Annotated in this window: 62 protein-coding genes and 1 pseudogene (2 of these 63 running past the window's edge); 33 read left to right on the forward strand and 30 right to left on the reverse strand. The window is 47.3% G+C overall.

Annotation, left to right across the window (positions count from 1 at the left end):
* Positions 1–55, reverse strand: partial view of a hypothetical protein gene (locus V7728_RS17565; RefSeq protein WP_052827227.1) — the beginning only. 299 nt of this gene lie to the left of the window's left edge; 55 of the gene's 354 nt are visible here — the first part of the coding sequence; its start codon is at positions 53–55; its stop codon lies beyond the left edge, outside the window.
* Between the two features lie 184 nt (positions 56–239).
* Here V7728_RS17565 and V7728_RS17570 point away from each other — a divergent pair, with 184 nt between their 5' ends.
* Positions 240–1007 (forward strand): enoyl-CoA hydratase, encoded by a 768-nt coding sequence (locus V7728_RS17570; RefSeq protein ID WP_007409232.1) that lies wholly within the window; start codon positions 240–242, stop codon positions 1005–1007.
* Positions 1008–1031: 24 nt separating this feature from the next.
* Here the strand turns inward: V7728_RS17570 and V7728_RS17575 are convergent, their stop codons facing one another.
* A complete protein-coding gene (locus V7728_RS17575) occupies positions 1032–1217 on the reverse strand; it encodes a YhzD family protein (RefSeq protein WP_015239502.1) in 186 nt (61 codons plus the stop codon).
* A gap of 105 nt (positions 1218–1322) precedes the next feature.
* Here V7728_RS17575 and V7728_RS17580 point away from each other — a divergent pair, with 105 nt between their 5' ends.
* From V7728_RS17580 to V7728_RS17605, 6 genes are all read left to right on the forward strand, one after another.
* Positions 1323–2219, forward strand: coding sequence for an ABC transporter ATP-binding protein (locus tag V7728_RS17580; protein ID WP_007409231.1), 897 nt, complete (start codon positions 1323–1325; stop codon positions 2217–2219).
* Positions 2212–3471, forward strand: a complete 1260-nt coding sequence (locus V7728_RS17585) for an ABC transporter permease (protein WP_025284501.1) — start codon at positions 2212–2214, stop codon at positions 3469–3471. The genes V7728_RS17580 and V7728_RS17585 overlap by 8 nt, the downstream gene beginning before the upstream one ends.
* Positions 3472–3581: 110 nt before the next feature.
* Positions 3582–4805 carry a metallophosphoesterase family protein gene (locus V7728_RS17590; protein ID WP_015239504.1) on the forward strand — a complete coding sequence of 408 codons (1224 nt, stop codon included), beginning with the start codon at positions 3582–3584 and terminating at the stop codon, positions 4803–4805.
* Positions 4802–7684, forward strand: a complete 2883-nt coding sequence (locus V7728_RS17595; RefSeq protein ID WP_099566534.1) for an ATP-binding protein — start codon at positions 4802–4804, stop codon at positions 7682–7684. The genes V7728_RS17590 and V7728_RS17595 overlap by 4 nt, the downstream gene beginning before the upstream one ends.
* A 73-nt stretch (positions 7685–7757) precedes the next feature.
* Positions 7758–8702 carry a 3'-5' exoribonuclease YhaM gene (gene yhaM, locus V7728_RS17600; RefSeq protein ID WP_003155251.1) on the forward strand — a complete coding sequence of 315 codons (945 nt, stop codon included), beginning with the start codon at positions 7758–7760 and terminating at the stop codon, positions 8700–8702.
* A gap of 114 nt (positions 8703–8816) precedes the next feature.
* Positions 8817–9044 carry a sporulation YhaL family protein gene (locus tag V7728_RS17605; RefSeq protein ID WP_012117207.1) on the forward strand — a complete coding sequence of 76 codons (228 nt, stop codon included), beginning with the start codon at positions 8817–8819 and terminating at the stop codon, positions 9042–9044.
* A 38-nt stretch (positions 9045–9082) separates the two neighbouring features.
* Here the strand turns inward: V7728_RS17605 and V7728_RS17610 are convergent, their stop codons facing one another.
* A complete protein-coding gene (locus V7728_RS17610) occupies positions 9083–9934 on the reverse strand; it encodes a peptidylprolyl isomerase (RefSeq protein ID WP_015239508.1) in 852 nt (283 codons plus the stop codon).
* Between the two features lie 158 nt (positions 9935–10092).
* Here V7728_RS17610 and yhzE1 point away from each other — a divergent pair, with 158 nt between their 5' ends.
* Together yhzE1 and yhzE2 are read left to right on the forward strand one after the other, a co-directional pair.
* Complete coding sequence (gene yhzE1, locus V7728_RS17615; RefSeq protein ID WP_017417375.1) at positions 10093–10179, forward strand: sporulation protein YhzE1; 87 nt, start codon at positions 10093–10095, stop codon at positions 10177–10179.
* Positions 10180–10303: 124 nt separating this feature from the next.
* Positions 10304–10390: a sporulation protein YhzE2 gene (yhzE2, locus tag V7728_RS17620; protein WP_003155248.1), complete on the forward strand. Its 87-nt coding sequence runs from the start codon at positions 10304–10306 to the stop codon at positions 10388–10390.
* Between the two features lie 56 nt (positions 10391–10446).
* Here the strand turns inward: yhzE2 and V7728_RS17625 are convergent, their stop codons facing one another.
* Both V7728_RS17625 and V7728_RS17630 read right to left on the reverse strand, forming a co-directional pair.
* Positions 10447–10665 carry a hypothetical protein gene (locus V7728_RS17625; RefSeq protein WP_003155245.1) on the reverse strand — a complete coding sequence of 73 codons (219 nt, stop codon included), beginning with the start codon at positions 10663–10665 and terminating at the stop codon, positions 10447–10449.
* Positions 10666–10725: 60 nt separating this feature from the next.
* Entirely contained in the window at positions 10726–11256 is a 531-nt protein-coding gene (locus V7728_RS17630) for a DUF3267 domain-containing protein (RefSeq protein ID WP_007409225.1), read from the reverse strand.
* Positions 11257–11466: 210 nt separating this feature from the next.
* Here V7728_RS17630 and V7728_RS17635 point away from each other — a divergent pair, with 210 nt between their 5' ends.
* On the forward strand, positions 11467–11808 hold the full coding sequence (locus tag V7728_RS17635) for a YhaI family protein (RefSeq protein ID WP_003155243.1): 342 nt from the start codon (positions 11467–11469) through the stop codon (positions 11806–11808).
* On the opposite strand, the gene V7728_RS17640 is transcribed toward V7728_RS17635, so the two are convergent.
* Entirely contained in the window at positions 11805–12416 is a 612-nt protein-coding gene (locus V7728_RS17640) for an HTH-type transcriptional regulator Hpr (protein WP_014417329.1), read from the reverse strand. The genes V7728_RS17635 and V7728_RS17640 overlap by 4 nt on opposite strands.
* Positions 12417–12596: 180 nt before the next feature.
* Positions 12597–12953 carry a YtxH domain-containing protein gene (locus tag V7728_RS17645; protein ID WP_014417330.1) on the reverse strand — a complete coding sequence of 119 codons (357 nt, stop codon included), beginning with the start codon at positions 12951–12953 and terminating at the stop codon, positions 12597–12599.
* 117 nt (positions 12954–13070) lie between these two features.
* Between V7728_RS17645 and V7728_RS17650 the strand changes: the two genes are divergently transcribed.
* Complete coding sequence (locus V7728_RS17650; protein ID WP_007409223.1) at positions 13071–13262, forward strand: hypothetical protein; 192 nt, start codon at positions 13071–13073, stop codon at positions 13260–13262.
* Between the two features lie 57 nt (positions 13263–13319).
* Here the strand turns inward: V7728_RS17650 and V7728_RS17655 are convergent, their stop codons facing one another.
* From V7728_RS17655 to V7728_RS17665, 3 genes are all read right to left on the reverse strand, one after another.
* Positions 13320–13838 (reverse strand): tryptophan transporter, encoded by a 519-nt coding sequence (locus tag V7728_RS17655; RefSeq protein WP_012117208.1) that lies wholly within the window; start codon positions 13836–13838, stop codon positions 13320–13322.
* A gap of 120 nt (positions 13839–13958) precedes the next feature.
* Complete coding sequence (serC, locus tag V7728_RS17660) at positions 13959–15038, reverse strand: 3-phosphoserine/phosphohydroxythreonine transaminase (protein WP_076423826.1); 1080 nt, start codon at positions 15036–15038, stop codon at positions 13959–13961.
* A gap of 135 nt (positions 15039–15173) precedes the next feature.
* A complete protein-coding gene (locus V7728_RS17665; protein WP_007409220.1) occupies positions 15174–15611 on the reverse strand; it encodes an HIT family protein in 438 nt (145 codons plus the stop codon).
* Between the two features lie 490 nt (positions 15612–16101).
* Between V7728_RS17665 and V7728_RS17670 the strand changes: the two genes are divergently transcribed.
* Genes V7728_RS17670 through V7728_RS17680 form a run of 3 tightly spaced genes read left to right on the forward strand, consistent with a single transcriptional unit; the run spans position 16102 to position 18811 of the window.
* Positions 16102–16845: an ABC transporter ATP-binding protein gene (locus V7728_RS17670; protein ID WP_025284506.1), complete on the forward strand. Its 744-nt coding sequence runs from the start codon at positions 16102–16104 to the stop codon at positions 16843–16845.
* Entirely contained in the window at positions 16838–18064 is a 1227-nt protein-coding gene (locus V7728_RS17675) for an ABC transporter permease (RefSeq protein WP_069007019.1), read from the forward strand. The genes V7728_RS17670 and V7728_RS17675 overlap by 8 nt, the downstream gene beginning before the upstream one ends.
* Before the next feature lie 42 nt (positions 18065–18106).
* The gene (locus V7728_RS17680) at positions 18107–18811 is read left to right on the forward strand and encodes an EcsC family protein (RefSeq protein ID WP_014417334.1); all 705 of its coding nucleotides are present in this window, start codon (positions 18107–18109) and stop codon (positions 18809–18811) included.
* A gap of 22 nt (positions 18812–18833) precedes the next feature.
* Here the strand turns inward: V7728_RS17680 and V7728_RS17685 are convergent, their stop codons facing one another.
* The 3 genes from V7728_RS17685 to hmoB form a co-directional block, all read right to left on the reverse strand.
* Entirely contained in the window at positions 18834–20021 is a 1188-nt protein-coding gene (locus V7728_RS17685) for a M20 family metallopeptidase (protein ID WP_025284507.1), read from the reverse strand.
* A 69-nt stretch (positions 20022–20090) separates the two neighbouring features.
* Complete coding sequence (locus V7728_RS17690; RefSeq protein ID WP_099566535.1) at positions 20091–21476, reverse strand: hypothetical protein; 1386 nt, start codon at positions 21474–21476, stop codon at positions 20091–20093.
* A gap of 117 nt (positions 21477–21593) precedes the next feature.
* Positions 21594–22094 (reverse strand): heme-degrading oxygenase HmoB, encoded by a 501-nt coding sequence (gene hmoB / locus V7728_RS17695; protein WP_059367301.1) that lies wholly within the window; start codon positions 22092–22094, stop codon positions 21594–21596.
* A gap of 122 nt (positions 22095–22216) precedes the next feature.
* Here hmoB and V7728_RS17700 point away from each other — a divergent pair, with 122 nt between their 5' ends.
* From V7728_RS17700 to V7728_RS17725, 6 genes are all read left to right on the forward strand, one after another.
* The gene (locus V7728_RS17700; RefSeq protein ID WP_099566536.1) at positions 22217–24358 is read left to right on the forward strand and encodes a transglycosylase domain-containing protein; all 2142 of its coding nucleotides are present in this window, start codon (positions 22217–22219) and stop codon (positions 24356–24358) included.
* A gap of 123 nt (positions 24359–24481) precedes the next feature.
* The gene (hemE, locus tag V7728_RS17705) at positions 24482–25543 is read left to right on the forward strand and encodes a uroporphyrinogen decarboxylase (RefSeq protein WP_015239515.1); all 1062 of its coding nucleotides are present in this window, start codon (positions 24482–24484) and stop codon (positions 25541–25543) included.
* A 75-nt stretch (positions 25544–25618) separates the two neighbouring features.
* Positions 25619–26554, forward strand: a complete 936-nt coding sequence (gene hemH, locus V7728_RS17710; protein ID WP_003155221.1) for a ferrochelatase — start codon at positions 25619–25621, stop codon at positions 26552–26554.
* A gap of 27 nt (positions 26555–26581) precedes the next feature.
* Positions 26582–28015 (forward strand): protoporphyrinogen oxidase, encoded by a 1434-nt coding sequence (gene hemY / locus V7728_RS17715; protein WP_012117218.1) that lies wholly within the window; start codon positions 26582–26584, stop codon positions 28013–28015.
* A gap of 148 nt (positions 28016–28163) precedes the next feature.
* Positions 28164–28736, forward strand: coding sequence for a TetR/AcrR family transcriptional regulator (locus V7728_RS17720; RefSeq protein WP_003155219.1), 573 nt, complete (start codon positions 28164–28166; stop codon positions 28734–28736).
* A gap of 74 nt (positions 28737–28810) precedes the next feature.
* The gene (locus V7728_RS17725) at positions 28811–31147 is read left to right on the forward strand and encodes a YhgE/Pip domain-containing protein (protein ID WP_032866177.1); all 2337 of its coding nucleotides are present in this window, start codon (positions 28811–28813) and stop codon (positions 31145–31147) included.
* Positions 31148–31209: 62 nt separating this feature from the next.
* On the opposite strand, the gene fabHB is transcribed toward V7728_RS17725, so the two are convergent.
* Both fabHB and V7728_RS17735 read right to left on the reverse strand, forming a co-directional pair.
* Positions 31210–32187, reverse strand: coding sequence for a beta-ketoacyl-ACP synthase III FabHB (gene fabHB / locus V7728_RS17730; protein WP_032866176.1), 978 nt, complete (start codon positions 32185–32187; stop codon positions 31210–31212).
* 137 nt (positions 32188–32324) lie between these two features.
* A complete protein-coding gene (locus V7728_RS17735; protein WP_032866175.1) occupies positions 32325–32546 on the reverse strand; it encodes a hypothetical protein in 222 nt (73 codons plus the stop codon).
* 131 nt (positions 32547–32677) lie between these two features.
* On the opposite strand from V7728_RS17735, the gene V7728_RS17740 reads away from it, so the two are divergent.
* On the forward strand, positions 32678–33709 hold the full coding sequence (locus tag V7728_RS17740; protein WP_179960599.1) for a M42 family metallopeptidase: 1032 nt from the start codon (positions 32678–32680) through the stop codon (positions 33707–33709).
* A 40-nt stretch (positions 33710–33749) separates the two neighbouring features.
* Here V7728_RS17740 and V7728_RS17745 read toward each other — a convergent pair whose 3' ends face one another.
* Positions 33750–35039: a cation:dicarboxylate symporter family transporter gene (locus V7728_RS17745; protein ID WP_003155211.1), complete on the reverse strand. Its 1290-nt coding sequence runs from the start codon at positions 35037–35039 to the stop codon at positions 33750–33752.
* A gap of 233 nt (positions 35040–35272) precedes the next feature.
* On the reverse strand, positions 35273–35413 hold the full coding sequence (gene yhfH / locus V7728_RS17750) for a protein YhfH (RefSeq protein WP_012117221.1): 141 nt from the start codon (positions 35411–35413) through the stop codon (positions 35273–35275).
* A gap of 151 nt (positions 35414–35564) precedes the next feature.
* Here yhfH and V7728_RS17755 point away from each other — a divergent pair, with 151 nt between their 5' ends.
* The 4 genes from V7728_RS17755 (at position 35565) to V7728_RS17770 (ending at position 39706) form a co-directional block, all read left to right on the forward strand.
* Positions 35565–36299, forward strand: coding sequence for an MBL fold metallo-hydrolase (locus V7728_RS17755; protein WP_032866173.1), 735 nt, complete (start codon positions 35565–35567; stop codon positions 36297–36299).
* Between the two features lie 12 nt (positions 36300–36311).
* A complete protein-coding gene (gene lplJ, locus V7728_RS17760; RefSeq protein WP_032866172.1) occupies positions 36312–37307 on the forward strand; it encodes a lipoate--protein ligase LplJ in 996 nt (331 codons plus the stop codon).
* An 80-nt stretch (positions 37308–37387) separates the two neighbouring features.
* On the forward strand, positions 37388–38032 hold the full coding sequence (locus V7728_RS17765; RefSeq protein ID WP_032866171.1) for an SDR family oxidoreductase: 645 nt from the start codon (positions 37388–37390) through the stop codon (positions 38030–38032).
* 132 nt (positions 38033–38164) lie between these two features.
* Complete coding sequence (locus V7728_RS17770) at positions 38165–39706, forward strand: fatty acid--CoA ligase family protein (protein WP_012117224.1); 1542 nt, start codon at positions 38165–38167, stop codon at positions 39704–39706.
* 47 nt (positions 39707–39753) lie between these two features.
* Here V7728_RS17770 and V7728_RS17775 read toward each other — a convergent pair whose 3' ends face one another.
* Positions 39754–40149, reverse strand: coding sequence for a hypothetical protein (locus V7728_RS17775; RefSeq protein WP_012117225.1), 396 nt, complete (start codon positions 40147–40149; stop codon positions 39754–39756).
* Between the two features lie 154 nt (positions 40150–40303).
* On the opposite strand from V7728_RS17775, the gene V7728_RS17780 reads away from it, so the two are divergent.
* Complete coding sequence (locus V7728_RS17780) at positions 40304–41554, forward strand: M48 family metallopeptidase (RefSeq protein WP_012117226.1); 1251 nt, start codon at positions 40304–40306, stop codon at positions 41552–41554.
* A gap of 45 nt (positions 41555–41599) precedes the next feature.
* Here V7728_RS17780 and V7728_RS17785 read toward each other — a convergent pair whose 3' ends face one another.
* On the reverse strand, positions 41600–42748 hold the full coding sequence (locus V7728_RS17785) for a S8 family peptidase (RefSeq protein WP_007409199.1): 1149 nt from the start codon (positions 42746–42748) through the stop codon (positions 41600–41602).
* Between the two features lie 489 nt (positions 42749–43237).
* Here V7728_RS17785 and V7728_RS17790 point away from each other — a divergent pair, with 489 nt between their 5' ends.
* Positions 43238–44116, forward strand: a complete 879-nt coding sequence (locus V7728_RS17790) for an ABC transporter substrate-binding protein (RefSeq protein WP_099566537.1) — start codon at positions 43238–43240, stop codon at positions 44114–44116.
* Positions 44117–44131: 15 nt separating this feature from the next.
* On the opposite strand, the gene V7728_RS17795 is transcribed toward V7728_RS17790, so the two are convergent.
* From V7728_RS17795 to V7728_RS17820, 7 genes and pseudogenes are all read right to left on the reverse strand, one after another.
* Entirely contained in the window at positions 44132–44707 is a 576-nt protein-coding gene (locus V7728_RS17795) for a histidine phosphatase family protein (protein WP_060562113.1), read from the reverse strand.
* A 50-nt stretch (positions 44708–44757) separates the two neighbouring features.
* Entirely contained in the window at positions 44758–45849 is a 1092-nt protein-coding gene (locus V7728_RS17800) for an acetyl-CoA C-acyltransferase (RefSeq protein ID WP_099566538.1), read from the reverse strand.
* Positions 45837–47273 carry an acyl-CoA synthetase gene (locus V7728_RS17805; RefSeq protein ID WP_099566539.1) on the reverse strand — a complete coding sequence of 479 codons (1437 nt, stop codon included), beginning with the start codon at positions 47271–47273 and terminating at the stop codon, positions 45837–45839. Before V7728_RS17805 ends, V7728_RS17800 begins: the two co-directional genes overlap by 13 nt.
* Positions 47274–47284: 11 nt before the next feature.
* Entirely contained in the window at positions 47285–47842 is a 558-nt protein-coding gene (locus tag V7728_RS17810; RefSeq protein ID WP_003155185.1) for a biotin transporter BioY, read from the reverse strand.
* 130 nt (positions 47843–47972) lie between these two features.
* Positions 47973–48488: a methyl-accepting chemotaxis protein gene (locus V7728_RS20545; RefSeq protein WP_370529535.1), complete on the reverse strand. Its 516-nt coding sequence runs from the start codon at positions 48486–48488 to the stop codon at positions 47973–47975.
* A 291-nt stretch (positions 48489–48779) separates the two neighbouring features.
* Positions 48780–49367, reverse strand: a pseudogene (locus V7728_RS20550) (protoglobin domain-containing protein); the annotation flags it as partial.
* Positions 49368–49385: 18 nt separating this feature from the next.
* Positions 49386–50909 carry an FAD-dependent oxidoreductase gene (locus tag V7728_RS17820; protein ID WP_015239526.1) on the reverse strand — a complete coding sequence of 508 codons (1524 nt, stop codon included), beginning with the start codon at positions 50907–50909 and terminating at the stop codon, positions 49386–49388.
* 124 nt (positions 50910–51033) lie between these two features.
* Between V7728_RS17820 and V7728_RS17825 the strand changes: the two genes are divergently transcribed.
* Positions 51034–51891: an SDR family oxidoreductase gene (locus V7728_RS17825; protein WP_015239527.1), complete on the forward strand. Its 858-nt coding sequence runs from the start codon at positions 51034–51036 to the stop codon at positions 51889–51891.
* Positions 51892–51921: 30 nt separating this feature from the next.
* Here the strand turns inward: V7728_RS17825 and V7728_RS17830 are convergent, their stop codons facing one another.
* Positions 51922–52155 carry an IDEAL domain-containing protein gene (locus tag V7728_RS17830; RefSeq protein ID WP_012117233.1) on the reverse strand — a complete coding sequence of 78 codons (234 nt, stop codon included), beginning with the start codon at positions 52153–52155 and terminating at the stop codon, positions 51922–51924.
* Positions 52156–52470: 315 nt separating this feature from the next.
* On the opposite strand from V7728_RS17830, the gene V7728_RS17835 reads away from it, so the two are divergent.
* The 4 genes from V7728_RS17835 to V7728_RS17850 all read left to right on the forward strand — a co-directional run bounded on the left by V7728_RS17835 (position 52471) and on the right by V7728_RS17850 (position 54590).
* Positions 52471–53049, forward strand: a complete 579-nt coding sequence (locus V7728_RS17835) for a competence protein ComK (RefSeq protein ID WP_012117234.1) — start codon at positions 52471–52473, stop codon at positions 53047–53049.
* Positions 53050–53194: 145 nt separating this feature from the next.
* Positions 53195–53563 (forward strand): iron chaperone, encoded by a 369-nt coding sequence (locus V7728_RS17840; RefSeq protein ID WP_099566540.1) that lies wholly within the window; start codon positions 53195–53197, stop codon positions 53561–53563.
* Positions 53564–53589: 26 nt separating this feature from the next.
* The gene (locus tag V7728_RS17845; protein WP_015239528.1) at positions 53590–53961 is read left to right on the forward strand and encodes an iron chaperone; all 372 of its coding nucleotides are present in this window, start codon (positions 53590–53592) and stop codon (positions 53959–53961) included.
* A 119-nt stretch (positions 53962–54080) separates the two neighbouring features.
* Positions 54081–54590: a MepB family protein gene (locus tag V7728_RS17850; RefSeq protein ID WP_012117237.1), complete on the forward strand. Its 510-nt coding sequence runs from the start codon at positions 54081–54083 to the stop codon at positions 54588–54590.
* A 228-nt stretch (positions 54591–54818) separates the two neighbouring features.
* On the opposite strand, the gene V7728_RS17855 is transcribed toward V7728_RS17850, so the two are convergent.
* Entirely contained in the window at positions 54819–55529 is a 711-nt protein-coding gene (locus V7728_RS17855) for a YrpD family protein (RefSeq protein ID WP_015239530.1), read from the reverse strand.
* Between the two features lie 194 nt (positions 55530–55723).
* On the opposite strand from V7728_RS17855, the gene V7728_RS17860 reads away from it, so the two are divergent.
* Complete coding sequence (locus V7728_RS17860; RefSeq protein WP_003155168.1) at positions 55724–55993, forward strand: excalibur calcium-binding domain-containing protein; 270 nt, start codon at positions 55724–55726, stop codon at positions 55991–55993.
* 32 nt (positions 55994–56025) lie between these two features.
* Here the strand turns inward: V7728_RS17860 and V7728_RS17865 are convergent, their stop codons facing one another.
* Together V7728_RS17865 and V7728_RS17870 are read right to left on the reverse strand one after the other, a co-directional pair.
* Positions 56026–56343: a YbjQ family protein gene (locus V7728_RS17865; RefSeq protein WP_003155166.1), complete on the reverse strand. Its 318-nt coding sequence runs from the start codon at positions 56341–56343 to the stop codon at positions 56026–56028.
* Positions 56344–56384: 41 nt separating this feature from the next.
* A protein-coding gene (locus V7728_RS17870) for a sodium:solute symporter family protein (RefSeq protein ID WP_015239531.1) crosses the window boundary here: on the reverse strand, positions 56385–56519 show its final stretch. It continues 1335 nt past the right edge of the window; 135 of the gene's 1470 nt are visible here — the last part of the coding sequence; its start codon lies beyond the right edge, outside the window; its stop codon occupies positions 56385–56387.

The following is a 56519-nucleotide window of genomic DNA, read 5'->3' on the forward strand; positions in this document are numbered from 1 at the left end:
GGGGGAACAGCACCATAAAAAAGCTCAGTAACAAGCTGAGTATCACATATTTCATTATCGGCGTTTTTCCCCCCTTTTGTTTTGTATATCAATTTCACTATATAAAAATGTATGTTCAGTTTCAAATGATATGCATTTTTCGGTATCTATTGACCTTGAAAAATAAAGGAATTTCGCTTCGGCGGAAGGAATATATCATTTGAACAAAATATGTAAGCGGATTCAAGGAGGATGTAAACATGCAGTATATTCGCTATGAAGAAAAGGGAAAGATCGCAGAGATTGTGCTGAACCGGCCTGACAGTTACAATGCGCTGAATGAACAAATGCTCCGGGAATTGGAAAACGCATGCGTGATGGCAGCCGACAGCGAAGCGCTTATCGTCCTCTTGCGGGGGGAAGGCCGGGGATTTTCCGCGGGCGGTGATATCCAGATGATGACGTCTGATCATGATTCAGGAGAATATGAACGGCTCATGAAAATGATCGAATCCATTACGCTGACGCTCTATGATATGAAAAAAATTGTGATAGCCGCCATCCACGGAGCCGCGGCGGGGCTCGGGCTGAGTTTCGCGCTGTGCGCCGATGTGGTGCTCGCTGAAGAAAACGCCCGCCTCGCGATGAATTTCATCGGCATCGGATTGGTTCCCGATGGAGGAGGCCATTATTTATTAATGAGACGCGTCGGTGAGATCGAAGCGAAAAAACTGATTTGGAGCGGTGAAAAATTACCGGCTGAAAAAGCGGTGCGGCTCAAGCTTGCCGACGGGCTGTTCAGCGGCGGCCCTGCGGAGGGGGCACAACCGTATATCGACCGATTGCTGCATGCGCCGCTGTCAGCGATGATTGAAACGAAGGCTATTTATCAGAGCCTCCATATCAGCCGGTTAAAAGATGTTTTGTCTCTTGAACGAAAGGCCCAGGAAAATATGAGAAAAACGGATGATCATAAAGAGGGCATCCGCGCCTTTTTAGAAAAACGGACGCCGCAATTTAACCGATAAAATACAGAAGCCGGAAAGCTTCTGTTATCTGTGGAATAAAATCAGCTTTCCGGCTTCATTTACCAAGCGATGAGTACTGTTCTCAAGCTTTTTTTCCTTCAATAAAGCCTCTCCGGCGGCCTTCGCCTCCGCCTCATTATCCGCTTCGATCCGTTCATTCAGCAGCGTTTCTCCCGACGCATGGAATGCGGTCAATACATATTGTCCCATCATGTCACCCCCTTTATAGAATGATATTCTGATAAAGAATTTAAAATCCTCCATTAATTTTTACCCATTATTAGTATATAATGGGTCAAGGAAGGAGTTGGATTCGTGCTTACAATTGAAAACGTAACGAAAACATTCGGCAGCTTTACCGCTGTTGACAATTTGAACCTGCAAATACCTGAAAGGGAAATGTTCGGGCTGCTCGGCGCAAACGGCGCGGGAAAAACGACGACCTTTCGGATGATTTTAGGTCTTTTAAGCCTGACTGACGGGCATATCACCTGGAAAGGGCAGCCGGTCAATTATTCCATCAGTGAAAAAATCGGCTATCTCCCGGAAGAGCGGGGGCTGTATCCGAAAGTGAAGGTGAGTGACCAGCTTGTCTATCTGGCGAGATTAAAAGGAATGGGCAAAAAAGAGGCGGAAAAAGAGCTCATGACATGGCTCGAGCGGTTCGGCATTACAGATTACAAGAATAAGAAAGTCGAAGAGCTGTCGAAAGGAAACCAGCAGAAAATCCAATTCATTTCGGCCGTCCTGCATAAGCCTGAACTGCTGATTCTCGATGAACCTTTCAGCGGTCTTGATCCGGTGAATGTCGAGCTGCTGAAAGAAGCGGTTATTTCTTTGAAAAACAGCGGCGTTTCCATCGTTTTTTCAAGCCACCGAATGGAGCATGTGGAAGAACTTTGCGAGAATTTGTGCATTCTCCAGAAGGGAAAACCCGTCGTTCAAGGCAATCTGAAAGACATTAAGCGGTCTTTCGGCAAAAAAAATGTCACCGTTCATTCAGATGATGACCTCAGCTTTTTAAAAACGCATGAAGGCGTCGTGAAATGGAAGGAAACAAATGACGGAATCAGACTGCAGGTCGCGAATGAACCGGTTTCTCAGGATATTTTCCGGGCGCTGCAAGGGAAAGGTTTTATACGGAAGTTTGAATTGGAAGAGCCGTCACTGCATGATATTTTTATAGAAAAGGTGGGGGCCGTTTATGAATAAATTTTGGATTATGCTGTTTCATACATATAAAAACAAAATCGCGACAAAGTCATTCATTATTTCGACCGCCATTACCGTTTTATTAGTATTAGCGGTGACCAATCTGCAATCGATTATATCCGTGTTTCAATCGGATGACGGCAAGCAGCAAATTGCGGTGATTGATGAAACGGGCGGGCTGTACCCGGCGTTTGCAAAACAGCTTAAAGCGGCGGATACAGACAATGATCTGCAGGCAATGGAGACGAAGGAGTCCGAAAAAGATGCCGTAAAGCGTGTCAAAGACGGTGAATGGGACGGACTGTTTATCATCAGACAAGATCAAAAAGGAACGATAACAGGAGCATACAAAGCGCTGACCATTTCTGATGAATCAGCGTATAAACTGCTCAAGCAGGCTTTAACCCAGACAAAAACCGCTGTCGAAACCGCCAAGCTCGGCATTTCGGCAGAAAAAGTCAGCAGCCTCTACACTCCGCCGGAAGTCAGCAAAGACGCGCTGGAAAAAGGGGCGAAATCTGAGGAAGAGCTCGGTCAGGTAATGGGGCTTGTCTACATCATGCTGTTTGTCATCTACTTCTCAGTTATCATGTACGCAAGCATGATTGCGATGGAAGTGGCGACGGAAAAATCGTCCCGCGTCATGGAAATTTTAATTTCAAGCATGCCGCCGATTCAGCAGATGTTTGCCAAACTGTTCGGTATCGCGCTCGTGGGGATCACACAGTTTGCGGTGCTGATTGCGGCTGGTTATCTCTCACTGAAGCTGAACCCTCAAAATGATGCGTCGTCGCCGATCAGTGCATTTCTCAATTTTAAGGATGTTCCCGTCTCGACGATAGTCTATGCTGTCATTTTCTATTTGCTCGGCTATTTTCTTTACGCGACGCTTGCCGCGTTTCTCGGCAGTGTTGTCAGCCGGATAGAGGACGTACAGCAGACGATTCAGCCGATGGTTTTTTTAGTCGTGGCAGGTTTTATGATCGCCATGTTCGGCATCGGCAATCCTGACGCCGGTTTTATTACCGTTACCTCTTACATTCCGTTTTTCACGCCGATGATTATGTTTTTACGCGTCGGGATGCTCGATATCCCGTTTTGGCAGGCTGCGGCCGGAATCGCCCTGACACTGCTCACTATCGTGATCTTTGCAGCGGTCGGCGCGAAAATTTACAAAGGCGGCGTTTTGATTTACGGAAACGCCAGCGGATTCAAAGCGATCAAACAAGCGCTGCGCATCTCCAAAAAATAAGTGAAACAGCCCGGAACAGCCGGGCTGTTTTTTTATTTTACAGAACGTGCATTCGTATAAAAACGGTGCTAAAATAAGGGTAATTCAATTTGCAGAAAGGGGAGGGCGAGATGGCTGATCTGACGTTTATTCATGCCGCTGACCTGCATCTGGACAGCCCGTTTTACGGCATTTCGAATCTGCCTGAACCGGTATATGCGCGTATTAAAGAAAGCACATTTCACAGCGTCCGCCGACTGACGGACGGGGCACTCCGGGAGCAGGCAGATTTCGTGCTGCTTTCGGGGGATCTGTTTGACGAAGCCAACAGAAGTTTAAAAGCCCAGCTGTTTTTGAGAAAACAGTTTACGAGATTACAGGAAGCGGATATCCAAGTGTTCGTCATATTCGGCAACCATGATCATTTGGGCGGTAAGTGGTCGCCGATTGAATGGCCGGAAAATGTACATATCTTCACCTCGGATACACCGGAGGAAAAATCTTTCTTTAAAAACGGAGAGCTTGCGGCAAGCATATACGGATGCAGCTATCAGGAAAGAAGCGTAACGGTCAATCAGGCGGCCCGTTACCGGAAAATGACCGGCGCGCCTTATCATATCGGCATGCTCCACGGCATGTTATCAGGAGCGGAAGGGCATGACCCGTACTGCCCGTTTACGAAAGAAGACCTTGAAAAAAGCGGCATGGATTACTGGGCGCTCGGACACATTCATAAACGGCAGGTTCTGTCCGCCCAGCATCCCGCCGCCATTTACCCGGGGAATATTCAAGCCCGGCATTTAAAAGAAACCGGGCCTAAGGGATATTATCTCGTCCGGGCGGCAAACGGTGAGATGTCTTGGGAATTCAAAGAAGCGCATGATGTGTTATGGGAGGAAATTGATCTGGATATCTCCGGAGCTGAACATATGACTTCACTTCTGAAAGCCGCATCGGATACATTCTCCGGCTTGCGCGCGGCGGGCCGCCCGGCATGTGTCAGGCTGGTGCTTCGCGGCGCGGCGCCCCGCTTTTGGACGGAGGCGCCCGCAGGTATCGCGGAGGAGCTTCTTTCCGCTTTACAGGAGGAAGAGGCCGAAGAGGAATGTTTCGTCTGGCCGCTTGCGCTTGAGGATCGGACGGATGAAACAGACACCGTGCCGCCCGATCCGTTTTTTAAAGGGCTCCTTCAGGACATAGAACAATGCGCAGACATGAGCGGTGTATTTGAAGCCCTTGAGCGTCATCCCGTATACCGGCGTCAGATGGCTTCATTTACAGATGAAGAGATACTGGATATTAAGCGGCAGGCTCAAGCCGTTTTAAGACGCCAGATGAAGGAGCTTCAGAGATGAAAATAACGGCGATGCATATTTACCAATACGGAAAATTTTCCGACCGAAGTTTTCAGCTGTCAGATTCTCCCGTGCAAGTGATCTACGGGTTAAATGAAGCGGGCAAAACGACATTGATGTCCTTTATCAAAAGCGTGCTGTTCGGTTTTCCGAAATCAAAAAAATACGAACCGAAAAACGGCGGGGTTTACGGCGGCACTGTGGAATTGAAGCATGGCGATCACGGCGCTGTCAAAATCGAACGGACAAAAGGCGCTGCCGAAAAAGTCAGAGTGTATACGGCTTCAGGCGAAATCAAGGACGGAGAATGGCTCAAACAGCTTCTCTCCGATACAGACCGGGCGCTGTACGAAGCGATCTATTCGTTCGATGTATTCGGACTGCAGGAGATTCAAGCTTTTAACCGGGACAAAATCGGCGAGTTTCTCCTGTATTCGAGCTTATTCGGGTCGGAAGCGGCGGCAAAGCTTGACGGGCGACTGGCAAAAGAACTTGACAGGATGTATAAGCCGAACGGGCGGAACCCCCGCTTAAATCAGGAGTTGGATACATTAAAGCGGCTCAGCGCCCAGCTGAAACAGGCGGAAGCTGCGGAAGCGGGCTATCACAGCCTTCTGGAAGAGAAAAAAAGCGCCGGCGGCCGTTTGCAGGATGCCGAAGCACGATTGAAAGACATAACTGAAGAAATCAAAACAGTAAAATCGGCGATAGAAGCAAAGCCGCTCGCAGACAAAAAAACAGCCTTGGAAAGCGAACTTTCTTCTTATCCGGTAGCATTGAAGCAATTCCCGAAGGACGGAATGCATCAGCTTGAAAAATACGAATCGCATCTCCATCCGAAAGCGGCCCGTCTTGAGGGGCTTCGGGCAAAAGCGGCTGAACTCAGGCGGCAGGCTGATCTGCTCGCTCCAAATGAGGACTTGCTGCAAAAAGAGCGGCAGCTGCAGGAGCTTTCCGGCGAGCAGCATATGTACGAATCGCGCGGCGAACAGCTTGCCGCCATCCAATCACAGATCCGGCAGACATCTGCCCGCGTTTCGTCAGGATTGCAGCAGCTCGGAAGACATGAGGAGGACGGCATTCTTTCACTGAACACCGATTATGAATATGAATGGCGGCTGCAGGAAGCCGTGCAGAGCGCCGGACAGGCAAGAGAAAGAAAGACACAGCTTGATGCGATTTTCGAACAAGCGCGGCTGGAGCTGGAAGAAGCCGAACGAAAACATGCCTTGACGGCAGAAAACATTTTGGACCCCGCTGTCAGGAAAGAAAAAGAAGCCGCTTTACAATCATATAAGCAAACGGCTGATACAGAAGGAAACGAATGGCAGGCACATGTTCAGCATCTGGAAAAACAGCGCGCCAAACAAAAAAAGCTCTTTCTCGGTGCGGGCATTCTGTTCATTGCGATTTTCGCTATGTTAAAGGAATGGCTGCCCGCCGCCCTTTTTACCGGCGCTCTGCTGCTGTATATGCTGTCCGGCATGCAAAAACCGCTGCCGTCAGAAAGAGGAGGGCCCGGACACAAGAAAAAGAAGCCGGCGATCTCTAAAGAAGCGGCTGATCTTCTGCAGGAAGAGCTTTGGCGTGACGGCCGGCACCGGCAGCAGCTGATTGCGGATCAAGCCGTGCTTGAACAGAAAGAAGCGGCATATGAAAGAGTCATCCGCCAATATGAAGAATGGGAGGCCGAAATGGCGCCGTCTGAAAAACAGGCGGAACTTTTTATGAAGGAACTGGGGTTTTCAGGAAGTCCTTCCCATCTTCTTGACGCATATCATGTGATGAAAGATGTCAAAAAAGAAATCCTTAACAAGCATGAGCTGACCATTGAAGCGGGCAGGCTGCAAAAGCTGCAAAGAGCATTTGAGGACCGGGTCAAAAAGCTGAGTCCTTCAGACGGAAGGGAGCTGTCCGTAAAAGAAAGACTGCACGTTTTGCTGGCGCAGGCGGAACGGGCCCGTGAGGAAGCAAAACGAAAACAGGCGCTCGAAACGGATCTGCTGCATGCACAAGAGCAAATGCGTGAATTAAATGAAGAAGTTCATTACTACGAACAGCAGGTCAAACAGCTTTTCATGGCGGCAGGCGCAAAAAACCGCGAACACTTTTGTGAACTCGCCAGGCTGACTGAAAGCCGCCGGGAAACAGAGCGGCAGCTGCGCGAAATCAAAACGCACTTGTCCGGCATAGGCGGAAAACAGCTGGAGCCGTACATGAGCCGCACAGTGTCCGAACTTGAACATACAGTCGTTCAGAAGGAAACAGAGAAAAAAACGCTTGAGGAAAAAAGCGCCCAGCTCCGTGAGCAAACCGCTTTATTAACGGTGAAGCAAGAGCAGCTGGAGTCCTCGGGGCTTGTATCCGATTTAAAACAGCAGACAGAAATGCAGAAGGAGCGCGTGAAAAAAACCGCTAAAGAGTGGGCCGCATTACAGACGGTCAGACACATTATCAGGGAAAAAATGGAGCGGCATAAAAAAGTGACGCTTCCCCGTCTGTTAGAAACCGCCGGTGCATTATACGGACCGCTTACGGACGGACGCTATCACAAATTGTATTTTTCCGAGGCTGATGATTCCATTATGGTTATGCGGAAAGACGGAACGGTGTTTTCTGCAGGCGAACTGTCACAGGCGGCATGCGAGCAGCTTTATGCGGCGATTCGTTTTGCCCTTGCGTCAGAGAGGGAATCTGCGGTATCACTGCCGTTTTTACTTGATGACAGTTTTGTCCATTTTGACAGGCAGCGGCTGCAGCGGCTGTTTGATGTGCTGAATCAGCTTTCAGAAGGCGGGCGGCAGATACTTTATTTCACCTGCCATGAGCATGTCAGCCGGTCTTTTCACAGCGGACAAGTCATGCGGCTCCTGTCATAAAAGAGTTTATTTTCAAAAAAGAGGTATGTGCTATACTGGTATTATGTAAGATATGGAGGGAGCTTTTAATAGAATGGCAAAAGGTATTATGCTGCACGAGGTCGGCGAGCAGGTCGATCAATACTTTCTGATTAAATCTTCGACTAAGGGAATCGCAAGCAACGGAAAACCATTCCTGACGTTAATGCTGCAGGACCAATCGGGAGATATCGAAGCGAAGCTGTGGGATGCCAAGCCGACTGATGAAGTAACGTACGCGGCGCAGACGATCGTGAAGGTGATCGGAGATGTCCATCACTATCGCGGACGAAACCAGCTTAAGCTGAGAAACATCCGGCCGGCCGGCGAGAACGAAAATGTCAGCATTGATGATTTTCTGGAAACGGCGCCGATTCCGAAAAACGAAATGATGGAAACCGTCACTCAATACATTTTTGAAATGAAAAATCCAAACATCCAGCGGATCACGAGACATCTGGTCAAAAAATATGCGGCTGAGTTTATGGATTACCCGGCGGCGGCTAAAAACCACCATGAGTTCGTTTCAGGGCTTGCGTATCATGTAGTATCCATGCTGAACCTGGCAAAAGCGATTGCCGATCTGTATCCGTCTCTTGACCGGGATTTACTGTATGCCGGAGTCATTCTGCATGACCTCGGCAAAGTAAAAGAGCTTTCAGGCCCTGTTTCCACCACGTACACTGTGGAAGGGAATCTGCTCGGACACATTTCAATCATGGTGACAGAGCTTTCAAAAGCAGCCGAAGAGCTTCAGATTGACGCTGAAGAAGTGCTGATTCTGAAGCATTTGATTTTAAGCCATCACGGAAAAGCGGAATGGGGAAGCCCGAAACCGCCGATGGTGAAAGAAGCGGAAATTCTTCACTACATTGACAATCTGGATGCAAAAATGATCATGATGGACAGAGCGCTGGAACGGGTGAAGCCGGGCGAATACACAGAGCGTGTATTTGCGCTTGAAAACCGTTCTTTCTACAAACCGACGTTCCATCAATAAGAAAAAAAGGCCGATCCTTTACGATCGGTCTTTTTTACGTTCAGCTCTCATAACTTGTCTTTATCAAGCATAGCTTAGAATAAAGACTCTGGGTGAAAAAGGGAGGAAACCGACGTGCTATTTTTTCCTTGGTGGGTATACCTTTGCATTATCGGAATTATTTTCAGCGCTTATAAGCTTTTCACAACAGCTAAAGAAGAGGAAAAGCTTGACCAGTCGTTTATTGAAAAAGAAGGAAGGGTGTATATTGAACGGATGGAACAGGAACGCGAGCGCCGTATGGCGGCGCCCGCAAGTGAAAACGGGGATGCGGAAGAAAACTCCAATCATTCCATCGCATAAAAAAACTGTGCGGCTCGCCGAGAGCCCGCACAGTTTTTTTATTTAGATTCAGAAGAAGTTGAGGTGTTAAACGTGTCTTTTAAGTCTTTGTCTTCCACTTTTACGTCAGCTTTTTTCATGACTTTTTGAATTGCCGCCTGTACAGCTGAGTTGTCGTTTAATTTCTGCTTAAGAACTTCTTCTTTCAGTTCTTTTTTCATGTCATCATATTTGCCGCGTTCTTCTGTCTTTTTGATGATATGATAACCGAATTTTGTTTTGACCGGATCGCTGACTTGTCCGACTTTCAGGCCGAATGCAGCTTTGCTGAATGTTTCATCCATTGACTTTTTATCGAACCAGCCAAGGTCGCCGCCGTTGTCTTTTGAGCTGTCAGTTGAATATTCTTTCGCAAGCGTTTCAAACTTCTCGCCTTTTTTCAGCTTTTTCTCCACTTCGTCAGCTGTCTTTTTGTCAGCGACAAGGATGTGGCTCGCGCGGATTTTACCTTTTAAGCCGTCGTAATATTCTTTCGTATCGGAGTCAGTCACTTTGATGTTGTCTTTCGCCGCTTTTTGTGCAAGCAGTTCGTACTTCACCTGATCTTTCAGGTAATCTTCGCCGTACTGCTGTTTAAGGGCGCTGTACTGATCGCCGAGCTGCGTTTTGTACTCTTTCAGCTTGGTATCGATTTCTTTATCCGATACTTTGTATTTTTTTGCTAATACTTTTTCTTGTACGAGCTGTGTCAGCACACTTGCGCCCGCGGTTTTTTTCATGTTCGTGTAGAGCTCGCCTTTTGTTACATTTCCGGCATCCGTCTTGGCAATCACGTCGTTGTCGCCGCTGCTGCAAGCGCTGAGAGCCAGGACGCTCGTTGCCGTAATAGCTGCTATCGCGATTTTCTTCATTCCTTTAAACACTCCTAATCATCCAAATTAAATTGCATATGCGTATCATAACATATTGTGGCTTTCTGTAAAAAGATTTTAAATAAAGGGCATTCGTCTAGTCAAACTTTTTCCTGATACATACAAATATATTGATCATGAAAAGGAGGTAATGAACCATGGGCGGAGGATATTCAAACGGTTTCGCACTGCTCGTAGTACTGTTCATATTGCTTATCATCGTAGGTGCAGCTTACATTTGTTAAGCGAAACGGATCGCTTTTTCTAAAAGCGGTCCGTTTTCTTACCCGGGCGCCTAATCGTTTCAGAAGTAAATTGCATATGATGTAATTGGAAAAATAAAACGTTTTGTAGGAGGTGCTTTTGGAGATGGGTGAAGTATTTGCAGGCGGTTTTGCATTATTGGTTGTTCTGTTCATCTTATTGATCATCATCGGCGCTTCTTGGCTTTATTAAGAAAAAAATATGGCTGTCGGGGGTCAGACCTCCGTCAGCCATATTTTTTTGCCTGTTTACACAGTAAAGGAGATCTCGACGAATGAAGAGATCAGTAAAATTAAAATAGATACATTAATAAAACGGAATACCTTATCCTGCCGGTCTTCAGGAATCTCTCTGACAAGGCATAATGTATTTGTGAGCCTGTTTATGAAATAAAGAATAAACAGGGCAGCCACGATAAAATAGAATAAAATGATGGGAGATTCCCCCTCTCTCTGAACTGCTCCCATATTACATTACCAAATATTTATTAAAAAAGATAGAATGTAACCTGAAAAATCAGCGGGACATCAAGACTCCGGCACTTTTTTTACTAAAATATCAAAACCGTCGGATTCCTGGTCAATCAGACATGATTTGGGCGCTTTGACCAGATGCAGGGCAAACAGAAGATCAGGCAGGCAATACCCCGCATGAATGCTCGAAATCATATAAAAGTAATGAGCGTGTCTCGGAAATGCCAGTCCGGCATAAAACAATAACGGCGTAATGAATAAAAACGGGCTGATCGTTGAAATCAGCATCGTCGTTTTCGGTATGCCTTTCCATGTCGGCATCCGTAAGAAGTACATTTTCATTTCCTTTTTTCTTTTTTTACAGATCATCGGCAGGACATGTATGACTTTATGTACAAATAAAGTAACAACGAGCAGAACACAAAAAGCAAACACGTGCCCGTCACTTAAACTGATATTCGGACGCAGCAGCCCGAATGCCAAGAAGTTGCATATAAAAAACAGGATCATAAAACCTACAGCAGTCAATAATAAACGAACCGCACCATAATCTTTGATCAGATTAATGGTTTTCCAGCAATTCATCAGAGTCATCCTTCCGTACAAAGATGGAATACAATCTCAAAATAATTTACTCTCTTCAGGAGAAAAAATCAATCCTTTTTTAAAGAAAAAAATAAACCTGGAAAGAGAAGAACAGAAGAGCTCGGTGAAACATGGAAATGTACGGTTTAACCTTTCTTCTCCATTCATTATCAGCTAAAATAAGATTAAAGATAGAAAGAAGTGAAACGGATGGATTCAATGGATCAGCGTATCGGGCGTTTAGAATATTACATACAATTGCTGGTGAAAACGGTGGATATGGATAAGTACCCTTTTTATGCGATGATGATTGAAAAAGGGCTGACCGAAGAAGAAGGAGAAGAGGTCGGGCGGATCTGCCGCGAATTGGAGGACGAGCTGGAGTCGCAAAAAGCGCAAGGCTTTGTGACGTTTGACAAGCTCCTTGCGCTTTTTGCGGGACAGCTGAACGAAAAATTAGATGTTCATGAAACGATTTTTGCTCTGTATGAGCAGGGGCTTTATACAGCGCTGATGGAAGAATTTATTGAGATTATGAAGCACTTTGATTAACTGTTGATCGGTTCCAGCTCTTCAGCCGTTTCATGGACAGCCGATTCGTCCGTTTTTTTCTTCAGCCTTCCGTCTTCACTTTCAAAATCATTGTTTATGTTTGTCAATGATTTCTCGAATATCTCCATAAAATCTTCGCCGTAAATGTGGCGGATGACACAGGTTAATTCTTCAACCTCAGGAAACTTCCCGAATAAGTGGTAGATCGGCTGTGAGCCTTTAAACACAGCGTTTCTCGACGGATCAAACTCCTCAAGCAGGCTTTCGAATACATTTTCCCCTTCTTCTGTTAACTGAATGTACGTGTTCCGTTTATCATTCAGCCGCTTGGAAAATTTCAGATATCCCCGTTCTTCAAGCTTTTTTGAAAAGTTAAATGCAGTTGATACGTGCATAACGCCGAATTTGGCGATTTCTGAAATAGAAGCTCCTTTAAGCTGATAGGCAATCCATAATATATGATGCTCATTAATATTAAGGTCGTACGGCTTCAGCCAATTCTGCCAGTCTTTCTCGATAGATTTCCAGAGCGCTTTGGACAGCTGCGCCATTTTTTGGGTATAGATTAAAGCTTCTTTTAGATCGTAAGGCGGTTCAACACGATTCAATACAGATCACCTGCTTCACATTTTCTTTTCCTCTATTATGCCAATAAAATAAAGATTAATAAAGATGAAAATTTAAGAATTTTATAATAAATTCTTGATCCGTTGCTGGGAAAGGCTTTAAACCGCAAAAAAAAGTGCGGAACGCAATATGTCCGCACTTTTTTTTGGTTGTATAGGATATTAGTTTTGTAAGGTTTTCTCCAGCTGTCTGATTTTCTCTTCAATATCAGCGATTTCCTTCTGGAGATCCTGCTGGTGCGGTTTGATTTCCTCCTGCCACCTTTTAATGCTGGTCTGAAGCTCTCCGCCTACGTCTTTAATGACTTCTGCGCTTTCTTTCGCCGTTTGGACAAGCTGGTCCTTAAGCGCCATTCCGTCTTTTTTTAACCGTTTGATTGTGTCCTCAATTGAATTGCAATTCTCTTTGATTTTGCCCCGCAGCTCTTTTCCGGATGAAGGAGCCGAGAGTAACACCGCTGCGCCTCCGATCAATCCGCCTACAAAAAGGCCTGTTAAAAGGGAACGTCCGTCAGCCATTTGAAATCACCCCGTTTTTTTTCTCATAACTTTTATCATTTTTGTTCAGAAGAATAAACTTCTATACATAGCTTGCTTTATTTTAGCATATTTTTTAAGGGAAAAGGAGGGAGAAGGTTGTCTGTCTTTATGATTGTTTTATCTTGTATGGCTCTTGTCTTTGCGGCGGGCGCCGTTTATTACCTGAAACTGCTCGGCCAGGCCGCTTCTTATCCGCCGAAGCGGGTCGTCCGCCAAAAGGCCATCGTCTGCTCAGCAGGAACCGCCCTCGCATTGTTCCTTATCTTTTTCACAAAACTTCTCGTATAAAACATGCTGAAACACATTAAAAAACCTCTTCCGGCCGGAAGAGGTTTCGGTATGCGGTTATTTCACCGTTTCAATCATATTGGACCGTTTTAAGATCGTCTGCACAATCGGATGCATAATGATAATGGCAATCGTATTCAGCGCAGCCGCCGGAAGGACGACCGCGAGCACCAATGCGGTGAATCCGCCCGGCAGGCCGACAATCAGAAGGGCCAGCGCCAAAAAGAGCAAACCGGAGATGAAGGTGCCGGCTATCGTAATGACGGCGGCGGCCGCTGTTTTCACGCTCTTTTTCACCAAAAGCGCCAGCGCGAGAAACAGAAACGCCGTTACCGGTTTTTCAATGATATTCGGAAGCTGTCCGCCCGGAAAAGATGTCGTGAGTGCGGAAATGATTCCCGTTACAATCCCAATCATCAGCACGTTCTGCACACGGGGGAATAACAGAATACCCATAAACATCATCACAAGCATCATATCGGGTTTCATTCCGAATAATACCGGCGGCATAATGGAATGAAGCACCGCTCCGATTGCCGCAAACAGGGCCATAATGACTAATTCTTTTGTTTTCATACTAAGCTCTCCTCTGCTAAGCTTTTTCGCCATCCAATAATATGCTCGTCATTTATTGCGATGGCCGGAAAAATTGATATGCAAACAGTATATCAAAGGAACCGTTATGTTAGAAGAAATTTATTCGTTTTCCTGCTGGAACTTTCTCATAAACTGAGCCAGTTTTTCACAATCAGCCAGGCTGACGGCGTTGTAGATAGACGCCCTGCAGCCTCCGACTGAGCGGTGGCCTCCGAGTCCGGTCATTTTAGCCGCTTTCGCTTCTTCAACGAATTTTTTCGTGAGACTGCTGTCGCGGAGGGTGAACGTGACGTTCATGTGAGAACGGCTGTCTTTTGCGGCATGCCCCGCGTAAAACCCGCCGCTTGCGTCGATTGTGCCGTACAGGACATCGGCCTTTTCCTGATTGCGCCGTTCAGCCGCTTCGACACCGCCGTTTTCAGCCAGCCATTCAAGGACGAGGCTCAGCATATAAATCGCAAATGTAGGCGGCGTATTATACAGTGAATCGGCTTTTGTGTGAGTGGAGTATTTCAACATTTTAGGGACGTTGGCGTTTTCGTTTTCAAGCCATGATTTTTTCATGATGACGACCGTGACGCCGGACGGCCCGAGGTTTTTCTGGGCTCCGCCATAGATGACATCAAACGTTTTGACATCAATTTTTCTGCTCAGGATGTCGCTTGACATGTCGGCTACGAGCGGGATCGGTGAATTCGGGAACTCTTTCCACTGCGTTCCGAAAATCGTGTTGTTTGACGTAATATGCAGATAGGCGCCGTCTTTGATTCCTGAGAGGTCCGCTTCCGGTATGTGGTTGTGGTTTGAATCTGCGCTTGTTGCCGTGACGGATGTGTTTCCGAACAGTTTCGCCTCGGCGAGTGCTTTTTCAGACCATGCGCCCGTTACGATGAAGTGCGCCGTTTGCTCCGGCGTTAAAAAGTTCATCGGCAGCATGGAGAATTGAAGGCTTGCGCCGCCTTGAAGAAATAAAATATCGTAATCGTCGGGAATATCCATCAGTTCTTTCAGAAGGCTTTTTGCTTTTTGGTGCACCGCATCATATTCCGTGCTCCGGTGGGACAGCTCCATGACGGACATGCCGGTATCATTGAAGTTGACAAATTCTTTTTGTGCTTTTTGCAGCACATCCAGTGGAAGGGCTGCGGGTCCTGCATTGAAATTCGTTGTACGTTCCATGTTTACGATCTCTCCCTGTTTTCCGCTTTAGTGTAAGAAATAATACAATTATCCTATCACAATTTTTTGATTTTTTTGGTATAAAAAAATATAATTTATGTTTTTTGTGTTTCCGGACGCAAAAAAACCTCATCTTTAAGATGAGGCAAGCCGTTTTCTGACGGTTGAAGCGATCTCCTGAAGATCGTCAGGCGTATAGTCTTCGGCGTGGGTCTTCCAGACAGCCCCGAAACCGTCGCCTTTTCCGTAACGCGGAATGATATGCATGTGAAAATGGAACACCGATTGGCCCGCTTTTTCACCGTTGTTATTGAGAATATTCAGCCCGATCGGCTCGAATTCATCGCGGATGGCGCGTGCGATTTTCGGCACCGCTTCAAAATATTCTTTAGAAAGCTCAGGCGTAAACTCGTACACGTTTTCGATATGTGTTTTCGGAATCACGAGCGTATGGCCTTTTGTGACCTGGCTGATATCAAGAAACGCCACGACGTGTTCATTTTCGTATACTTTTGAAGACGGAATGTCACCGGCAATGATTTTGCAGAAAATACAATCGTCCGCTTTGTGCATAGATGGGTTTCCTCCCTGAAAAGAAATATATGTATATTCTCATCGTACCACAAAAACGGCCAAAACAAAAAACAGGATGAACGGCTGCGCGTTCACCCTGATGCAGAAGTACGAGCTTTATCATAGAAAATTGAATATGCCTTTTGTAAGCACCTCATTTGTTTTTAAAATGAAGACTTATGGGTCTGCTTAATCATTCCTGGGACAAACACCTCATTTGATTATTTCATCATGAATGAAGAACATCATCAAAGCAGTGTGTGAAGAAATTGTAAGCACAGGACATGTTGATTTTCATCCAACTGTTCTAAGACGTCTTTTATAAACACCTCATTTTCAGTTGATTAAAGCTGTTTCCTTCTACATACATTATGATGTCCCCCAAAACGATAACTATGCACACTTTTCACGTGAGAAAAAAAGGGAATCGTTTCAAATCAGACTTTATTTTTGGTACTATGAAGAAAAACGAATCAGAAGGGGAGAAATTATGTCTCTGCTATCGGTAAAAGACTTAACCGGCGGTTATACGAGAAACCCGGTCTTAAAAAATGTTTCATTCACCCTTGAGCCGAACCAGATTGTCGGACTCATCGGATTAAACGGCGCGGGAAAAAGCACGACGATCCGGCATATTATCGGATTAATGGACCCGCATAAAGGCTCGATTGAGCTGAACGGCAAGACGTTTTCGGAGGATAAGGAAAGCTACCGCTCGCAATTTACGTACATCCCAGAAACGCCGGTGCTGTATGAAGAACTGACGCTCAAGGAGCATCTGGAGCTGACGGCCATGGCGTACGGCCTTTCCAAAGAAACGCTTGAAAAAAGGCTTCCTCCGCTTCTGAAAGAATTCAGAATGGAAAAAAGGCTGAAATGGTTTCCCGCTCACTTTTCCAAAGGGATGAAGCAGAAAGTCATGATCATGTGCGCGTTTCTCGCGGAGCCTTCGCTTTATATCATTGACGAGCCGTTTCTCGGCCTTGACCCGCTTGCGATCAATGCATTGCTGGAGCGGATGGACGCCGCGAAAAAAGCCGGATCAAGCGTGCTGATGTCAACGCATATCCTGGCTACGGCAGAGCGCTACTGTGATGCTTTCATTATTTTACATAACGGCGAAGTGCGGGCAAGCGGCACACTGGAAGAACTGAGAGAGCAGTTCGGCATGGAAGACGCAGCTCTTGATGACTTGTATATTGAACTGACGAAGGAAGACGCCGGCCATGAATAATATGTCTACGATTTGGCAGTCCCGGCTTGAAGAGCATATAAAGGAAACCAGAATGTATATGAAATATATGCTCAATGATCATCTCGTCATTGTGCTGATCTTTTTTATTGCCGGCGCGGCAAGCTGGTACAGCAAGTGGGTCAAAGACATTCCCGTTCATTTTCCGTCATTTTGGGTGATGGCGGTGCTCTTTTCATTTGTGCTGACCGGTTCATACGTCCGGACGCTGCTAAAGGAAGCGGACCTCGTGTTTCTGCTGCCGCTTGAACCGAAAATGGGGACATACTTTAAGCATTCATTTAAGTACAGCTATCTGTCACAGCTGTTTCCGCTTCTTGCTCTGTCGCTTGTATGCATGCCTCTGTTTTTCGCTGTAAGTCCGGGGGCGTCGCTTGCGTCGTATGCCGCCGTATTTATTCAGATGCTGGCGGTAAAAGCGTGGAATCAGGCCATGGAGTGGCGGATGACGTTTATGAATGACAGAAGCATGAAAATGATGGATGCGGTCATACGCTTTATCTGCAATATGCTGCTTTTATACTTCGTCTTACAGTCGTTTTATGTGTACGCTGCCGCCGTCTACATTGTGATGGCCGGCCTTTATGTGTATTTCACATCGGCCGCAAAACATAAATCATTAAAATGGGAAGCCCATATTGAATATGAATTAAGAAGGAAGCAGCGGTTTTACAGAATCGCCAATCTGTTTACCGATGTGCCTCACCTGAAAAAACAGGCAAAACGCCGGGCGTATCTCGACTTTTTGCTCAGAATGATTCCGTTCGAACAGCGGAAAACGTTCTCCTATATGTATGCGCGGGCCTTTCTGCGTTCAAATGATTATCTCGGCATTCAGGTCAGGCTCACGATTATTTTTATCCTGATTATTATGCTCGTTTCCGCCAATCCGTGGATAACGGCGGCGTTAACCGTATTTACCGTCTTTATTACGGGAATACAGCTTCTCCCGCTGTTCGGGCATTTTCATCATCTTTCTCTGCAGGAGCTTTACCCGGTCAATCAGAAAGCGAAGCTGCAAAGTTTCTTTTCGCTGATGAAATCGGCGTTAACCGTGCAGGCGCTGCTGTTTTGTGCAGCGTCAGCCTATGCCGCGGGAGTCAGCGGGGCGCTGTATGCGGCCGTTGCTTCAGCCGTTCTGATTTTTGTGATCATGCCTTCGTATATGGGCGGAAGATTGAAAAAGTACGGCAAGCTGTAATCAATCGGGTTTTTGAAACCTCAATGAAAGAAGGAGACACAGATGACCGACGATCAGCAGCTGATACAGGAAGCACTGCAATGGAAAGCGCGTTTTTTGCGCAAAGATTCTATGCTTGAACGTTTTTCTAAAGGAATGCAGGCGAAAATAAATGAGCGGATTCCCGATAAAATTCATGCCGTCATCACAGAAAGCATTAAAAAAATGACCGAAGCAACAATGGCGGGTTCAAATCTGGTGAAAAGCAAGCGGGATACAAACGGTATGACGCTTGCTGAAAAAGATGCCCTCGCCAGACAAACCGTCGCATCGTACCAAAAGGTCGCGGCAGCCGAAGGTATCGGTACGGGGGCCGGCGGAATTTTTTTAGGGATGGCTGATTTCCCTTTGCTGTTATCCATTAAAATGAAATGTCTGTTCGATCTTGCCTCCATTTACGGCTATGATGTGAAAGACAGGGATGAGCGATTGTTTTTGCTGTTTATTTTTCAGCTGGCTTTCTCAAGCGGTGAACAGCGGAAACGCATATACTCAATGATTGAACAATGGGATTCGAAAAAGCATGATGTCGATTGGAGAGTTTTTCAGCAGGAATACCGCGATTATCTGGACGTAGTGAAATTGTTTCAGCTTTTGCCGGTCGTCGGAGCCGCCGTGGGCGGAGCGGCCAATTATAAACTGCTGTCACAGCTCGGTGAGACGGCAAGGCACGTTTTTCATTTAAGAATCACAGCAGCCGGTACGTAATGTACCGGCTGTTTTTTATGCCCTATCGGGGGTAGCTTACCGCGGCGCCGATAAGCACCTTGGCGGCCGTCAGCATCGCTTTTTCATTAAAATCAAATTTCGGGTGGTGATGGGGATAAATGGTTTCCGCATTTTCTAAAGCGGCGCCCGTAAAGAAAAATGCGCCTTTTGTATGCTGCAGATAATAGGAAAAATCCTCTCCGGCCATCTGCGGCTCTCCTTCAATGACCTTCGTGACGCCGTCTGTTTCCGCTGCGGCTGCCGCCGCGTGCGCCGCTTCCTCAGGATGATTAACGACGGCGGGATAACCGCGCTTGAAACGATATTCATAGGAAGCGGAGTGCATGGAACAGATTCCTTTTACGACGGCTTCTATTTCTGCTTCGAGCAGGCTGCGCACACTTTCGTCAAACGAGCGGACGGTGCCTGATATGACTGCCTGATCGGCAATCGCATTAAACGGATTTTCAGCAGTGAACGAGCCGGCTGAGATGACGGCCGGCTGCACCGGATTTACCCGCCGGCTGACGATATGCTGAAGAGCCGTGACGATTTGTGAGCCGATTAAAACGGCGTCCTTCGTATCGTGAGGAATCGCGCCGTGGCCGCCTTTCCCGATGACTTTAATCGTAAAGCCGTCAGCGGCGGCCATCACTGCGCCCGGGCGGCATAAGACCGTCCCGACGGGTTCAGTCGCCCAAAGGTGAGTGCCGAAAATGGCATCGACATGCTCGAGGCAGCCATCCTCAATCATTGCTTTTGCTCCGCCGGGAGATAATTCTTCGGCGTGCTGATGGATCATCACAAATGACCCTTTCAGTTTTTCCCGGTTGCGGTACAGCACTTTTCCGACCGCTAGCAAAGCCGCCGTATGGCCGTCGTGCCCGCAGGCGTGCATGACGCCGGGAATTTGTGAAGCATAGGGCACATCTTTTTCATCCTGTATCGGCAAAGCGTCAAAATCAGCTCTGAGTGCCACGACCGGTCCCGGTTCACTCCCTTCAATATAGGCTGTGACACCGTTGCCCCCGACATTCGTCCGGATGGGAACGCCGAGCTTTTCATAAAATGAGGCGATGAACGCCGGCGTTTTTTTCTCCTTAAAGGATGGCTCGGGATTCATGTGAAGGTGACGCCTGATTTCAACCATTTCCTCATACAGCCCGTCAAGCTGAGCGTTTAAGCTTTTTTGAAGTGTCGTTAACGTCAAAAGCGATGTCCCCCTCGTCTGCTTTTCCCATGATTGTATAGAAAATGTCAGAAGATTTCAATCCTTTTGCTACGGGAGAATGATGATGGCGGCGATCGTTGTGACGACTAGCCCGGCCGCAACCGGGATAAAGTTTTTCCTGGCAAGCTCAAACGGGTCAACTTTACAAATAGCCGCAGCGGGGATCAGTGCCCAAGGGACCAATGTTCCGCCCCCGACCCAGATCGCTGAAATCTGGCCCAGCGCCGTTAAAACGGCCGGGTCCGTATGAAGCGCGGCGGAAAACAGCTTTGCCATCGAGCCTGCAAGAGATATACCGGAAAACCCTGACCCGTCGAGCCCGGTAATGGCACCGACTGCGGCCAGGGCGATGCCGGCGAATTCTCCGGACATCGGAAAAGAATGGGACAGGGCCAATCCGAGGTCATTGACGATCCCCGCAGATCCTTTCGGCAGCGGGGTGTTCAAAATACTTTTAAACCCCGCGTCACCGAGATAAAAGAAGGCCGCAATCGGAATGACGGGGCCGAATACTTTAAAGCCGAATTGAAAACCGCCGATAAAATACTCGGTGATCTTTTCTAAATGCCGCTCTTTATATACAATGAAATGAATGATCAGGAGAATGCCGATCGCGGTTCCTCCGACGAGTGCCGTCGCATCGTTTCCTTGCAGGCGGTATACGATCATGCAGATAATATCGGCGAGAAAAACAAGCGGAATGAAAACCGCCAGGATCACCCTGAGGTTTTTCGGCAGATACATACTTGTGTCCAAAGAACCGGAGCTGTCCAAGGAGAGGGGGGCCTTCGTTTTTTTTCGATCCCGCATGATGAGGAAGAAAGCGGTGATTGTCGTCGTTAACCCCATGATCAAAACGAGCGGAATACTTGCCTGCATGACATCGCTCACGGGAATGCCCGCGGCATCGGCCGTTAATTTCGGGGCCGCCTGAATGACGTAATCCCCCGATAAAGCGAATCCGTGGCCGAACAGGTTCATCGCCATAGCCGCGGCGATCGGAGAAAGGCCCGCCCGGATCGCTGCGGGAAGCAGCACAGCGCCGATCAGCGCCACCCCTGGGGACGGCCAGAAAAAAAGAGAGATGGCAAACATCAGACAGCCGATAACCCAATACGCGACAGCCGGCCCTTTCATCAGCTTTGCAAACGGAGAAATCATCGCTTCATTAATACCGGTTTCGGTCAAAAGGCCGCTCATCGCCACGATAAAACAAATGATAAAAATCGTCGGCAGCAATTCTCCGGCTGCATACGTGAAGCTGTGAAACAGACTGCTGACCGAAGCGGAGAATGAATGCGTCGTCCATAGCGCAATCACAAAAATGCCGGCGAGTGAAATAAAGGTTGTATCTTTCCTGAGGAGCATAAAAACGATAATGGCCGCGATAAAAGCAACATAAAGCAGATGTACCGAGTAGACGCCGATCCCCAATTGAACCACTCCGTTTATAAATAGGATTGCTACAGATTATTCATAGGCGGGCGGAAGGTGCAAAGAAGGATGCGTAAAATCGGGACATCAAAAAAGCCGGAGAATCTCCGGCGGTTTTCAGTCTATTGCGTAATAAGCGGTTACATAAGACGGGCGGGAGAAAATAGACGTCGTGTCGATGCCTGCAGATGTTCCGCGTTTTTTATGAGCTTCCTGATAAGAGTTTGACTGCTGCCAGCCCTGAAAGGCTTTTTCCTCTTCCCACAGGGTCAAAATGACATACGTATCGCCTTCGAGCGGTCTTAATACGCGGATGGCTTCAAAACCGGGTTCATTTTCCACTTTGCCGGCGCGGTTTTTAAACCGGTTTTCAAACAGCGGACGGCCTTCCTGGGTAACGGCGATGTTGTTGAGGACGGCGTAGCCCGGATTTTTGATTTCCCCGACGCTGTCGATGCTTTCATAGGAATGGGGCGCCTGAAAAACGGTTTCTCCATTTGTTTCATGAATTAAAACCGCATTATCCCCCCCTTGCATCAGCACCATATTCTCACTCGGGTGTTTCTTTGCAATCGTCTTTAAAAAATCGGCTGTCCCGTATGTAATATAAACCTTCATATCAGCCACCTCCTGCTTGCTAGTATATCAAAAGAGTGGTATAAGTTTCTATTGGCGACTCATTCTGACATAATTCGAAACAATATTTCCCATACTACAAGTTAAGAAAGGCGAGGTGACTTATGCTGAAAAAGAAAAAAAGATTCTTTATTCCGGCTGTAATTGCGGCGGCAACCGCTTTTCTCGCGTTAATCGGATACATTATCATTATATTTCTCGGCCATTATGTCATCGATGAAAAGAAATTAATACTGCACGCATCTTCAAAAATCGTCGATCAAAACGGTGATGAAATCGCGAGCCTCTATACGGAAAATCGCGAGCCGGTATCCATTCAGCAGGTTCCGGAAGATGTGAGAGATGCCTTTATCGCCGTTGAAGATAAACGGTTTTACGAACATCACGGCATTGATGTGAAGTCTGTCGGCCGGGCGGTGTTCCGGGATGTTTTAGCAGGCGGCAAGGTGGAGGGCGGCAGCACGATCACCCAGCAGCTGGCGAAAAACATTTTTCTGACTCATGATAAAACATTTTTGCGCAAGACGAAGGAAGTCATTATCGCCATCAATCTTGAGCGTGATTACAGCAAGGACAAGCTGCTTGAAATGTACCTGAACCAGCTTTATTTCGGCCATGGCGTTTACGGCATTCAAGCCGCGTCCCACTACTACTTTAATAAAGAAGTAAAAGATTTAACCGTTGCGGAAGGAGCCGTTCTGGCAGCGATTCCGAAGGCGCCATCTCTTTATTCGCCGATTCAGCATCCGGATAAAAATAAAGAACGCCGCGATACGATTCTTGCAATGATGAACGACCAAGGCTATATCAGCGCCAAGGAAGCCGTCAGAGCCCAGGGCCGGACATTGGGGCTTAATGTCAAGAAAACATCAGAAACGCCTTGGTTTGACAGTTATATTGATCTTGTCATCAAGGAGGCGGAAGACCGTTATTCGATGTCAGGTGAACAGCTGCTTCAAGGCGGTTATACGATCCGGACGTCACTTGATTCCAAGCTGCAGAAAACGGCATACACCCTCATGAAGGAAAGCGGCTATTTTCCGGGGACGGATCAGGCGGCAGAGGGAAGCGCCGTCTTTATTGATAATAAAACCGGAGGCGTGCGCGCGGCGGTCGGCGGCCGCGACTACGTGACAAAAGGATACAACAGGGTTACGGCGAAGCGGCAGCCGGGCTCAACGTTTAAGCCGATTGCCGTATACGGGCCCGCCATGCAGGAAGACAAGTTCAAACCGTATTCGCTTCTCCAAGACAAACTGACGTCCTACGACGGGTATGAACCGAAAAATTATGACGGACAGTACAAGGGGGAAGTGACGATGCAGGATGCGATCACTTACAGCATAAATGCGCCCGCTGTCTGGACATTGAAGCAGATCGGCGTAGATACGGGAAAATCGTATCTTGAGAAAAACGGCATGAACATTTCTGACAACGGACTCGCGATTGCGCTGGGCGGTCTGTCTGAAGGCGTTACTCCGCTTCAGCTTGCCGGAGCTTATCATACCTTTGCGGCAAACGGAATGTATACGAAGCCATTTTTTATAGAGAACATCACGGACGAAGACGGAGAAACGTTGTCCAGACCTAAAAACGGCAAAACGCGCGTCTTCAGCGGACAGACGGCATGGAATATGACGAGAATGCTTCAGCAGGTCGTAAAAGAAGGAACCGCTTCACAAGGCAGCTATCAAGGTGACCTGGCGGGGAAAACCGGCACGACCACATTTCCCGGCGTCCCCGGCGCGACAAAGGACGCCTGGTTTGCGGGATACACTCCCGGACTGACGGGAGCCGTCTGGATGGGCTATGACAAAACGGATAAAACCCATTACCTGAAAGGCGGAAGCCAATACCCGGTCAGACTCTTTAAAGATATCGTCACAAAAGCGGGGGAAAACGGCCGGACATTCAAAAAGCCTGAAAATGTGAAGGAACTGGGCAGCCCGATTGAGCTGGAGGCGGTAAAGTCCCTGTCGGCCCGTTATACATTTAAGGCGATGGGACTGATTACGGTTCAATTAAAATGGGATATTCAAAAGGATGATCGGGTTGTTTACCGAATATATGAGAAGAAAGACGGAAAAGACAAACTTCTGGATTCGGTGAAAGGAAAAGGCAGCTTTGACATACCGTATGCCAATCTGTTTTCAGGGGCTTCATACAAAGTCGTTCCATATAATTCACAGACGGATCAAGAAGGAGAGGGAACGGAATACGTTCAGCCGAAGCTTTTTTCTTCTTAATCATGAATTCGGCGATTTTTTGAACATTAAGCCTCAATTCTATACGCTTTTGAAAAAACAAGGTATAGTGTAATGGGCGAAGAACACGAACGTATGGTTGCAGGAGGAAAGGTGGAAATTCAGATGAGTAAACGAGAAGCGTTTAATGATACGTTTTTAAAAGCGGCACGGGGAGAAAAAACAAATCACGTCCCTGTCTGGTACATGAGACAGGCGGGGAGGTCTCAGCCGGAATACCGCAAGCTGAAGGAAAAGTACGGCTTAGTCGAAATTACGCATCAGCCCGAGCTGTGCGCGTATGTGACGAGGCTCCCGGTCGAGCAGTACGGAGTGGACGCTGCCATTTTATATAAAGACATTATGACGCCGCTTCCTTATATCGGAGTGGATGTTGAAATAAAAAACGGAATCGGCCCGGTGATCGATCAGCCGGTGCGCTCTGCTGCGGATATTGAAAAGCTCGGCGAACTGAATCCCGAACAGGATGTTCCTTACGTGCTGGAAACGATCCGATTACTCGTAAACGAACAGCTGAATGTTCCGCTCATCGGTTTTTCGGGAGCGCCTTTTACGCTGGCCAGTTATATGATTGAAGGCGGGCCTTCTAAAAATTACAACAAAACAAAAGCGTTTATGCACAGTATGCCGCAAGCGTGGCAAATGCTGATGGACAAGCTCGCGGACATGATTATCGTTTATGCGAAAGCGCAGATTAACGCCGGCGCAAAAGCCATTCAGATTTTTGATTCATGGGTCGGCGCGCTGAACCGCGAAGATTACCGGCAGTTTATAAAACCGGTGATGGACAGAATTTTCCGGGAGCTTTCAGCAGAACAAGTTCCGCTGATCATGTTCGGCGTAGGCGCAAGCCACCTGGCCGGGGATTGGCATGACCTTCCTCTTGATGTCGTCGGTCTTGACTGGAGACTCGGCATAGATGACGCCAGAAAACAAGGCATTACAAAAACGGTTCAGGGCAATCTTGATCCGTCGCTTCTTCTTGCGCCTTGGGAAGTCATCGAGAAAAAAGCGAAAGCAATACTTGATCAAGGCATGAAAACGGACGGGTTTATTTTCAATTTAGGGCACGGTGTATTCCCAGATGTCAATCCGGAAACGCTGAAAAAGCTGACGGCGTTTGTACATGAATACTCCGCGGCCAAAAAAACGGAACAATCTTCCTGAGCAGATCGTTGGTTATAAGTAGATTTTCCTGTCAAAATCAAGGTGGACAGACCATCAAAAGAGGTGTGTAACAAAATGAGCAGCAAAAAGAAAATGGGACTTCTTGTCATGGCTTACGGAACGCCTTACAAAGAAGAGGACATAGAACGTTATTATACGCATATCAGACGCGGAAGAAAGCCGGAGCCTCATATGCTTCAAGATTTAAAAGACAGATATGAAGCGATCGGAGGCATTTCGCCGCTTGCAAAAATTACGCAGGAGCAGGCGGAGAAGCTCGCACAGCGTTTAAATGAAATCCAGGATGACGTAACATTCAAAGTGTACATCGGATTAAAACATATTGAACCGTTTATTGAAGACGCGGTGGCGGACATGCATAAAGACGGCATTACAGAAGCTGTCAGCCTTGTGCTCGCCCCTCATTTTTCAACATTCAGCGTCCAGTCATACAACAAACGCGCGAAAGAAGAAGCGGAGAAGCTCGGCGGCTTGACCATCAAGTCTGTTGAAAGCTGGTATGATGAACCGAAATTCGTTGATTATTGGGTCGGCCAGGTGAAGAAAACATATGAATCAATGCCGAAAGAAGAACGGGATGACGCGATGCTGATCGTCTCAGCGCACAGCCTTCCTGAAAAAATTAAAGAATACGGCGATCCGTATCCTGACCAGCTGGAGGAATCCGCAAAACTGATTGCCGAAGGCGCCGGAATTACCGATTACGCAGTCGGCTGGCAAAGCGAAGGGAACACCCCTGATCCGTGGCTCGGGCCGGATGTGCAGGATCTCACGCGCGAGCTGTACCAAAAGCATCCTTATAAAGCATTTGTATACGTGCCCGCAGGCTTCGTTGCCGATCATTTAGAGGTGCTTTACGATAATGATTATGAATGCAAAGCTGTGACCGAAGAAGTCGGCGCAAGCTACTATCGTCCGGCTATGCCGAACGCACAGCCTGAATTTATCGACGCGCTTGCAGCGGTCGTGCTGAAAGAGCTGGACAAGTAGAATTAAACGGTAAAGAAGGCGATAAAAATGAGTGGCGATAAAAAACATCTGGTCATCATCGGCGGCGGCATAACGGGATTAGCCGCCGCCTTCTACATGGAAAAAGAAATCAAGGAAAAACAGCTGCCGCTTGAGGTCACCCTGATTGAAGCGGGCCCGAGAGCGGGCGGCAAAATTCAGACGCAGCATAAAGACGGCTACATCATTGAGCGGGGGCCGGATTCTTTTTTGGAAAGGAAAAAAAGCGCGCCGCAGCTCGTCAAGGATTTGGGGCTTGAGCATCTGCTCGTCAACAATGCGACCGGCCAGTCTTACGTGCTCGTCAACGAGACGCTCCATCCGATGCCGAAGGGCGCGGTTATGGGCATTCCGACCAAAATCGCTCCGTTCATCTCCACCGGTTTATTTTCTGTTCCCGGAAAGGCGCGGGCGGCGCTTGACTTTGTCCTGCCTGCGAGCAAACCGAAGGAAGATCAGTCTCTGGGTGAATTTTTCCGCAGACGCGTCGGTGACGAAGTCGTTGAGAATTTAATAGAACCGCTATTATCAGGGATTTATGCCGGAGATATTGATAAGCTGAGCCTCATGTCCACGTTTCCGCAATTCTATCAGACTGAGCAGAAGCACAGAAGCCTGATTCTCGGCATGAAAAAATCGCGTCCGCAGCCTTCGGGACAGCAGCTGACAGCCAAAAAGCAGGGCCAGTTTTTAACGCTGACGACAGGGCTTCAAACGTTGGTGGAGGAGCTGGAAAAGCAGCTTACGCTGACAAAGGTGATGAAAGGAACGAAAGTCACCCATATCGGCCGCGAGGAGAAAGGATATTCTGTGACGCTTGATAACGGCAAAGTGCTCTATGCGGAAGGATGCATAGTAACAGCCCCGCATAAAGCCGCGGCGAAAATGCTTTCTGATCTGCCGGCGGTTTCATGTCTTAAAGACATGCATTCTACGTCCGTTGCTAACGTCGCTTTAGGTTTTCCTGAGGGAGCCGTCAAGATGGAGCATGAAGGTACGGGATTCGTTATCTCAAGAAACAGCGACTTCTCCATCACGGCCTGCACATGGACGAATAAAAAATGGCCGCACGCGGCGCCGGAGGGCAAAACGCTTCTCAGGGCGTACGTCGGAAAGGCCGGGGATGAATCCATCGTAGATCTTTCAGATAACGAGATCATTAAAATCGTAATGGAAGATTTGAAAAAAGTAATGAAAATAAATGGCGAACCGGAAATGACCTGTGTGACCCGCTGGAACGAAAGCATGCCGCAATACCATGTCGGCCATAAGGAGCGCATCAAAGAGTTCAGAGATGCGCTGAAAGCTTCCTATCCGGGCGTATACGCGACGGGCGCGTCTTTCGAAGGGGTGGGCATCCCCGACTGTATCGACCAAGGAAAAGCCGCCGTATACGATTCACTGGCTTATTTATTTGAAACGTACCAGCCTCCGTTATCGTAAAACGGAGGTTTTTTTGCATGTTCCCGTTCTGTAAAGGGAACACCAATAAAGAGAGAAAACATTTGAATCTTCTTTGTGACTGTGATAAGTTATCTTATGTACAAAATGACTAAAACGTTCAAACGGTCAATTTAACGAGGTGGGAAACATGTCCGTCGATCGGAAAAAGCTCATTCTGGAAGCGGCAACGAAGTCTTTTACACAATTCGGCTACAAAGCAACGACAATGGATCTGGTGGCAAAGCTTGCAAATGTGGGGAAGGGAACCATCTACACGTTTTTCAAAAACAAAGAAGAACTGTTTGATGATATTTTCACCACTATTTTAAGAGAAATGAAGGAACACGCAGACGAAGCGATGAAACCGGAGCTTTCATTTCACGAAAATGTCCACCGGGCGCTTGTCGCGATTTTGGAATTCAGAAAAACACACCAGCTGACTATTAAAATTTTTCAGGAGAACGCCGAGATTGGTACAATAGCCGTTCAGGATGTCATTGCGAAAATGGAGCGGGCCATTCTGTCATACATTAAAGAAAAGATAGAAACAGCCATTGAAAACGGAAGCATTAAACCGTGTGATCCGGAACTGACCGCTTTTGTGATGCTCAAGCTCTACATCGCGCTGATATTTGACTGGGAAAAAAACCATCCGCCTCTTGAAAAAGAGACGATCGCTGAATTGCTGGAAATGTATGTTGGTCAAGGATTATCTAAATAATAGATGATCCTTCACTTTTTAGGTGCCGTGACCGTTTTGTCAAATGAGTCAGTTTGCGGAAGGAGGCAACAGGGTTGAATACAATAAAAAGCCAGTGGAAAGACATTGTAACGAACAAGAAACTGTTAATCCCCATCATTGCCATATTATTCGTTCCGCTGATCTACAGCGGAGTGTTTTTGAAGGCGTACTGGGACCCGTACGGCACGGTGGATCAGCTGCCGGTTGTCGTTGTCAACCAGGATAAAGGGGCGGACTACGAAGGGAAACATCTTCAGATCGGTGACGATCTTGTGAAAGAGTTAAAGAAAAATGATAATTTTGATTGGCATTTTTCAAGCGATCTTGATCAATCGTTAAAGGACTTATTAAATGCTAAATATTATTTATTGGTCGAGATTCCTGAAGATTTTTCTAAAAACGCCAGCACGGTAATGGATAAAAATCCGAAGAAGCTGGATCTGAAATATCATACGAATGCCGGATCAAACTATGTCGGCGCGACAATCGGGGAAAAGGCGATCGACAAACTGAAAGCCTCCGTGTCGAAAGAAGTGACAGAGCAATACGCAAAAGTCATTTTTGATAACTTTAAAGATATTGCCAAAGGGCTCGGCAAAGCCAGCAGCGGAGCCAAGAAAATAGACGACGGCACGAAAAACGCGAAAGACGGCAGCGCCAAGCTGAAGGAAAATTTAGCGAAGCTTACTGAAAGCACCGCCACCATCGGCGATAAAACACAGCAGCTTGCAGACGGCGCGGCGAAAGTGACAAGCGGAATTCAAACGCTTGACAGCTCTATCGCAAAACTTCAGAGCGCAAGCGCCGAAATTCAAGATAAATCAGGACAGATTGCTTCAGGAGGAGGCCAAGTGGCCAGCGGGCTGAAAACAAGCCTTGACGCACAAAAGCAGCTCCAGCAAAAGCTTCCGGATTTAACGAATGGATTAAGCGCGTTAAACAGCAAGGCGCAGGAAGTGTCGCAAAAAGCGGCGGCATTTGAAGATGCGATCAATTCAGTCAACCTGTCAGACATTGAAAACGCGGTTGGGCAGCTCGAACAGACTGAAAAGGACCTGCAGCAGTTTAAGAAGAAGCTTTCTGATCTGAAAAACAGCCTGGATGCCCGGGATGACGCGGTCAAAAAGGTGATTAAGGACAGTGATTTCTTAACGGATGAGCAAAAAGCGAAACTTGTTCAGCTTCTGAATGAGAAGCTTCCGAAGGCTGACCTTCCGGATTTAGACAATATCGTCAGCCAGCTTCCGTCCGGAGGAGATATTCAGCTTCCGGATATGTCAGTCATAAAAAGCGCGCTCAAAGATGTAAAAGCGAAGGCTGATCAGCTGAAAGCACTGCCTCAATCCACATCGAAACTGTATAACGGCGCAGCGGCGGTACAAGACGCGATTAACCAGCTGACAGCGGGAACTGATAAATTATACAGCGGAGCGCAGACCGTTTTTGAAAGCCAAAACAAACTGACAGCCGGCATCGGCGAATACAACAGCAAGTTCGGACAGCTCAAATCAGGATCAGAAGCGTTAGTGTCAGGGAGCGGCCAAGTATCAGGCGGCTTAACGAAACTGCTGGACGCGCAAAACAAAATCCATGACGGCTCGTCCAAAATTGAGCAGGGTCAAGCGTCTCTCGGCACCGGTTTAAGCAAACTTTTAGACGGCACCGGACAATTGTCCAGCCAGCTGAAAGATGCGGCTGATCAAACCGGGGACATTAAGACAGATGACAAAACGTACAGCATGTTTGCCGATCCGGTAAAAACGGACGATAACGCGATTCATTCCGTGCCTAACTACGGTACCGGACTGACGCCTTATATTCTCTCTATGGGCTTGTATGTCGGCGGATTGATGCTGACGGTCGTATTCCCTCTGAGTGAAGCTTCAGGGGGGCGTCCGAGAAACGGTTTTGAATGGTTCCTCAGCAAATTCAGTGTTATTCTGCTTGTCGGACTGATTCAATCCGTTATTGTCGCCACGGTTCTGTTAAAAGGAATCGGGCTTGATGTGGAAAGCACGTGGAGATTCTATCTCTTTACGATGATTACCAGCATCGCGTTCCTGTCGATGATCCAATTATTGGCGACAACGATGGGGAATCCGGGACGCTTTATCGCTGTCATCATTCTGGTGCTCCAGCTCGGGGCAAGCGGAGGAACCTTCCCGCTTGAACTCCTGCCGGGATTCTATCAAGTGATTCACGGGGCACTGCCGATGACTTACAGCATCAACGGGTTCCGTGCCGTCATTTCAAATGGCGACTACGGCTACATGTGGCAGCAGGCATCCATTCTGTTGGGCATCGCCGTTGTCATGATCGCGCTGACCATCGTGTATTTTACGGTGCAAAGCAAAAAAGAACACAAAACGGAAGAAGAAATAACAGCATAAGAAAAAGAGGCTCTGAGCAGATGCTCAGGGCCTCTTTTTTTTAGATTTCGATCGTCGTGCTATTAAAATCCCCATCTCACCAACAGTCCGGTATATGTCAATCCTCCGCCGAACCCGAATAATACCAGTGTCTGGCCTTCCGACAGTTTTTTTGCTTTCACAGCTTCATCCAAAGCGAGAATAATAGAAACCGATGAAGTGTTGCCGTAATATTCAACGCTTGTCAACGTCCGTTCAAGCGGGAAGGGCAGCTTTTCGCAGATGGATTCGATCATCCGCATGTTGGCGCTGTGAGGAACGAACCAATCCAGATCGTCTTTTGAAAAGCCGGCTTTTTCTAAAAGGGCATTGCATTCCTCAGGCACGGTTCTGGCCGCCCATTTATATACTTCGCGCCCGTTTTGCACCATGTTTCCTCCGCCTTTAAGCGGCTCGCCGTTTAATTCTGTGCTCAGTCCCGTGCGATACAGCACGTCCGCGCTTCCTCCCGCTGTTCCTTGCACGGCTGCCAAAAAGCCCGGCGCTGATTCATCGCGTTCCACCAATAGGGCGCCTGCAGCGTCTCCGAAAAGAACGCAGGTCGTCCGGTCAGTATAATCCGTTACCTTTGATAATGTTTCACCGGCAATGACAATCACTTTTTGATGGGAACCGGCGGTAATTAATGCGTCTGCGAGCTGAAGGCCGTAAGTGAGTCCGGCGCATGTGGCGTTAATATCAAGCGCCCCCGTGTGCGGCCAGCCGAAGTAAGCCTGCACGCGTGCCGCGGTGCTTGGAAACGCATAGTCCGCCGTCGTTGTGGCGACAAGGATCATATCGACATCATCAAGAGTTCCGCTGTAATGTTCTGCAAGGTTTTTCACCGCTTCCACACACAAATCCGATGTGAATTCATGTTCGCCGGCAATGCGTCTTTCCTTCATACCGGTGCGCTGGACGATCCATTCATCAGATGTATCGACGATGCGCTCCAAATCCGCGTTTGTTAATCGGCGTGCCGGAGCATATGTACCGATTGCTGTAATTTTAGATTTTGACATGAAAAAATCACTCCTTTATATCAGATTATAACACCTGATATTATTACTTGGTACTAATTTTAATAAAAAAACCCAAGCAGCATCCGCTGTTTGGGGAGCATGAGATATCTATTTGTAAAACGGGCTTGTGTGAACGATTACCAATGACGGCAGCAGCGGCGGCATGAATGATGATGCTTCTTTTTATCTTTCTTCTTTTTGTCTTTCTTCTTTTTACAAGGGTCTTCTTTTTTCTTTTTACAGTGATCTTCTTCTTTTTTACAGCCCCAGAAGGCTGCACCAGACCAATCATCCTCAAACCAATCCTCAAACCAATCATTATGAAATCTTTTCCGCTTGTGCGGTTTACGGCTGATCATACATTTCCCTCCTATGCTCATGCTCCCTTCATTCTATGAAAAAAGAGAAGGAAAAGATTGGACGGGTTATGGATCAAAAGAGTATATTTTAAGAAGAATAAAATTGATAGGAGGAATGACCTGTGGCAAATATGAAACATACGATGGAACTGATTAAAGAATTGGTGTCAATTCCGAGTCCGACGGGCAATACATACGAGGTTATCGCCTATACAGAAAGTCTTTTAAAAGAATGGGGCGTCTCCTCTTACAGAAACCGCAAAGGCGGTCTTTTTGTCACAATTCCCGGCCGTGATGACAAGAAACACAGATTGCTGACGGCGCATGTCGATACGCTCGGCGCGATGGTAAAGGAGATAAAGGCGGACGGCCGGCTGAAGATTGACTTGATCGGCGGCTTCCGATATCACTCGATTGAAGGGGAATATTGCGAGATCCAAACTTCTTCCGGCAAAACCTATACAGGCACCATCTTAATGCATCAGACTTCAGTGCACGTCTACAAGGACGCCGGCAAGGCAGAGCGGAATCAGGAGAATATGGAAGTCCGTCTTGATGAGCCTGTCCGGACGAAGGAAGAGACGTCCGATCTCGGCATCAGGGTCGGCGATTTCATCTCATTTGACCCGCGCGTGCAGATTACGCCGAGCGGCTTTATTAAGTCCCGGCATCTTGATGACAAAGCGAGCGTGGCTCTGCTCTTGAATTTAATCCGCTGCATCACGGAAGAGAAAATCGAACTTCCGTATACGACGCATTTTCTGATTTCTAATAATGAAGAAATCGGCTACGGCGGCAATTCCAACATTCCTCCTGAGACCGTTGAATACTTGGCTGTTGATATGGGGGCGATCGGCGACGGCCAGTCTACGGATGAATATACCGTCTCCATTTGCGTGAAGGATGCGAGCGGCCCGTACCATTATCAGCTCAGAAAACATCTGGCCGGGCTTGCGGAGCGCTATGGCATTGATTATCAGCTTGATATTTATCCGTATTACGGTTCTGATGCCTCAGCAGCCATCCGTTCGGGCCATGACATCGTCCATGGGCTGATCGGCCCGGGAATTGACGCTTCACACGCTTTTGAACGCACGCATGAATTATCGCTTCTTAATACGGCGAAGCTTTTGCACCGGTACGTTTTATCGCCGATGGCATAAAAAACCCTGCGCGGAAATCATTCCGTGCAGGGTTTTCATTTTAACCTGAGATGGTTGTGTTTTGTTCTGTTTTGGCGAGGCTCATGACCTTCGCGCCTTTAACGGGATCATACTGGCCTTCCCATTTTGACATCACAACGGATGCCAGCGCGTTTCCGGTCAGATTGACGACCGTACGGGCCATGTCCATAATCCGGTCAACACCGGCGATGAATGCAAGGCCTTCTGCAGGAATGTTGAATGCGCCTAATGTCGCAAGCAGGACGACGAAAGAAGTCCCGGGCACGGCAGCCATTCCTTTGGAAGTGACCATCAAGACAAGCACAAGGGTAATCTGCTGCCAAATGGACAAGTCAATGTGGTATACCTGAGCGAGGAATAAAGCGGCGATTGATTGGTACAGCACAGATCCGTCTAAGTTAAAGGTATATCCGATCGGCACAACAAAGGAAACAATACCTTTCGGACAGCCGATTTTCTCCATTTTTTCCATAACGCGGGGGAGTACGGTTTCGGAGCTTGACGTACTGAACGCCAATAAAATTTCATCCTTCATATAGGCGAGGAATTTGAAAATGTTTACTCCGGCAAGCTTTCCGACGATTCCGAATACAACAATGAGAAAGAAAGCCAAAGCTACATATACTAAACCGACCAGTTTACCGAGTGAAAGCAGGGAACTGAGCCCAAATTTGGAAACGGTAACACCAATCAACGCAAAAACACCAAACGGCGCAACTTTCATGACGAGGTTTACAACATGGAACATCGCATGAGAAACACCTTCAAAGAAGGCCAAGACAGGCTTTCCTTTTTCACCGATTGCCGAGATGCCGAGTGCAAACAGCACGGTAAAGCAGATGATGGCAAGCAGATCTCCTTCGGCTAATGATTGGAAGAAGTTTGTCGGTACGATATGCAGGAATGTGTCTGCGATAGATTTGTTATTTTGTTCTTTTTCTGTTTCAACATATTGACTGATATCTGTCTTTTGAGCTTCATGTATATTAACGCCTGTTCCCGGATGAAACAGATTCGCCAAAGCCAGCCCGAGAATAATGGCAAAAGTGGTAATGATCTCAAAATACAAAATCGTTTTGAAGCCTAATTTTCCGACTTGTTTTCCGCTTCCCGCGCCGGCAACGCCGATGATTAAGCTGGAGACGACAATTGGAATCACTATCATTTTGATTAAGCGTAAAAACAAATCGCCGATAGGCTGTAAATATGTTGGAATGGCGGGATTGCCGTACCAGATGACACCGACTACAACCCCTAGTATGAGTCCGACGAAAATTTGCGTCGCTAGTCCAAAGCGTAATTTTTTCATAGATTACCTCCCGAAGAAAAAAGTGCAATAAGTATCTAAAAAGATAGCTATTAGAACAAATTATAATAGAAAAGAAAACAATCCGTCTATAGAAAAATATAGATTGAAAATACTGAATCTTTTAAAACGTACAGATAATTGCTAATAATGGTGAATAACGCCCTATTCAGAAAGTATGATGACGGCCGAAAAAACGGGCGCCGCACAACTTAGAATTGTGCGGCGCCCTATTGTCACATATCCTTAATTTTCAAGCAGTCATTGCACAGATTAATGTGACACTCATACTGCTCAACAATCTCATTTCCGCATTCTTCGCATTTCTTACCGGGTAAATTTCTGAAAAAATCCGACATCTTTTCCAACATACCCATCCCTCTTTCATTGTTTTGTCTCTACATTGTATTATAACAGTTTTGGAAAATCAACGGCTGTTTTGACACAATGTTTAAAACATGCAATTTGTACGAAAAATAGGTATATTGGAGGAAAGGATCTTTTTATCATAAACATTCGGAGGATTATATGAAAGTTACAGTTATTGGATGCTGCGGCGGGTTTCCGGCCGCAAACGAAGCAACTTCAGGCTATCTGTTTCAGTCCGGCGGTTATTCTCTGCTCGTCGATTGCGGAAGCGCCGTATTATCAAAGCTGTTTGCCTATGTTCCGGCAGAAGAGCTTGATGCCGTCATTTTGTCCCATTATCACCATGATCATATCGCTGATATCGGGCCGCTTCAATTTGCCAAACAGGTCGGCTCCTTTCTCGGAAAAGGGACGCATGCACTGCCGATTTACGGGCATGATGCTGATATAGAACAGTTTGAGCGCCTTACATATAAAACGCATACAAAGGGAGTGGCCTATCAGCCGGACCGCCCGCTTTCTCTAGGTCCGTTCACCATTACCTTTCTGAAAACAGTGCATCCGGTCACTTGTTATGCGATGCGGATTACTGACGGTTCAGCTTCTGTTGTGTATACGGCTGATTCAAGCTACCAGGACGCGTTTATCCCGTTTGCGGAAAATGCCGATCTGCTGATCTGCGAGTGCAATTTTTACGCAGACCAGGACGGCACGTCAGCCGGCCATATGAACAGTTTGGAAGCCGGACGTATCGCGAAGGAGGCCGGAGCGGGGGAGCTGATTCTCACGCATCTGCCTCATTTCGGCGAGCACCGGAAGCTGAAAGAAGAAGCGGTATCCGTGTTCGGGGGCGAAGTGACAATCGCCGCTTCCGGATTGAAGTGGGAGAAATAAAGGAGGAGCACCATGTTATTTATCGACAACCAAAACATAACCGACCCGAGGATCAACCTCGCGATCGAGGAATATTGCGTGAAGCATCTCGACCCTGAACAGACATACCTGCTGTTTTATGTCAATCAGCCGTCGATTATCATTGGGAAGAACCAAAACACAATAGAAGAAATCAATACGAAATACGTAGAAGATAACGGAATCATCGTCGTCCGCAGGCTGTCAGGAGGCGGCGCGGTTTACCATGACCTCGGGAATCTGAATTTCAGTTTTATCACGAAGGATGACGGCGACAGCTTTCACAATTTTAAAAAATTCACCGAACCCGTTATTCAGGCGCTGCGCCAGCTCGGTGTGGAAGCTGAATTAAGCGGCCGAAACGACATCGTCGCGGACGGCAGAAAAATTTCCGGCAACGCTCAATTTTCGACGAAAGGGCGTATTTTCAGCCACGGAACATTAATGCTGGATTCCGCCATTGATCATGTTGTGTCAGCCTTGAAAGTGAAAAAAGACAAAATCGAATCAAAAGGCATTAAGTCGATCAGAAGCCGTGTCGCCAACATCAGCGAGTTTCTTGATGACAAAATGACGGCGGATGAATTCAAAAAGCACCTGCTTCACCATATTTTTAATACAAATGATCTTTCCGAAGTGCCGGAATATAAACTGACCGATGAAGACTGGAAAGCGATCCGGAAGATTTCCGAAGAGCGCTATCAAAACTGGGACTGGAATTTCGGCAGGTCGCCCGCATTTAACCTTCAGCATTCGAAACGTTATCCGGTCGGATCGATTGATCTGCGTCTTGAAGTGAAAAAAGGAATCATTCAGGACTGCAAAATTTTCGGTGATTTCTTCGGTGCGAAAGATGTGAGTGAAGTCGAACAGGCGCTGATCGGAAAACAGTATGACCGAACCGCTATCAGGGAGGCGCTGGCCGGAATCGATCTGAAACAGTATTTCGGCAAAATAGAGCTGGAAGATTTCCTCGAGCTGATTTATTAGAACATTTGCCGAACGCATGATTTGAATCAGCGCCCGTTTTTGTGAAATGATAGAACCATAATGAATGGGGAGGGATCATGATGAAGGTATTTCTCATCGGAGCAAACGGACAGATCGGACAGCGTCTGACCGGGATGTTTCAAAAAGACGGCACGCATACGCTGCGGGCGATGGTCCGGAAACAAGAGCAGAAAGAAGCGCTTCAAGCCGCGGGAACAGAAGCCGTTCTTGCAGATTTGGAAGGAAGCCCGGAAGACATCGCGAAAGCCGCTGAAGGCTGTGACGCGATTGTGTTTACCGCCGGATCAGGAGGAAGCACCGGATACGATAAGACGCTTTTGATTGATCTTGACGGAGCCGCGAAAGCGATAGAAGCGGCAAAGATAGCCGGCATCAAGCGGTTCATTATGGTAAGCGCCCTTCAGGCTCATAACCGCGGCAATTGGAATGAAGCGCTGAAGCCGTATTACGCCGCAAAGCATTATGCGGATAAAATTCTTGAAGCGAGCGGTCTGACGTATACGATTATCCGGCCGGGCGGGTTATTAAATGATCCCGGCACGGGAAATATCAAAGCCGCAGCCGATTTAGAAAGAGGCTCCATTTCAAGAGACGATGTCGCCAAGACCGTTATCGCATCCCTTGATGAACCGAATACGTATGAAAAAGCATTCGATCTGACAGCGGGCAGCACGCCGGTCAGTGAAGCGCTGAAACAATTATAGTTTCCGGTTTTACGGCACTCGGGGCTTTTTGCCCTTGAGTGTTTTTCTATATTTTTCTATAATAAAAGTGAACGTTTATTCCGGATAAATGAATGACTATTCATTCATTACAATTTTTAAAGGGGTGGGAAAATGAATCTGGTTTCCAAATTGGAAGAAACGGCATCGCAGAAACCGGAAAAACCAGCTTGTCTGTTTCAAGATCAGTACATGACGTATGAGGAGCTGGCAGGTAAAATCAAAGCATTTGCAAACGGCTTGGAGGACAGGGGACTGAAAAAAGGGGATCATCTCGCGCTGCTGCTCGGAAATACGCCTGATTTTGTTATTGCGTTTTTCGGTGCGTTAAAAGCGGGAATTGTCGTCATACCTGTAAATCCGGCATATACACCTTCAGAAATCGCATACATGCTGAAAAACGGCGATGTCAAAGCGATCGCCGGCATCGACCTTTTAATTCCCGTATTTGAAAGCCTGCACGGCTCGCTGCCGCTGCTGGAGCATATCATTATCAGCCAGACAGCAGAGAACGCTCCATCGACAGAAGACCCTCAATTGCGCTTAAAAATGACAACGTTTGCAAAAATGCTCTGCCCGGCGGAGCGCAGCAGAACTTATCCGATATTGTCCAAAGATGATACTGCCGTCATTTTATACACCTCAGGGACGACCGGAAAACCGAAAGGCGCCATGCTCACCCATCAGAATCTTTTCTCCAATGCAAATGATGTCGCCGGATACTTAGGAATGAATGAGAAAGACAAAATTGTGGCGGCATTGCCGATGTTTCACGTTTTTTGTTTAACCGTTTGTATGAATGCGCCTCTGATGAGCGGAGCGTGTGTCTTAATCGAGCCGCAATTCAGCCCGGCTTCTGTGTTTAAACTGATTAAAAGCCGTCAGGCAACCATTTTTGCCGGCGTTCCGACGATGTATAACTATCTGTATCAATACGAGCACGGCAAGGCGGAGGATTTTGCGTCCGTCAGACTGTGCATTTCAGGCGGGGCCTCTATGCCGGTCGCTCTGTTGCAGACGTTTGAACAAACCTTTGACGTCACCATTCTGGAGGGGTACGGACTTTCTGAAGCGTCTCCGGTTACTTGTTTTAATCCGTTTGACCGGGGGAGAAAGCCCGGCTCGATCGGGACGAATATTTTACATGTCGAAAATAAAGTCGTCGATACGCTCGGACGCGAATTGCCCGACCATCAAGTGGGAGAATTGATCGTGAAAGGGCCGAATGTGATGAAAGGCTATTACAAGATGCCCGAGGAGACGGAGCACGCGCTGAAAGACGGCTGGCTGTACACGGGTGATTTGGCGAAGCGCGATGAAGACGGTTATTTTTATATCGTCGACAGAAAAAAAGATATGATTCTCGTCGGCGGATACAACGTCTATCCGCGCGAAGTAGAAGAAGTGCTCTACAGCCATGAGGGCATTAAAGAAGCCGTGGTCATCGGCGTTCCTGACGCCAAAACGGGGGAAGCGGTGCATGCTTATATAGTGCCGGGGGACGGTGAGCTGACAGAGCAGGCGGTTTTTGATTACTGTGAAACACATTTGGCAAAATATAAACGGCCGGCGGAAGTGGTTTTTCTTGATGAGATTCCGAAGAACGCGACCGGGAAGCTGCTGAGGCGGGCGGTCCGGGACATGCTTCCGAAATGACGGACGAAAAGCGAAGCCGGGGGCTTCGCTTTTACATGCTGATCCGGTCAGCTCTGCGATTCTTCCTTAATGATGCTTTGCACAAGCTTCGTATCATGCCGGGTCAGTTTGTAATACGTGTTTTTATACTTGTACAGCATATAATTGCCGCCTTCGAGCCACATGCTGAATGAATCGAAACGGTCTTCATGGTATTTGACCGTTCCGTCGTAATCGGGAGATACGCTTTTGGTCAGTTTGACTTGTTTTCCTTGGTTCAAGATATCGAGCATATCTTTTACATTCTGCCTGTCTTTAATTTTGATCTCTTTTTTTCCGTGCTCAGACAGAATAATCAGATCTGCGTTGCTTGATGGAAACACATCGCCGGTCCGGCTGTATACATAGAAGAAAGCAATAACCAAAAGGGCGATTACTACAATAAACGCGATTATTTTTTTCATATTCATCACTCCGTCTTTTAGTCTTTCCCGCTTCCTGTTGTTCCATTCTTTTCTGTTGTGAAAAGATTAACATCCGTTTCGGAGGCTTGGTTCTATTTATTTGCATTTATGCTTACAATAGGAGTAAGTCATAAGGCTAAGGAGGGAGACTTCCATGCGCAAATGGATAGCGGCAGCGGGACTTGCCTATGTGCTGTACGGCCTTTTTTTCTATTGGTATTTCTTTATGACAGGCGACTCCGCCGTCCCGGAGGCCGTAAAGGGAACGAAAGCCGATCCGTCCTCGTTTATGGACCCGGGCCGCCTGGAAGCCGCTGAAAACTTTTCAAATGTAAAGGATTTTTTATTTTTCATCGGTGCGCCGTTAGATTGGTTTTTATTTTTTCTGCTGCTCATTACGGGGCTTGCCAAAAAAATAAAGCATTGGCTGGAAGCAGCGGTGCGCTTTCGGGTGCTGCAAATCGGAAGCTTCGTATTTGTGATTTCACTCATCGTTACGGCGGCTTCGCTTCCGCTTGAGTGGATCGGATATCGGGTTTCGCTTGCGTATCATATTTCGACGCAGACAACAGCAAGCTGGATAAGAGACCATGTCATTGATTTCTGGATCAGTTTTCCGCTGTTTGCCGTGTGTGTGCTTGTGTTTTACTGGCTGATCACAAAGCATACAAAAAAATGGTGGTTTTACGCTTGGTGTCTTACTGTGCCGTTTACCCTGTTTTTGTTTTTTCTGCAGCCGGTCGTGATTGATCCTTTATACAATGATTTCTATCCGCTGAAAGACAAGGAGCTGGAAAGCAAAATCTTGTCGCTTGCCGACAAGGCTGATATTCCGGCCAGCCATGTTTATGAAGTAAATATGTCGGAGAAAACGAATGCGCTGAATGCGTATGTGACGGGAATCGGTTCGAATAAGCGGATCGTTTTGTGGGATACGACGCTTAACAAACTGAAGGATCGGGAAATTTTGTTCATTATGGGGCATGAGATGGGGCACTATGTGATGAAGCACGTGTACATCGGACTGGCCGGGTATCTCCTGCTGTCATTAGCCGGGTTCTATATCATTGACAAGCTTTATAAGCGGCTGTCCAAATTCTTCGGCCGAATGCTTCATATAAAGGGGCCTGAAGATCTGGCCGCCCTCCCGCTGTTATTGCTGCTCATATCCGTTCTCAGTTTTGCTTCTGATCCGATTACGAATGCCGTCTCCCGGTATCAAGAAAACGCCGCCGACCGTTACGGCATCGAGCTGACCGGCAACCGGGAAGCGGCGATTGAGACGTTTCAGGATTTGGCCGATACGGGACTGAGCCGGGTCAACCCGCCGTTTCTCGTCAAAATTTTCAGAGGGAGCCACCCGTCGATCATGGAGCGGATTGAACATGCTGAGGAAGAAAAATAATAAAAAAACCGGCGGGGCCATGGCCGACGCCGGTTTTTTTATGTTTTACTGAGCTGCCGCCTGTACGTTGATCAGCCCTTTTCCGTAGTAGAAAGCATCACCAAGTTTTGTAGTGGTGTTTTCTAAACTGCTGCGGACTTGAGTGTTTGTCCAGTTCGGGTGCTTAGAAAGAATCAAAGCAGCCGCTCCGGCAACGTGCGGAGATGCCATTGACGTACCATTGTACGCGCCGTATTTGTTTCCAGGAAGCGTGCTTTGGATAGAGACGCCTGGTGCCATGACATCAAGCTCAGAACCTACGCTTGAGAAAGATGCTCTTTGGTTGCTGCTGTTAACAGCGCCTACCGCAATGACAGAAGGGTATTTACCAGGGTAGCCCACTGTGCTTGAGCCGCCGGAAGTGCCTTCGTTACCGGCTGCCGCAACGACTACGACGCCGGAAGCAACGGCTTTGTCAACTGCCGCTTTTAACGCTGCAGAACCAGAAGGTCCGCCGAGGCTCATGTTAATAACGTCCATATTGTTTGCGATCGCCCACTCAATTCCGTTAATGATCCAGCTGTACTGGCCGGAACCGTCAGCGCCGAGAACTTTTACAGCGTAAAGAGATGCGCTTGGCGCAACGCCTAATACACCGACTGAGTTATTAAGAGCCGCAACTGTACCGGCAACGTGAGTTCCGTGAGAGTTGTAGTCTTGGAAAGGATTTGTTTCAGAAGGAACCATGCTGGCTCCGCCTGCTACTTTTAAATCAGGATGAGAAGAATCGATACCGCTGTCGATAACCGCTACTTTCACATTTGATCCGGTGAAGCCTTGAGAGTGCAGAGCAGGGGCTTTAATTTGTGATACGCCGTAAGGCACGGACTGCGCGTACGCTTTTGCAACGTGATCTTCTTCAACGTAAGCGACGCTTGGGTCTTTTTTCAGCTCTTTTACAGCTTTTTCATTTAATGTAGCTGAAGCTGCGTCTACATATTTGAATTGCTTTTGCACTTTCCCGCCTTTTTCAGAAATGACATCTTTTTTCTTAGCGGCGCTCATCGTGCTCATTGTCTGTTTAAATCCGACAATGTATTTCTTTTCCCCGTTTGATTTCCCTGCCGCCTGGGCAGGAGACGTGCTGCCGAACGCCATCGTAAAGATTAACGCTAAAGCAAACAGCAAACTGATCCATACCTTTTTGCCTCTCACTCTTTATCCTCTCCTTTTTTTCATTTGCAGAACAACCAATAGACAGATTATTCTGTGGATTAATTGTATAGCATGGAATAATATTTTAGTAGACCCAATTTTTTTCAATTTGTTTTATTTCTATTTAGGTATATCATCTCTCTTTCGTTTAATAGGAACCCGAAATATTTAAATTTTAATGGAAAAAACCGATGGAAGGACATGAGTATTTGTACACAGCCGCAATCGCTCTCTTGTTTGCTGGGTCGAACGGTTTGATTCCATTTTTGGAAGCTGCGGCAAAAACAGGATAAATGTCACCTTTTGTTGAATGCAGAAGTCTGATGGAAACGAAAGCGGAATGAAATAAAGCGGCCGGCATGAATCAGTCTTCGGCTTTCTTGACGGAGAAAAGCTGTGAAACCATTTTATAAAAATAATGATAATGAATATCATTGATACTTATATTGTCAATGATATAATTGCGGAAAAACGAAAGAGGGGGAACAGATGAAACAAATTTTCAGTATGCTGATGATCTTATCCGTTCTCTTCATAACGGCATGCTCAGAACAGGAACATGAAACCGCCGTCAGGCACGATCTGGGGACGGCGCATGTGGCTGCGCACCCGCAGCGCATCGCCGTATTGAATGAGGGCTTTATTGATACCCTCCATGATCTCGGCATAAAGCCTGTGGCTGCGGCGGATAACCGGACAGAGCGAAACGACGGCAGTCCGTCCGTCGGACCACCGTCACACCCTGATTTGAAAAAGATCACTTCGTTAAAGCCCGATCTCATCATTGCAGACTCAAGCCTTCACAAGGGGATATACCGAAAACTGACAAAGATCGCTCCGACAATCGCTTTAAAAAATGAAGCTGCGGATTATCACGATGCGGTTGATGCTGCCCTTACTATCGAAAAGGCGGTCGGTAAAGATGGCATCATAGAGAAACAATTGTCGGCTCAGGAAGAAAAGCTGAATGACATCAAAAGAAAGCTGGATGCAGAAGGCGGCACGATTTTATTAATTGACGCTGCAAATGACAGCATTTCCGTAAAGGATGATCAGTTTTTTACGTCCCGGCTTTTGACGCTCGCAGGGTTTACCTATGCGGTCCAGACGGATTCCGGCGGGAAATCAGACTCTATCAAAATGACGTCCGGGCAGCTTTTGCATATCGATCCTGATTACATCGTGCTGTTGGACGGTGAGAAAGAACTCGAAAAAAATCACCTCTGGAAACAGCTGACAGCTGTAAAAAACGGACACGTTTACCGCGCGGACAGGGCGGTATGGACGGAGCGCCGGAGCATTGAGGGTGCGGACGCCATATTACATGATCTGCAGAAAAAAATGCTCGCCAAAAAGGCCCAAAACTGAATTCGGGCCTTTTTGTTATGATTCTGATAGGTGGCTGCTTACATTGTAATCTTTGACGCGCCACTTATTTTCAATTCGTTCGATATTGCTCAGGCACGCATTGACAAGCTTTGCGTTTTGGATGTCGGTATCACCGTCAGAAATGGCGGACAAGAGGGCATGAATGGCTGCGCCGTGAGCGACGATCAGTACTTTTTGATCAGGAAATTGCTCCTGAACTTTCACTAAACCGGCAAGCATTCTGTCTGTCAGCTCTTCTGCGGTCTCCATGTTCGGGTAGTTTTTATCCGGGTAGCGCTTCGACCGTTCCGGTAAAGACATTCCTTCCGCATCACCGTAGCTTCGTTCTCTGAAATCTTCCATGACGACGATGGGAAGATTCAAAAACCCGTTAATAATGTCAGCTGTTTTTCTGGCCCGTTTCATCGGGCTTGAGACGATGACATCCCATTCGGACCCCTTTAAGTACTCTCCTGTTTCTTTCGCCTGACGCTCTCCCGTCGCATTTAACGGAATATCCGATTTGCCTTGAAGCTTCTTTTGGGCATTCCAATCAGTCTCTCCATGTCTTACTAAACAAACGGCAGTCATAAAGTCTCCACTCCGATCATTTTTTATCGATATCATCTATTATACTGCCGTTACGTTAACACTTCAAAGAGAAGCGCCAGTCCGACTCCGCCTCCGCTGCCGATCGCTGCTGCTGCGTAGCGGGCATCCGGGCGTCTTTTTGCTTCATAAAAAAGCCGGGTGACAAGCGCCGCCCCGGAAGCCCCGTACGGATGCCCGACGGCCAGAGCGCCGCCCCGGACATTTATTTTAGAATACGGCACTCGAAGCTGCTGTGAAAAAACGCATATTTTGACGGCAAACGCCTCGTTGATTTCGTATATATCAATATCATCCGGTGACAGGTCCCGTTCCTTCAAAAGTTTTTTGACGGCATAAACCGGAGCTGCTGACGGATAATGCGGATGGACGCCGCTTACCGCGCTTCCGATAAAACGCAATCCCGGCTTTAAACCGAGAGACCGCGCTTTTTGTTCTTCCATCACACAAACTGCCGCCGCCCCGTCAGAAATTCCGCAGCTGTTGGCGGCGGTGACAGAGCCTCCGGACTGAAAGACGGGCTTGGCACGGGAGATGAGAGGCTCCATGTTCCGCTTTTTCAGCATGTTTTCGTCAGCGGCGAATCCGTGACAGGGATGAATTTCCGGGCGGTACAAGCCGTCTTCGTGCGCTTTGATGCTCCGTTCATAGCTGAGAAGGGCATATTCGTCCTGCATCTTTCTCGTTACGCCGTAAGCCTGTGCCGTATACTCTGCTGCTATGCCCATATCAGGATCGCCGATGTGTTCAGGAGAAAAGCGCGCCCGGGATGAGAAAGGGGAACGGCTGCTGCTCTCCGCTCCTCCCGCGATGTACTTGCTCCCCGCGCCGGCTTTGACAAAGTGGCACGCGACCCTCACGGCGTCCAGTCCGGAGCCGCACTGCCTGTCGATGGTCGTACCGGACACGCTCAAAGGAAGTCCGGCGGCCAAGGACGACAGCCGGGCGAGATTCCCGCCGCGGCCCGTCGCGTTTCCGATCAGGACTTCATCAATGTCTTCGGGCATGTTCCGGCTCAAATGGCGGATCAGCGGAGCTGCCAAATCTTCTGGGAGACAGTCTTTTAACAGGCCGTTTTCCCGGGCGAAAATTGTCCGTTTCGCATCCGTAATTACAGCTTCCATTCCATCATGTCCTTTGCCTGCGTTTGTACGGCGGCACGGGCGATCTTTCCGCCGGCTGTTTCCGGTATTTCTGAAAACAGCCATTTTTTCGGTATTTTATATGCCGCCAGCTGCTCGCGGCACTGTTTCTTCAGTTCCTTTACATTTGCATCTCCGTCGATCACCGCAACGGCGATGCTGCCCCAATAATCATCAGGAATGCCGATGACGGCCGATTTTCTGACGCCCGGACAGCGGTTGAGCACACGTTCTATCTCTTCAGGGAATACATTCAGGCCGCCTGATACGATCATCCCGTTTTCACGTCCTTCGATATAAAGATAGCCTTCACGATCGATATATCCCATGTCATCAACCGTCATCCAGCCGGAATCATCAGGTTTTGCGCCGTTGATGTATCCGGAAAATTTCATCGGGCTGTTCACAAAAATCTTCCCCGTTTCGCCCGGCATGCAGCGTTCTCCGCCGGGCCGGCGGATTTCGATTGTAACATTTTCAAACGGGCGGCCCGCCGCGTCAGGCTTTCGGGCGCTGTCTTCAGGCGATAAGAACGCCACGAAACTCAGCTCGGACGTTCCGTAAAAATCGTACAACCGCAAATGGGGATAGCGCTCTGACAGCGCTTGTTTAGACGAAGCGGGCCAGTCTGCACCGGAAGAAATCACCTTGAGCGGTGTATCCGGAAACGCCTCTAGTGAGAGCAGGGCGTCCGTCATTGTCGGAACGGTATATAGAACGTCAGCTTGTCTGAGCCGGTCTTTCATTCCGGCCGGATTGAATTTTCTTTGAAGGATGACGGTTCCGCCGATAAACAAAGTGCTGACGGCGCCGTATAAAAAGTGTGACGAGCGAAGCGTGCCCGGTACCAGCACTTTGTCATCAGGGGAAATGCCGAATTCACGTTTCGTACAAGAAAAACTCTCCAGCCACGAACGGTGAGAGCGGGTGAAGGCTTTCGGCTTACCGGTCGATCCCGAGGTGAATCCGGTATAAAAGGGCAGGCCGGCGTTTTTGATAAAAGCGCCTTCCGTTTTTTCCGCCTCGATCAAAGGCCTGCATTCATCCCACAGGATGACAGGCGTTTTGACGCCGTCCAGTCTGCCGCTCAGCCGGCGGTCACAGATGACGAGGCCGGTTTTGCTGATGTGCAGCTGATCCGCGAGTTCCGCCGCTGCCGAGCGGGGATCTAACGGAACCGCCGTGCAGCCGGCATGCGCCGCCCCTGCGAAAAGTTGTAAAAAAGGGATGCCGTTCGGCAGTAATATTGCAATGTTTTCCGGCTTACCTGAAAGGCTGCCAAGCCAGTTTGCGGTTTGGTTAACTAGCCTGTTCCAAGTTTGATAGGTGATCTGTTCTGTTTCTGCCTGAATTGCGATCTGTTCCGGCGCTTGTCCGGCTGTATCTGAATATGATGATGTAATCATGATGACTAAAATCAGCTTCCTTTCGTCGGCAAAAGCCGGCTTGCTTGAAGAGTTTTCCTGATTCTTACGGCTGCGAATGAGGCTGCGGCCGCTTTAAGCAGATCTCCGGGCACATAGATGAGGCTGAGCTTTACGGCAGTTAAGATATCAATGTGCATCATAAAAGCCTGAACGGGAATGCCGATGACATACAAAAACAGCACGCCGAACAAGAACTGTCTGATAAACAAATGGGGGACAGCAGCTGAGCGAAGGCCTTGGATGCTGAGGCTCAGCAGTAATGCCGCCAGCGGATATGCGATGAGGTATCCGGCGCTCGGCCCGAAAAAAACCCCGAACCCGCCTCTGCCGCCTGAAAGGAGAGGCGCTCCGCATGCCACAATCAGCAAAAACAGCAATTGGCTTAAAAACGCCGCTTTCGGTTTTAGGATGCTTCCCGATAAGAGCACACCGATCGTCTGGAGCGTAATCGGAACCGGCGTAAAGGATAAGAAAAGCGGCGGGAGCAGCCCCAAAAGTCCCATAATGGCGGTAAACACGGCAATATGCATCATTTCTGTCAATTTCATTATGTATTCCTCCAGCTTATCAAAATATGTTTATACAATAAAGCGAGTCTTTATATATGTCAACTCTATTATATTTCAAGTTAACATTAAAAAGACCGGCCCTTTATGAAAAAGGCCGGTCGGTTTATCTTTATTCTTCTGTAAGGATAACAAGTGAATCAACGGATGATGCAACGTGGGAAACCGCGCGGCTGACTTCTTGAAGGCCGCCGAGAAAGGCCTGCAAATCAACGTCGATTTTGCCTGTCTGGTCTTTGCTCGTTTTCATGCTTTGGACGATGTCATCAAACAGACGGTTGATCTGCGCCATTTTTTCTTTCGTTTCACTTACAAGTCCGTTTACATCTTTAATATGTTTGGACACGATGTTGATTTGTGTATTGGTATTGTTCACGAGCTCTGATACGGTGGAAACGGTTTTTTTCGTATCCTCTGAAAGCTTTCTTACCTCCGTCGCCACAACGGCGAACCCTTTGCCGTGCTCCCCGGCTCTCGCGGATTCTATTGAAGCGTTGAGTGACAGGAGATTCGTTTGCTCAGCGATCCCCGTCACGATGCCGAAGATTTTTTCGATCTGCTGGGCGATGTCATTCAGCTTGTCCATTTCTTCTTCAATCTGCAGAAGGCTGGCGTCGATTTTATTCATCTGCTGCTGCTGGCTTTCAAGCTCTTTTTTCCCGCCGATTGATTTTTCTTCGACATGTACGGAAGTGACGGTGCCGGCTTTTGACGCCTCGGAAATGCCCTCGGATTTATCGACCAGCTCCTGCACGGCTCTGCTCGTTTCTGAAAACAAATCAGCGAGTGATCCGGATGTTTCCTGGATTTTTTGATGAAGACGGGCTTTCTTTTCCTCTTGTTCGTCACGCTGGCAGTTATATTCAGTCTGGAATGCTTCAAGGACGAGCTGCTGTTCAAGATTCAATATTTTCGTCGTCGCTTTGATCGCTTTTAAAAGCTCATGCAAATCCGGAATGGTTGCTTCATATATGTTCATCATCGACAGAAGCAGATCCTGGAACGCTCCCATATACCATTTCGGTTCAAGGCCGATCCGCAAATGGATGGAAGCGATGCGCTGTCTTTTTTCAATGAATTCATCATCAATCGTGCCGGCAAACATCTCATGGATATGACGCCGTAATGTTTTTTTCAGGCGCTCGACCGTGCTGTGGTCGTTAATGATCGTCATTAATGATTTTTCGTGATCCAGGTTTCGGTAAAAGGAATCGACGATTGTTGAGATATGTTCTTTAATTAACGGCTGCAGCTCTTCAAGCACATGAAGTTCTTCGTTTCCGAGCCTGACCATTTTCAGCTGTTTTTGGACATCTGCATATTGATTTGAAAGCGCGATGCGTTTTTTTCCATCGGCTTCCGAAAAATAAGCTGTTTCTTTTTTGCGGTCTTTTTTAAATAACAATATAAGTTCCCCCAGATATTCTCTTTTTCTTTTTATCGGTATGGAAGGAACTTGAATGAAGGAATCTGATAAAAATATTTTAATGCAAAAAAATAAAACCATTCGTACAGAATGGTTTAGTTAATCTTGGCTGAGGCGCTTCAGCGGCTTGATGGCGGGACCTTCGGCAACCCCGCCGTCGGGTGTGAACCGGGACCCGTGACAAGGACAGTCCCACGTCCGTTCGCCGTCATTCCATTCGACCTCACAGCCCAAATGGGTGCATGTCGTATCGACAAGATGCAGACAGCCTTTTTCATCTTTATAGGCGCCGGCCCGTTTGCCGTTTACCGTTACGATTTTTCCCTCCCCGGGCCGAAGAGTCTCAGGTGAAGCGTCCGGCCTCTCAAGTTTGCCCGAGATAAGGTGTTTGGCCACGTCGGCATTATAGGAAATCAGTTTTTTCAGTCCCGGATCTGCGTGGAAGCGTGACGGAATAAACAGGCCGGAAAACGGGTTCTTTTTGTTTTGAATATGATCAGCCAAAAGCTTCGCCGCGAGCGCTGAGCTTGTCATACCCCATTTTTTAAAACCGGTCGCCGCCAAAATATGTTCTTCATCGCCTGAGATGGGACCGATGAACGGAATTTTATCAATGGTGACAAGGTCTTGTGCAGACCAATGATATGGGATGCTTTCAACTCCGATTGTGTCTTCCGCAAATTGTTTCAGCGCTTCGTAATGCTCGGACATTTCTTTTCCCTGGCCTGTTTTGTGGCTTTCGCCGCCGACAAGCACCAGTTTTTCACCGTTCAAATCGGTGTATCGCAGTGATCTGGACGGCTTGTCTATGCTGAGATACATCCCGTCCGGATACGCTTGTTTCGGTTTTACCGCGAGTACGTAGGATCTGCTCGCATACATTCTGGCGGCGTAAAGCCCGCCTCCGTCATAAAAAGGAAAGTGGGAAGAGCAGACAATGTAGCTGCACTTGATGCCGTGTCTGTTTTTCGTGACCACTTCCGGCTGCGGTTCTTTTTTTATGTCGATCGCAGCCGTCTGTTCAAAAATACGCGCCCCGTTTTTAACGATCTCTTTGACGAGCGCCGCGCCATATAAAAGCGGATGGAATTGCGCCTGATTCTTCATGGCGAGACCGAGCCTGCAATCAACGGGGACGGGAAGTTCTTTCACAAGCTCGTGTTCAATACCGAGCTTGGTATAAGCTTCCTGCTCACTGCGGATTTTTTTGACGCCTGATTCTGTATTGGTGTAAAGATATGCGTCTTGTTCAATCAGTCTGCAGTCAATCGAAAGGTCCTTGATGATCTGCTTCATGTCTTCCATGGCGCGGAGATGGGCTTCGAAATACAGCCTTGCGCTGGTCAGGCCGATCTGCTGAATAAGATCGGCATAGATGAAATCATGCTGGGCGGTGATTTTTGCGGTCGTTCCCGCGGTCGTCCCGTTTAAAATCCGGTCTGCTTCAATGACAGCGACACGGAAACCTCTTTTCGTCAGTTCGTATGCCGTTGTCAGGCCCGTAATTCCTCCGCCGATAATCGCAACGTCACATTCCGTATCTTCAGTGAGGGCGGGAAAGGAAGGAATGTCAGCTGTTGCTTTCCAATAGGAAGCCGGTTCCTCGTTTGAAAAAGTAGTCAATTCAGATTTACCTCCTCTGTTGTATATTCTTAATTTTTCCAATAAGACTCTGTTCATACATGAAATTCGTATAAGATGCTCAAATTACTCATAATATAGTAATTAATGTAAAGGAGTGATCAAAATGGCTAATCAGAAGAAGAAAACCTTGCCGCCGCAGCATCAAAACCGGCAGCCGGGCTTTGAATATGTAATGGACCCGCGCCCCGTTTTTGACAAACCGAAAGCGGCGAAAAAACTTGAAGGGAAAACGGCGGTCATCACGGGCGGAGACAGCGGGATCGGCCGCGCCGTATCCGTTTTATTCGCGAAGGAAGGCGCTAATGTGGTCATCGTTTACTTTGATGAGCATCAGGATGCCGAAGAGACGAAGCAATATGTAGAAAAAGAGGGGGCGAAGTGTCTGCTGATTGCAGGGGATGTCGGCGACGAAGCCTTTTGCAACGATGTCATCCGCCAGGCGGGCCAAGCCTTTCCTTCCATTGACATCCTGGTCAACAACGCAGGTGAGCAGCACGTGCAGCCGGGGATTGAGAAAATCACGAGCCACCAGCTCATCAGAACGTTTCAGACGAATATTTTTTCAATGTTTTACTTAACGAAAGCCGCGCTCCCTCACCTGAAAAAAGGAAGTTCAATCATTAATACGGCCTCTATTACCGCCTATAAAGGCCACAAAACATTGATTGACTATTCAGCGACAAAAGGGGCGATCGTCACGTTTACAAGATCTCTTTCCCAATCTCTTGTCACTCAGGGCATCAGGGTAAACGCAGTGGCGCCGGGGCCGATCTGGACGCCGCTGATCCCGGCGAGCTTCTCGGCGAAGGAAGTGGAAGTCTTCGGCTCAGACGTGCCGATGCAGCGCCCGGGAGAGCCTGTTGAAGTGGCGCCGAGCTATTTGTACTTAGCAAGCGATGATTCTTCCTATGTCACGGGACAGACGATCCATGTGAACGGCGGCACCATCGTAAACGGATAATGTAAAAAAAGCCAATCCATATGGATTGGCTTATTCACTCTGTTTGAGTGCTGCATATTCTTTTGAAAGCGTGAGGAACGCTTCTTTATTTTTATCATCAAGCGCCTTATTAATCTGCATGGTCAGCATGGCGAGCCGGCGTTTATACAAGGATTCATCAAGCACCATTTGAATGTAAATATCGGCCATTGTCACATCGAATTCGTTTGCTATTTGCGTGTTGCGGGACTTCATGAGCTCAGTGTACGACTTTTTCTCTTTCATAAAGAATCCCCCCAATGCCTTTTTTATAGTATATGGATAACGGCCGGAAAAATCAATTAATTTTTATAATCTTTAGACAACTAATACTTGGAAATATATCGACATATCCTGCAAATTGACGAAAAAACGAAAATGATCATCGTATAAATGAGGTGAAACGAAAAAGAAAAACAATATTTAAATAGTAATTTAAGACTAAATTACATCTTTAAAAGGTGATTTTTAGCTATATTCAAAAAAAACCTGTCGTTTTCCAATGACAGATGATAGATTATTAGTATAAATTTTCAAGAAAAGGATTGGAGGCTGCACATTATGTGCCAGAAAACACATGCACCCTTAGAAAGCTACGAAGTAAATCGTTCAACCATCGCTGTTTTGCCTGAGGAAATAGACGGTAAAATGGGGTCGAAGGTCATTGAAAAAGACTGCATTCTGTATGTCAGCATGAAGCCGATTCACATCATCGACAGAAGCTGCCGCTACTTTGGCTCCAGCTATGCCGGGAGAAAAGCGGGAACATATGAAGCGATTAAAATTTCTCACAAGCCGCCGATTATGGTGGACCCTTCAAATCACATCTTTTTATTCCCTACACTTTCTTCTGCAAGGCCTCAATGCGGCTGGATATCTCATGTGCACGTTAAAGATTTTCAACCGACGGCATTTGATGACACAGCGGTCACGTTCTCAAACGGCAAAACGATGGAACTGGAAGTATCCTATCATTCTTTTGAAAATCAGGTTTACAGAACCGCCTATCTCAGAACCACTTTTCAGGACAGGATGGGCAGTCATGTCCCGAAGCGGCAGGAATTCATGCTGTATCCGAAAGAAGAGCGGACAAGAATGATCTACGACTTTATTTTGCGGGAGCTGGGGGAGAGATATTAGAGAAAGCTGTGATGTGAAGGGACGGGTCCTCTCCTTTTGGGGAGGGCTTTTTTCGATTTACATGCCCGGGCAGAGTTGTATCGTGTCCGTCTGTTGGCTATGATGATGTAAAGAGTAATGATATTTCATTTTAGGAGAGATGGGCATGGATGTGTTTGCAAAATATGTATCAGGAATCGACAACCCGGATCACCGTCTCAAAGCAGAGGAAATCTTGTCGTGGACGGCTGGCCAATTTCCGAACTTAGAAGCGCAGATCAAGTGGAACAAACCGACATTTACCGATCACGGCACCTATATCATTATGTTTGCCGCGGCAAAAAATCATTTGAGCATTTTACCTGAAAAAGAGACGATGGAGCATTTTGCCGATGACATCGCTCAAGCCGGGTACAGCGCTTCTTCGCGCCTGTTCAGAATTCGATGGACTGATCCGGTGCACTATGATCTGCTTAAGAAGATCATCGAATTTAACATCAAGGAAAAAGCTGGAAATCCGGGGTTTTGGCGCTAGCGGACGTGATGATGAAGGAGGAAGACATGGACGTTTTCAAAGACTATTTATCAAGTATCGACAGCCCTGATCATCGTCTGCGAATGGAGGAAATTCTGTCGTGGACGGCTGACCAATTTCCGAACTTAGAAGCGCAGATCAAGTGGAACACGCCGATGTTTACCGATCACGGCACCTTTATTATCGGCTTTGCGGCAGCAAAGCATCATGTAAGTGTTTCCCCCGAAGAAGCTGGAATTGCGCATTTTGCCGAGGACATTGCCTGTGCCGGCTACAGCGCTACTTCCCGTTTGTTCAGAATTCAATGGACTGAACCGGTGCATTATGAGCTGCTTGAACGCATGATTCAATTCAATATTCAGGATAAGGCGGACTGCTCAGCATTTTGGCGGAAATAATGAAAGAAATGTTAAAAAAACAACCCTGAGGAGGGCTGTTTTTTTATTGGAAACACATGATCAGCCCATTTTAATCAAGAAGCAATGGATGACGTACTATAAAAAATAAGGAGTACGCAGTGAATGAATTTTATAAGGCGTTAACATATGTAAATAAAATTTTTTATGAACCAAATCACTTAACGATACATGATATTCAAGAAGAAGCTCAAAACTCAGAGTATGGGGCCGGTATGTTTCAACTGCATTCAAAGTCAGTTCGATTCAGAGTCGCAAAAATAACGCCTAACAAGATAGGACAGTTTGTTGCTTTTTGGGAAAAAGATGGAGATGGTAAAAACCAAGCCTTTTCATATGAAAAAGCTGCTGATTTATTGGTTATCAATACTTTTGCCAGTAATAATCATTTTGGACAATTCGTTTTTCCAAAAGAAGTTCTTGTAAAGCAAAATATCCTTAAAACAGCCGCTACAAAAGGAAAAATGGCAATTAGAGTTTACCCTGAATGGGAAAATCCCACTAGCAAACAAGCTATCGAAACACAAAAATGGCAGTTGGCATATTTTGTTGAGGCGAACGATGCAGATCGTTTTCCAGCACAAGACCTGTTAAAGCTATATTCTAACTAAAATTGGACAGCCCTGAGCCGGCTGACAGTATGTGAAGTTAACCGGTGCGTGAGTTGGAGAATAACGGGGAACCTCAACAAATGAGGTTCCTCTAATTGTTATATAGAAATCGACATTTTGAATGTAACAGAGTTTGTTTATTAAACGTAATCCGAAAAATAAGGGATTTGCGTATCCGGCAGACCCTCACGAAACGCACGATGACAGAAATCGTGCGTTCAACATTCTTTATTTGACGACAGACATGCTGACGCTGCTGCCTGACACTGTCAATTTGGCAAAATCCTGTGTATCAATCACAGGTGTGACTGCTTTATTGTCAATCGTGATGTTCGTAAAGGCTGTTGAGAAGTTTGATTTGATGTAAGGGCGCTGATCCTCTGATGTGACCGCGACGGTGGCGAGCGCTTTCCATTTTGAGACAGAGCCTACATTTGTTTGGGCGAGTTCTGAGATGATGCGGCCGGTGTATCCGTCATTATTCGTGCCCCAATATGTGGCGCGGGTATTGCCGTTCAGATTTTTGTAGATGGTCAGCTGTACGGTGCTGCCGGGCCGGAAGCCTTTCGTATAGGTGAATTGGCTTTCTCCTTCCAGATACTTGACCTGGCCTTGTCCCTTTGAACCGACTTTCATGATCGGTTTCCATACATGATAGGTGTCACTGTACTGAAGTCCGATATCAGCCTCTGTGCCTCCGGTAAATCCTGAGTAAATATAGGCTGTCCCATTTGACACCTGAATTGAGCTTGGAAGCTGAATTTTCGTGACGAGTACAGAACCCGTGCTGTTCAGGTAGGCCCTTCCGCCGATTCCTTTGCTGAGCTGAGACGCCGCTTCCGCCGTATTGGGACTGATCAACCCCGGAATTTCCGCCGTACATGTGCCGAATAGAACGGCTGTAGTGAGCACACCCGCAAAAAGCCCTTTTTTCATCATCATTTCTCCTCCTATCATCATAGTCAGATCGCGCTATCAATTCATATTATAAAAGGTTTTGGGAAAAATTCCATAAAAGATATACAGTCGGACGTAAATTAAAACTATTTTCCTATTTATCTTGTAAATGGAGATTATTTGAACTATGATATGTTCAGCAATACCGCATAACTTAGGAGGGGGATAGGATAGAGATGAAAAAGACGGCAGCTGTGCTTTTGTCTTTCGGTCTTGTGTTCGGATGTTCATACGGAGCGGGGCAGACGGCAGAAGCGAAAACAAAGGTGAAAACGTATCAAAACTGCAAGGCGCTGAATAAGGTGTATAAGGGCGGCGTGGCCAAATCGTCGAAAGTGAAAAACAAGGGCGGCAGAACAAAGTACAAGCCGTATGTATCAAAAGCGCTTTACAATGCAAATAAAAGACTTGACCGAGATAAAGACTATATCGCATGTGAGAAATAAAAAAACAAGCCTCTTTAAAGAGGCTTGTTTTTTTAAATGGATTCGGCGGTGACGGCGGTTCCGTATCCGATTAATTCGGATGTGTTCTGTCCTGCGGTCAGTTCGAACCGCAGGCCGACGATGGCGTTCGCTCCGAGCTGCTCCGCCTCTCTGATCAGCCGCTCTTTCACCGCTTTTTTGGAGTCTTCCAGCATTTCAGTATAGCTTTTCAATTCGCCGCCGACGACAGATTTTAAGCCTGCAAGCAAGTCTTTGCCGATGTGTCTGGACTGGACGATACTGCTTGTCACCAAGCCTTTCACTTCCGTAATCTGTTTTCCGGCGACGGTTTCGGTCGTTGTCATGATCATGCGTTTTTCCCCTTTCGTGTATCTTACCGCTATCTTACCATTTAAGCCGCCTTTTCGGCTGCGCTGATTTGTTTTTTTCTGACTGCGGCGCTGACTGCAAACATGACGGCAATGTTCAGAACCAGTGCGATGATGCCTGTATTCATATCCTTAACGATCTGCGGAAGAAACGGAAA

It is taken from the genome of Bacillus sp. JHAA, assembly GCF_036961585.1.
In the GTDB taxonomy this organism is placed as follows: Bacteria; Bacillota; Bacilli; order Bacillales; family Bacillaceae; genus Bacillus; species Bacillus velezensis.

Bases quoted from the DNA above. Each gene is read 5' to 3' on its own strand.
- V7728_RS17570 (WP_007409232.1), top strand. From the start codon at position 240: ATGCAGTATATTCGCTATGAAGAAAAGGGAAAGATCGCAGAGATTGTG.
- V7728_RS17575 (WP_015239502.1), bottom strand. From the start codon at position 1,217: ATGGGACAATATGTATTGACCGCATTCCATGCGTCGGGAGAAACGCTG.
- V7728_RS17585 (WP_025284501.1), top strand. From the start codon at position 2,212: ATGAATAAATTTTGGATTATGCTGTTTCATACATATAAAAACAAAATC.
- V7728_RS17590 (WP_015239504.1), top strand. From the start codon at position 3,582: ATGGCTGATCTGACGTTTATTCATGCCGCTGACCTGCATCTGGACAGC.
- V7728_RS17595 (WP_099566534.1), top strand. From the start codon at position 4,802: ATGAAAATAACGGCGATGCATATTTACCAATACGGAAAATTTTCCGAC.
- yhaM (WP_003155251.1), top strand. From the start codon at position 7,758: ATGGCAAAAGGTATTATGCTGCACGAGGTCGGCGAGCAGGTCGATCAA.
- V7728_RS17610 (WP_015239508.1), bottom strand. From the start codon at position 9,934: ATGAAGAAAATCGCGATAGCAGCTATTACGGCAACGAGCGTCCTGGCT.
- yhzE1 (WP_017417375.1), top strand. From the start codon at position 10,093: ATGGGCGGAGGATATTCAAACGGTTTCGCACTGCTCGTAGTACTGTTC.
- yhzE2 (WP_003155248.1), top strand. From the start codon at position 10,304: ATGGGTGAAGTATTTGCAGGCGGTTTTGCATTATTGGTTGTTCTGTTC.
- V7728_RS17625 (WP_003155245.1), bottom strand. From the start codon at position 10,665: ATGGGAGCAGTTCAGAGAGAGGGGGAATCTCCCATCATTTTATTCTAT.
- V7728_RS17630 (WP_007409225.1), bottom strand. From the start codon at position 11,256: ATGAATTGCTGGAAAACCATTAATCTGATCAAAGATTATGGTGCGGTT.
- V7728_RS17635 (WP_003155243.1), top strand. From the start codon at position 11,467: ATGGATTCAATGGATCAGCGTATCGGGCGTTTAGAATATTACATACAA.
- V7728_RS17645 (WP_014417330.1), bottom strand. From the start codon at position 12,953: ATGGCTGACGGACGTTCCCTTTTAACAGGCCTTTTTGTAGGCGGATTG.
- V7728_RS17655 (WP_012117208.1), bottom strand. From the start codon at position 13,838: ATGAAAACAAAAGAATTAGTCATTATGGCCCTGTTTGCGGCAATCGGA.
- serC (WP_076423826.1), bottom strand. From the start codon at position 15,038: ATGGAACGTACAACGAATTTCAATGCAGGACCCGCAGCCCTTCCACTG.
- V7728_RS17665 (WP_007409220.1), bottom strand. From the start codon at position 15,611: ATGCACAAAGCGGACGATTGTATTTTCTGCAAAATCATTGCCGGTGAC.
- V7728_RS17670 (WP_025284506.1), top strand. From the start codon at position 16,102: ATGTCTCTGCTATCGGTAAAAGACTTAACCGGCGGTTATACGAGAAAC.
- V7728_RS17675 (WP_069007019.1), top strand. From the start codon at position 16,838: ATGAATAATATGTCTACGATTTGGCAGTCCCGGCTTGAAGAGCATATA.
- V7728_RS17680 (WP_014417334.1), top strand. From the start codon at position 18,107: ATGACCGACGATCAGCAGCTGATACAGGAAGCACTGCAATGGAAAGCG.
- hmoB (WP_059367301.1), bottom strand. From the start codon at position 22,094: ATGAAGGTTTATATTACATACGGGACAGCCGATTTTTTAAAGACGATT.
- V7728_RS17700 (WP_099566536.1), top strand. From the start codon at position 22,217: ATGCTGAAAAAGAAAAAAAGATTCTTTATTCCGGCTGTAATTGCGGCG.
- hemE (WP_015239515.1), top strand. From the start codon at position 24,482: ATGAGTAAACGAGAAGCGTTTAATGATACGTTTTTAAAAGCGGCACGG.
- hemH (WP_003155221.1), top strand. From the start codon at position 25,619: ATGAGCAGCAAAAAGAAAATGGGACTTCTTGTCATGGCTTACGGAACG.
- hemY (WP_012117218.1), top strand. From the start codon at position 26,582: ATGAGTGGCGATAAAAAACATCTGGTCATCATCGGCGGCGGCATAACG.
- V7728_RS17720 (WP_003155219.1), top strand. From the start codon at position 28,164: ATGTCCGTCGATCGGAAAAAGCTCATTCTGGAAGCGGCAACGAAGTCT.
- fabHB (WP_032866176.1), bottom strand. From the start codon at position 32,187: ATGTCAAAATCTAAAATTACAGCAATCGGTACATATGCTCCGGCACGC.
- V7728_RS17735 (WP_032866175.1), bottom strand. From the start codon at position 32,546: ATGATCAGCCGTAAACCGCACAAGCGGAAAAGATTTCATAATGATTGG.
- V7728_RS17740 (WP_179960599.1), top strand. From the start codon at position 32,678: ATGAAACATACGATGGAACTGATTAAAGAATTGGTGTCAATTCCGAGT.
- V7728_RS17745 (WP_003155211.1), bottom strand. From the start codon at position 35,039: ATGAAAAAATTACGCTTTGGACTAGCGACGCAAATTTTCGTCGGACTC.
- yhfH (WP_012117221.1), bottom strand. From the start codon at position 35,413: ATGGGTATGTTGGAAAAGATGTCGGATTTTTTCAGAAATTTACCCGGT.
- V7728_RS17755 (WP_032866173.1), top strand. From the start codon at position 35,565: ATGAAAGTTACAGTTATTGGATGCTGCGGCGGGTTTCCGGCCGCAAAC.
- lplJ (WP_032866172.1), top strand. From the start codon at position 36,312: ATGTTATTTATCGACAACCAAAACATAACCGACCCGAGGATCAACCTC.
- V7728_RS17765 (WP_032866171.1), top strand. From the start codon at position 37,388: ATGAAGGTATTTCTCATCGGAGCAAACGGACAGATCGGACAGCGTCTG.
- V7728_RS17770 (WP_012117224.1), top strand. From the start codon at position 38,165: ATGAATCTGGTTTCCAAATTGGAAGAAACGGCATCGCAGAAACCGGAA.
- V7728_RS17775 (WP_012117225.1), bottom strand. From the start codon at position 40,149: ATGAAAAAAATAATCGCGTTTATTGTAGTAATCGCCCTTTTGGTTATT.
- V7728_RS17780 (WP_012117226.1), top strand. From the start codon at position 40,304: ATGCGCAAATGGATAGCGGCAGCGGGACTTGCCTATGTGCTGTACGGC.
- V7728_RS17790 (WP_099566537.1), top strand. From the start codon at position 43,238: ATGAAACAAATTTTCAGTATGCTGATGATCTTATCCGTTCTCTTCATA.
- V7728_RS17795 (WP_060562113.1), bottom strand. From the start codon at position 44,707: ATGACTGCCGTTTGTTTAGTAAGACATGGAGAGACTGATTGGAATGCC.
- V7728_RS17800 (WP_099566538.1), bottom strand. From the start codon at position 45,849: ATGGAAGCTGTAATTACGGATGCGAAACGGACAATTTTCGCCCGGGAA.
- V7728_RS17805 (WP_099566539.1), bottom strand. From the start codon at position 47,273: ATGATTACATCATCATATTCAGATACAGCCGGACAAGCGCCGGAACAG.
- V7728_RS17810 (WP_003155185.1), bottom strand. From the start codon at position 47,842: ATGAAATTGACAGAAATGATGCATATTGCCGTGTTTACCGCCATTATG.
- V7728_RS20545 (WP_370529535.1), bottom strand. From the start codon at position 48,488: ATGAATAAAATCGACGCCAGCCTTCTGCAGATTGAAGAAGAAATGGAC.
- V7728_RS17825 (WP_015239527.1), top strand. From the start codon at position 51,034: ATGGCTAATCAGAAGAAGAAAACCTTGCCGCCGCAGCATCAAAACCGG.
- V7728_RS17830 (WP_012117233.1), bottom strand. From the start codon at position 52,155: ATGAAAGAGAAAAAGTCGTACACTGAGCTCATGAAGTCCCGCAACACG.
- V7728_RS17835 (WP_012117234.1), top strand. From the start codon at position 52,471: ATGTGCCAGAAAACACATGCACCCTTAGAAAGCTACGAAGTAAATCGT.
- V7728_RS17840 (WP_099566540.1), top strand. From the start codon at position 53,195: ATGGATGTGTTTGCAAAATATGTATCAGGAATCGACAACCCGGATCAC.
- V7728_RS17845 (WP_015239528.1), top strand. From the start codon at position 53,590: ATGGACGTTTTCAAAGACTATTTATCAAGTATCGACAGCCCTGATCAT.
- V7728_RS17855 (WP_015239530.1), bottom strand. From the start codon at position 55,529: ATGATGAAAAAAGGGCTTTTTGCGGGTGTGCTCACTACAGCCGTTCTA.
- V7728_RS17860 (WP_003155168.1), top strand. From the start codon at position 55,724: ATGAAAAAGACGGCAGCTGTGCTTTTGTCTTTCGGTCTTGTGTTCGGA.
- V7728_RS17865 (WP_003155166.1), bottom strand. From the start codon at position 56,343: ATGATCATGACAACGACCGAAACCGTCGCCGGAAAACAGATTACGGAA.